52 protein-coding genes (2 of these 52 cut by a window edge) are annotated in these 57,545 nt (G+C 73.4%); 40 read left to right on the top strand and 12 right to left on the bottom strand.

Annotated elements, in window-relative coordinates; genetic code table 11:
- From murD to ACI2LW_RS19315, 10 genes are all read left to right on the top strand, one after another.
- Nucleotides 1-1,378: the 3' portion of a UDP-N-acetylmuramoyl-L-alanine--D-glutamate ligase gene (gene murD, locus ACI2LW_RS19360; protein WP_404732419.1), read on the top strand. It extends 41 nt beyond the left edge of the window; 1,378 of the gene's 1,419 nt are visible here — the last part of the coding sequence; the start codon falls outside the window, past its left edge; its stop codon occupies nt 1,376-1,378.
- Nucleotides 1,379-1,456: 78 nt separating this feature from the next.
- A complete protein-coding gene (gene ftsW / locus ACI2LW_RS19355; protein ID WP_404732418.1) occupies nt 1,457-2,887 on the top strand; it encodes a putative lipid II flippase FtsW in 1,431 nt (476 codons plus the stop codon).
- Between the two features lie 6 nt (nt 2,888-2,893).
- Nucleotides 2,894-3,982 (top strand): undecaprenyldiphospho-muramoylpentapeptide beta-N-acetylglucosaminyltransferase, encoded by a 1,089-nt coding sequence (gene murG, locus ACI2LW_RS19350; RefSeq protein WP_404732417.1) that lies wholly within the window; start codon nt 2,894-2,896, stop codon nt 3,980-3,982.
- A 28-nt stretch (nt 3,983-4,010) separates the two neighbouring features.
- Complete coding sequence (locus tag ACI2LW_RS19345; protein WP_404732416.1) at nt 4,011-4,814, top strand: cell division protein FtsQ/DivIB; 804 nt, start codon at nt 4,011-4,013, stop codon at nt 4,812-4,814.
- A 278-nt stretch (nt 4,815-5,092) separates the two neighbouring features.
- Complete coding sequence (ftsZ, locus tag ACI2LW_RS19340; protein WP_404732415.1) at nt 5,093-6,310, top strand: cell division protein FtsZ; 1,218 nt, start codon at nt 5,093-5,095, stop codon at nt 6,308-6,310.
- Nucleotides 6,307-7,035, top strand: coding sequence for a peptidoglycan editing factor PgeF (pgeF, locus tag ACI2LW_RS19335; protein ID WP_404732414.1), 729 nt, complete (start codon nt 6,307-6,309; stop codon nt 7,033-7,035). Before ftsZ ends, pgeF begins: the two co-directional genes overlap by 4 nt.
- Nucleotides 7,036-7,041: 6 nt before the next feature.
- Nucleotides 7,042-7,761 carry a YggS family pyridoxal phosphate-dependent enzyme gene (locus ACI2LW_RS19330; protein ID WP_404732413.1) on the top strand — a complete coding sequence of 240 codons (720 nt, stop codon included), beginning with the start codon at nt 7,042-7,044 and terminating at the stop codon, nt 7,759-7,761.
- Nucleotides 7,762-7,888: 127 nt separating this feature from the next.
- The gene (locus ACI2LW_RS19325) at nt 7,889-8,530 is read left to right on the top strand and encodes a cell division protein SepF (protein WP_404732412.1); all 642 of its coding nucleotides are present in this window, start codon (nt 7,889-7,891) and stop codon (nt 8,528-8,530) included.
- Between the two features lie 50 nt (nt 8,531-8,580).
- Entirely contained in the window at nt 8,581-8,871 is a 291-nt protein-coding gene (locus tag ACI2LW_RS19320; protein WP_398175751.1) for a YggT family protein, read from the top strand.
- A gap of 52 nt (nt 8,872-8,923) precedes the next feature.
- Nucleotides 8,924-10,024 carry a DivIVA domain-containing protein gene (locus tag ACI2LW_RS19315; RefSeq protein WP_404732411.1) on the top strand — a complete coding sequence of 367 codons (1,101 nt, stop codon included), beginning with the start codon at nt 8,924-8,926 and terminating at the stop codon, nt 10,022-10,024.
- Nucleotides 10,025-10,481: 457 nt separating this feature from the next.
- On the opposite strand, the gene ileS is transcribed toward ACI2LW_RS19315, so the two are convergent.
- Nucleotides 10,482-13,619: an isoleucine--tRNA ligase gene (ileS, locus tag ACI2LW_RS19310; protein WP_404732410.1), complete on the bottom strand. Its 3,138-nt coding sequence runs from the start codon at nt 13,617-13,619 to the stop codon at nt 10,482-10,484.
- A gap of 541 nt (nt 13,620-14,160) precedes the next feature.
- On the opposite strand from ileS, the gene ACI2LW_RS19305 reads away from it, so the two are divergent.
- The 6 genes from ACI2LW_RS19305 to ACI2LW_RS19280 all read left to right on the top strand — a co-directional run bounded on the left by ACI2LW_RS19305 (nt 14,161) and on the right by ACI2LW_RS19280 (nt 20,224).
- Complete coding sequence (locus tag ACI2LW_RS19305; protein ID WP_404732409.1) at nt 14,161-15,489, top strand: TraR/DksA C4-type zinc finger protein; 1,329 nt, start codon at nt 14,161-14,163, stop codon at nt 15,487-15,489.
- Between the two features lie 90 nt (nt 15,490-15,579).
- The gene (lspA, locus tag ACI2LW_RS19300) at nt 15,580-16,230 is read left to right on the top strand and encodes a signal peptidase II (protein WP_404732408.1); all 651 of its coding nucleotides are present in this window, start codon (nt 15,580-15,582) and stop codon (nt 16,228-16,230) included.
- Between the two features lie 108 nt (nt 16,231-16,338).
- Complete coding sequence (locus ACI2LW_RS19295) at nt 16,339-17,283, top strand: RluA family pseudouridine synthase (protein WP_404732407.1); 945 nt, start codon at nt 16,339-16,341, stop codon at nt 17,281-17,283.
- Entirely contained in the window at nt 17,280-17,756 is a 477-nt protein-coding gene (locus ACI2LW_RS19290) for a GNAT family N-acetyltransferase (RefSeq protein ID WP_404732406.1), read from the top strand. The genes ACI2LW_RS19295 and ACI2LW_RS19290 overlap by 4 nt, the downstream gene beginning before the upstream one ends.
- A gap of 88 nt (nt 17,757-17,844) precedes the next feature.
- Entirely contained in the window at nt 17,845-19,431 is a 1,587-nt protein-coding gene (locus ACI2LW_RS19285) for a Na+/H+ antiporter (protein ID WP_404732405.1), read from the top strand.
- A gap of 52 nt (nt 19,432-19,483) precedes the next feature.
- Nucleotides 19,484-20,224: an SDR family NAD(P)-dependent oxidoreductase gene (locus ACI2LW_RS19280; protein ID WP_404732404.1), complete on the top strand. Its 741-nt coding sequence runs from the start codon at nt 19,484-19,486 to the stop codon at nt 20,222-20,224.
- Nucleotides 20,225-21,105: 881 nt separating this feature from the next.
- On the opposite strand, the gene ACI2LW_RS19275 is transcribed toward ACI2LW_RS19280, so the two are convergent.
- The gene (locus ACI2LW_RS19275) at nt 21,106-22,236 is read right to left on the bottom strand and encodes a mechanosensitive ion channel family protein (protein ID WP_404732403.1); all 1,131 of its coding nucleotides are present in this window, start codon (nt 22,234-22,236) and stop codon (nt 21,106-21,108) included.
- A gap of 189 nt (nt 22,237-22,425) precedes the next feature.
- Here ACI2LW_RS19275 and ACI2LW_RS19270 point away from each other — a divergent pair, with 189 nt between their 5' ends.
- Nucleotides 22,426-22,998, top strand: coding sequence for a dienelactone hydrolase family protein (locus ACI2LW_RS19270; protein ID WP_404732402.1), 573 nt, complete (start codon nt 22,426-22,428; stop codon nt 22,996-22,998).
- Nucleotides 22,999-23,002: 4 nt separating this feature from the next.
- Here ACI2LW_RS19270 and ACI2LW_RS19265 read toward each other — a convergent pair whose 3' ends face one another.
- The 4 genes from ACI2LW_RS19265 to ACI2LW_RS19250 all read right to left on the bottom strand — a co-directional run bounded on the left by ACI2LW_RS19265 (nt 23,003) and on the right by ACI2LW_RS19250 (nt 27,789).
- The gene (locus ACI2LW_RS19265; RefSeq protein WP_404732401.1) at nt 23,003-24,685 is read right to left on the bottom strand and encodes an alkaline phosphatase D family protein; all 1,683 of its coding nucleotides are present in this window, start codon (nt 24,683-24,685) and stop codon (nt 23,003-23,005) included.
- 103 nt (nt 24,686-24,788) lie between these two features.
- Nucleotides 24,789-25,607 (bottom strand): thioredoxin domain-containing protein, encoded by an 819-nt coding sequence (locus tag ACI2LW_RS19260; protein ID WP_404732400.1) that lies wholly within the window; start codon nt 25,605-25,607, stop codon nt 24,789-24,791.
- A gap of 85 nt (nt 25,608-25,692) precedes the next feature.
- Nucleotides 25,693-26,394 carry a hypothetical protein gene (locus ACI2LW_RS19255; protein ID WP_404732399.1) on the bottom strand — a complete coding sequence of 234 codons (702 nt, stop codon included), beginning with the start codon at nt 26,392-26,394 and terminating at the stop codon, nt 25,693-25,695.
- 69 nt (nt 26,395-26,463) lie between these two features.
- On the bottom strand, nt 26,464-27,789 hold the full coding sequence (locus tag ACI2LW_RS19250; protein ID WP_404732398.1) for a DUF2252 domain-containing protein: 1,326 nt from the start codon (nt 27,787-27,789) through the stop codon (nt 26,464-26,466).
- Nucleotides 27,790-28,025: 236 nt separating this feature from the next.
- On the opposite strand from ACI2LW_RS19250, the gene dnaE reads away from it, so the two are divergent.
- Entirely contained in the window at nt 28,026-31,565 is a 3,540-nt protein-coding gene (gene dnaE, locus ACI2LW_RS19245; RefSeq protein ID WP_404732397.1) for a DNA polymerase III subunit alpha, read from the top strand.
- Nucleotides 31,566-31,664: 99 nt separating this feature from the next.
- Here the strand turns inward: dnaE and ACI2LW_RS19240 are convergent, their stop codons facing one another.
- Nucleotides 31,665-31,838, bottom strand: a complete 174-nt coding sequence (locus tag ACI2LW_RS19240) for a hypothetical protein (protein WP_404732396.1) — start codon at nt 31,836-31,838, stop codon at nt 31,665-31,667.
- Nucleotides 31,839-32,061: 223 nt separating this feature from the next.
- Here ACI2LW_RS19240 and ACI2LW_RS19235 point away from each other — a divergent pair, with 223 nt between their 5' ends.
- From ACI2LW_RS19235 to ACI2LW_RS19220, 4 genes are all read left to right on the top strand, one after another.
- On the top strand, nt 32,062-33,279 hold the full coding sequence (locus tag ACI2LW_RS19235; RefSeq protein ID WP_404732395.1) for an NYN domain-containing protein: 1,218 nt from the start codon (nt 32,062-32,064) through the stop codon (nt 33,277-33,279).
- 1,116 nt (nt 33,280-34,395) lie between these two features.
- Nucleotides 34,396-35,370 carry an ABC transporter ATP-binding protein gene (locus ACI2LW_RS19230; RefSeq protein WP_404732461.1) on the top strand — a complete coding sequence of 325 codons (975 nt, stop codon included), beginning with the start codon at nt 34,396-34,398 and terminating at the stop codon, nt 35,368-35,370.
- Between the two features lie 124 nt (nt 35,371-35,494).
- Nucleotides 35,495-36,316, top strand: coding sequence for an ABC transporter permease (locus ACI2LW_RS19225; protein ID WP_404732394.1), 822 nt, complete (start codon nt 35,495-35,497; stop codon nt 36,314-36,316).
- Between the two features lie 34 nt (nt 36,317-36,350).
- A complete protein-coding gene (locus tag ACI2LW_RS19220) occupies nt 36,351-37,076 on the top strand; it encodes an AAA family ATPase (RefSeq protein ID WP_404732393.1) in 726 nt (241 codons plus the stop codon).
- Nucleotides 37,077-37,258: 182 nt separating this feature from the next.
- On the opposite strand, the gene ybaK is transcribed toward ACI2LW_RS19220, so the two are convergent.
- The 4 genes from ybaK to ACI2LW_RS19200 form a co-directional block, all read right to left on the bottom strand.
- Nucleotides 37,259-37,759 (bottom strand): Cys-tRNA(Pro) deacylase, encoded by a 501-nt coding sequence (ybaK, locus tag ACI2LW_RS19215; RefSeq protein ID WP_404732392.1) that lies wholly within the window; start codon nt 37,757-37,759, stop codon nt 37,259-37,261.
- Nucleotides 37,760-37,779: 20 nt separating this feature from the next.
- Entirely contained in the window at nt 37,780-38,520 is a 741-nt protein-coding gene (locus ACI2LW_RS19210; protein WP_404732391.1) for an LON peptidase substrate-binding domain-containing protein, read from the bottom strand.
- A gap of 11 nt (nt 38,521-38,531) precedes the next feature.
- The gene (locus ACI2LW_RS19205; protein ID WP_404732390.1) at nt 38,532-39,584 is read right to left on the bottom strand and encodes a hypothetical protein; all 1,053 of its coding nucleotides are present in this window, start codon (nt 39,582-39,584) and stop codon (nt 38,532-38,534) included.
- 215 nt (nt 39,585-39,799) lie between these two features.
- Nucleotides 39,800-41,377, bottom strand: a complete 1,578-nt coding sequence (locus ACI2LW_RS19200; protein WP_404732389.1) for an oxidoreductase — start codon at nt 41,375-41,377, stop codon at nt 39,800-39,802.
- 191 nt (nt 41,378-41,568) lie between these two features.
- Between ACI2LW_RS19200 and hisD the strand changes: the two genes are divergently transcribed.
- From hisD to hisF, 8 genes are read left to right on the top strand one after another with little or no spacing between them, the layout of a single operon-like run.
- Entirely contained in the window at nt 41,569-42,894 is a 1,326-nt protein-coding gene (gene hisD, locus ACI2LW_RS19195) for a histidinol dehydrogenase (protein WP_404732388.1), read from the top strand.
- Nucleotides 42,891-44,006, top strand: coding sequence for a histidinol-phosphate transaminase (locus ACI2LW_RS19190; RefSeq protein WP_404732387.1), 1,116 nt, complete (start codon nt 42,891-42,893; stop codon nt 44,004-44,006). Before hisD ends, ACI2LW_RS19190 begins: the two co-directional genes overlap by 4 nt.
- Entirely contained in the window at nt 44,003-44,596 is a 594-nt protein-coding gene (hisB, locus tag ACI2LW_RS19185; RefSeq protein ID WP_030783530.1) for an imidazoleglycerol-phosphate dehydratase HisB, read from the top strand. Before ACI2LW_RS19190 ends, hisB begins: the two co-directional genes overlap by 4 nt.
- Nucleotides 44,593-44,757 (top strand): hypothetical protein, encoded by a 165-nt coding sequence (locus ACI2LW_RS19180; RefSeq protein WP_404732386.1) that lies wholly within the window; start codon nt 44,593-44,595, stop codon nt 44,755-44,757. Before hisB ends, ACI2LW_RS19180 begins: the two co-directional genes overlap by 4 nt.
- Entirely contained in the window at nt 44,754-45,401 is a 648-nt protein-coding gene (hisH, locus tag ACI2LW_RS19175; protein WP_404732385.1) for an imidazole glycerol phosphate synthase subunit HisH, read from the top strand. Before ACI2LW_RS19180 ends, hisH begins: the two co-directional genes overlap by 4 nt.
- A 4-nt stretch (nt 45,402-45,405) precedes the next feature.
- Complete coding sequence (priA, locus tag ACI2LW_RS19170; protein WP_404732384.1) at nt 45,406-46,131, top strand: bifunctional 1-(5-phosphoribosyl)-5-((5-phosphoribosylamino)methylideneamino)imidazole-4-carboxamide isomerase/phosphoribosylanthranilate isomerase PriA; 726 nt, start codon at nt 45,406-45,408, stop codon at nt 46,129-46,131.
- Nucleotides 46,128-46,520 (top strand): RidA family protein, encoded by a 393-nt coding sequence (locus tag ACI2LW_RS19165; RefSeq protein WP_404732383.1) that lies wholly within the window; start codon nt 46,128-46,130, stop codon nt 46,518-46,520. Before priA ends, ACI2LW_RS19165 begins: the two co-directional genes overlap by 4 nt.
- Nucleotides 46,521-46,560: 40 nt before the next feature.
- The gene (gene hisF / locus ACI2LW_RS19160) at nt 46,561-47,316 is read left to right on the top strand and encodes an imidazole glycerol phosphate synthase subunit HisF (RefSeq protein WP_404732382.1); all 756 of its coding nucleotides are present in this window, start codon (nt 46,561-46,563) and stop codon (nt 47,314-47,316) included.
- A 392-nt stretch (nt 47,317-47,708) separates the two neighbouring features.
- Here hisF and ACI2LW_RS19155 read toward each other — a convergent pair whose 3' ends face one another.
- Complete coding sequence (locus ACI2LW_RS19155) at nt 47,709-48,344, bottom strand: TIGR03085 family metal-binding protein (RefSeq protein ID WP_404732381.1); 636 nt, start codon at nt 48,342-48,344, stop codon at nt 47,709-47,711.
- A gap of 83 nt (nt 48,345-48,427) precedes the next feature.
- Here ACI2LW_RS19155 and hisI point away from each other — a divergent pair, with 83 nt between their 5' ends.
- From hisI to ACI2LW_RS19105, 10 genes are all read left to right on the top strand, one after another.
- On the top strand, nt 48,428-48,838 hold the full coding sequence (gene hisI, locus ACI2LW_RS19150; RefSeq protein WP_404732380.1) for a phosphoribosyl-AMP cyclohydrolase: 411 nt from the start codon (nt 48,428-48,430) through the stop codon (nt 48,836-48,838).
- 11 nt (nt 48,839-48,849) lie between these two features.
- Nucleotides 48,850-50,361, top strand: a complete 1,512-nt coding sequence (locus tag ACI2LW_RS19145) for an anthranilate synthase component I (RefSeq protein ID WP_404732379.1) — start codon at nt 48,850-48,852, stop codon at nt 50,359-50,361.
- A gap of 98 nt (nt 50,362-50,459) precedes the next feature.
- A complete protein-coding gene (locus ACI2LW_RS19140) occupies nt 50,460-51,104 on the top strand; it encodes a TIGR02234 family membrane protein (RefSeq protein ID WP_404732378.1) in 645 nt (214 codons plus the stop codon).
- 1,227 nt (nt 51,105-52,331) lie between these two features.
- On the top strand, nt 52,332-52,574 hold the full coding sequence (locus ACI2LW_RS19135) for an HGxxPAAW family protein (protein ID WP_404732377.1): 243 nt from the start codon (nt 52,332-52,334) through the stop codon (nt 52,572-52,574).
- A gap of 92 nt (nt 52,575-52,666) precedes the next feature.
- Nucleotides 52,667-53,167 carry a DUF2752 domain-containing protein gene (locus ACI2LW_RS19130; RefSeq protein WP_404732376.1) on the top strand — a complete coding sequence of 167 codons (501 nt, stop codon included), beginning with the start codon at nt 52,667-52,669 and terminating at the stop codon, nt 53,165-53,167.
- Nucleotides 53,168-53,302: 135 nt separating this feature from the next.
- Nucleotides 53,303-54,112: an indole-3-glycerol phosphate synthase TrpC gene (gene trpC / locus ACI2LW_RS19125; protein ID WP_404732375.1), complete on the top strand. Its 810-nt coding sequence runs from the start codon at nt 53,303-53,305 to the stop codon at nt 54,110-54,112.
- Between the two features lie 47 nt (nt 54,113-54,159).
- Complete coding sequence (gene trpM, locus ACI2LW_RS19120; protein ID WP_404732374.1) at nt 54,160-54,411, top strand: tryptophan biosynthesis modulator TrpM; 252 nt, start codon at nt 54,160-54,162, stop codon at nt 54,409-54,411.
- Nucleotides 54,412-54,476: 65 nt separating this feature from the next.
- Nucleotides 54,477-55,760, top strand: a complete 1,284-nt coding sequence (gene trpB, locus ACI2LW_RS19115; RefSeq protein ID WP_404732373.1) for a tryptophan synthase subunit beta — start codon at nt 54,477-54,479, stop codon at nt 55,758-55,760.
- Nucleotides 55,757-56,593 (top strand): tryptophan synthase subunit alpha, encoded by an 837-nt coding sequence (gene trpA / locus ACI2LW_RS19110; protein WP_404732372.1) that lies wholly within the window; start codon nt 55,757-55,759, stop codon nt 56,591-56,593. The genes trpB and trpA overlap by 4 nt, the downstream gene beginning before the upstream one ends.
- A gap of 247 nt (nt 56,594-56,840) precedes the next feature.
- Nucleotides 56,841-57,545 carry the 5' portion of a thioredoxin domain-containing protein gene (locus tag ACI2LW_RS19105; protein ID WP_404732371.1) on the top strand. The gene runs 69 nt beyond the window's last position, so only the first 705 of its 774 coding nucleotides appear in the window; the start codon lies at nt 56,841-56,843; its stop codon lies beyond the right edge, outside the window.

Below are 57,545 nucleotides of genomic sequence, written 5' to 3'. Positions count from 1 at the left end.
CACCGTCGCCGGGCTCGGCGTCTCCGGGGTCCCGGCGGCCAAGGTCCTCGCCGGCCTCGGCGCGAAGGTCACCGTCGTCAACGACGGCGACGACGAGCGGGCCCGGACCCAGGCCGCCGAGCTTCGGACCCTCGGCGTCACCGTGCGCCTGGGCGACGGCGACACCCTGCCCGAGGGCACCGAACTGATCGTCACCGCCCCCGGCTGGCGGCCGGACAAGCCGCTCTTCGAAGCCGCCCGGCAAGCCGGCGTGCCCGTCTGGGGCGACGTGGAGCTCGCCTGGCGGCTGCGCGGCCCGGGCGCCGCCCCCTGGCTCGCCGTCACGGGCACCAACGGCAAGACCACCACCGTGCAGATGCTCGCCGCCATCCTGAAGGCGGCGGGCCTGCGCACGGCCGCCGTCGGCAACATCGGCGTCTCCCTGCTCGACGCCGTCCTCGGCGACGAGCCGTACGACGTGCTGGCCGTCGAGCTCTCCAGCTACCAGCTGCACTGGGCGCCCTCGCTGCGCGCCCACTCCGCCGCCGTCCTCAACCTCGCCCCCGACCACCTCGACTGGCACGGCTCCATGGAGGCCTACGCCGCCGACAAGGGCCGTATCTACGAGGGCAACCGGGTCGCCTGCGTCTACAACGCCGCCGACAAGGCGACCGAGGACCTGGTGCGCGCGGCCGACGTCGAGGAGGGCTGCCGCGCCGTCGGCTTCACCCTCGGCACCCCGGCCCCCTCCCAACTCGGCGTCGTCGAGGGCATCCTGGTCGACCGCGCCTTCGTCGAGGACCGCCACGGCAGCGCCCAGGAGCTCGCCGAGGTCTCCGACGTCACACCCGCCGCGCCGCACAACATCGCCAACGCCCTTGCCGCCGCGGCCCTCGCGCGCGCCTACGGCGTCCCCGCCCGGGCGGTGCGGGACGGCCTGCGGGCCTTCACCCCCGACGCGCACCGCATCGCGCTCGTGGCCGAACTCGACGGCGTGGCCTACGTCGACGACTCCAAGGCCACCAACACCCACGCCGCACAAGCCTCGTTGGCCGCCTACGAGTCGATCGTGTGGATCGCGGGCGGCCTCGCGAAGGGCGCCACCTTCGGCGAACTGGTCGCGCGGTCGGCGAAGCGGCTGCGCGGGGCGGTGCTCATCGGCGCCGACCGCGCCCTGATCCGCGACGCCCTCGCGCGACACGCCCCCGAAGTACCCGTCGTCGACCTCGACCGGACCGACACTGGGGCGATGCTCCAGGCGGTCCAGGAGGCCCGGCGGCTCGCCCGGCCCGGCGACACGGTACTGCTGGCCCCGGCCTGCGCCTCCATGGACATGTTCGCCAACTACAACCAGCGCGGCGACGCGTTCGCTCGGGCCGTTCGCGAACTCGGCGCCTGACCCGGCCGCCTGCCGCGGCCGGGCGACCCAGGGAGGGACGCGTGCGACCTTCACGGCCGACGTACAGCGGAGGCGGAGATGCCCGGTAGCCCCGGCAGCCGCACCGGCCGCCCGCCCGCGCAGCGGTCCGTCACGCGGCCCGCTCCGGCCGGCCCGGTGCGCGGCAGCGCCGTGCGCGGGCTGGTCCTGCGGGCGCGCAAGGCCTGGGACCGGCCGCTGACGGCGTACTACCTGATCCTCGGCGGCAGCGCGCTGATCACCGTGCTGGGCCTGGTGATGGTCTACTCGGCCTCCCAGATCACCGCGCTGCAGATGTCGCTGCCCGGTTCGTACTTCTTCCGCAAGCAGCTGCTCGCGGCCGTGATCGGCGCCGTACTGCTGCTGGCCGCCTCCCGGATGCCGGTGAAGCTGCACCGGGCGCTGGCCTACCCCATCCTGGCGGGCGCGGTGTTCCTGATGGCGCTGGTGCAGGTGCCGGGGATAGGGATGTCGGTCAACGGCAACCAGAACTGGATCGCCCTCGGCGGCTCCTTCCAGATCCAGCCCAGCGAGATCGGCAAGCTGGCGCTGGTGCTGTGGGGCGCCGACCTGATCGCGCGCAAGCAGGAGCGGCGGCTGCTCACGCAGTGGAAGCACATGCTGGTGCCGCTCGTCCCGGTCGCCTTCCTGCTGCTCGGCCTGATCATGCTCGGCGGCGACATGGGCACCGCGATCATCCTCACCGCGATCCTGTTCGGCCTGCTGTGGCTGGCCGGCGCGCCCACCCGCCTGTTCGTGGGCGTGCTGTCGATGGCCGCCGTGATCGGGCTGATCCTCATCAAGACCAGCCCCAACCGGCTGGACCGGTTCGCCTGCGTCGGCTCCACCGACGCCAGCCGCTGCTGGCAGGCGGTGCACGGCATCTACGCCCTCGCCTCCGGCGGAATCTTCGGCTCCGGACTGGGTGCGAGTGTGGAGAAATGGGGCCAACTGCCCGAAGCCCACACCGACTTCATCTTCGCCGTCACCGGTGAGGAACTGGGCCTGGCGGGGACGCTGTCGGTGCTCGCCCTGTTCGCGGCTCTAGGCTATGCGGGCATCCGCGTGGCCGGACGCACGGAGGAACCCTTCGTGAGGTACGCCGCGGGAGGCGTGACCACCTGGATCACCGCGCAGGCGGTGATCAACATCGGTGCGGTGCTCGGTCTGCTGCCGATCGCCGGCGTCCCGCTCCCGCTGTTCTCCTACGGAGGATCCGCCCTGCTGCCGACCATGTTCGCCATCGGGCTGCTGATCGCGTTCGCGCGAGACGAGCCCGCTGCGCGGGCGGCGCTTGCCATGCGGCAACCCCGCTTTGGTAGAAAGCGGGCGGGAGGCTCCGCGGCCGGCCGGAAATCCGGTCGGAAGCCCGATCGGCACTCCGGCCGGAAGACTGGCCGGGACGCCGGCCGGGAACCCGACCGGGGGTCTCGGAGATGGAACACGATGCGACGGCGCGCCTCGGCGGCGCGTTCGTCCGGAGAGCGGTGAATTTCGGTGCATGTCGTACTCGCCGGCGGAGGTACCGCGGGCCACATCGAGCCCGCGCTCGCCCTCGCGGACGCCCTGCGCAGGCAGGACCCGACCGTGGGGATCACGGCCCTGGGCACGGAGCGCGGTCTGGAGACCCGGCTCGTCCCCGAGCGCGGCTACGAGCTCGCGCTGATCCCGGCGGTGCCGCTGCCACGCAAGCCCACCCCCGAGCTGATCACCGTGCCGGGCCGGCTGCGCGGCACCATCAAGGCGACCGAGCAGATCCTGGAGCGCACCAAGGCCGACGCCGTGGTCGGCTTCGGCGGCTATGTCGCGCTGCCCGGCTACCTGGCCGCCAAGCGGCTCGGCGTGCCGATCGTCATCCACGAGGCCAACGCGCGCCCCGGCCTGGCCAACAAGATCGGCTCGCGCTACGCCGCCCAGGTCGCCGTCTCCACCCCGGACAGCAAGCTGCGCGGCGCCCGCTACATCGGCATCCCGCTGCGCCGTTCCATCGCCACCCTGGACCGGGCCGCCGTGCGCCCCGAGGCGCGCGCGATGTTCGGGCTCGACCCCAATCTGCCCACCCTGCTGGTCTCCGGCGGCTCACAGGGCGCCCGCCGCCTCAACGAGGTGGTCCAGCAGGTCGCGCCCTGGCTCCAGCAGGCCGGCATCCAGATCCTGCACGCGGTCGGCCCGAAGAACGAACTGCCGCAGGTGCAGCAGATGCCGGGCATGCCCCCCTATATCCCGGTAAGTTACCTGGACCGGATGGACCTCGCGTACGCCGCGGCCGACATGATGCTCTGCCGCGCCGGCGCGATGACCGTCGCCGAGCTGTCCGCCGTCGGGCTTCCGGCCGCCTACGTACCGCTGCCCATCGGCAACGGCGAACAGCGGCTGAACGCCCAGCCGGTGGTCAAGGCCGGCGGCGGCCTGCTGGTCGACGACGCGGACCTGACCCCGCAGTGGGTGCAGCAGAACGTGCTGCCCGTGCTCGGCGACCCGCACCGGCTGTACGAGATGTCCCGCGCGGCCGGCGAATTCGGCCGCCGGGACGCCGACGAGCTGCTCGTCGGCATGGTGTACGAGGCGATCGCCTCCCGCCGTTAGGACCATATGACCGAAGGGGCTCGAGAGCGTGGCCGGACCGACGACCGCCGAACGCGGTGAACGCCAGCAGGAGTCGTCCGGCCCGCCCCTGGCCCGCGGGCTGCGGAGACTGCGCCGGCTGCGGCTCCGCACGATCGTCGTCCTGGCGCTCGTCCTGGTGCTGCTCGGCGCCGGCTCCGTCTGGCTGCTCTACGGCTCGCGGTGGACGCGCGTGGAGCGCGTGTCGGTCTCCGGGACCCGGGTGCTGACCGCCGCGCAGGTGCGCGAGGCCGCCGGGGTCCCGGTCGGCGCCCCCCTGATTTCCGTCGACACCGGTGCGATCGGGGCGCGGCTGCGCCGGCAATTGCCCCGAATTGACACCGTGGACGTGGTCCGCTCCTGGCCCCGGGAAATCGGGCTGAAAGTGGTCGAGCGGACCCCGGTCATGGTGGAGGAAAAGGGCGGAAAGTTCGTCGAAGTGGACGCCAAGGGGGTCCGCTTCGCCACGGTTTCCCGGGCGCCCCGGGGCGTTCCCGTCCTGGAATTGTCCCTTTCCCGCTCCGCCGCCGCGGCGGCGAGCCTGCGGCGCTTCGGCGAGGGCCGGCTCGTGCGCGAGGCGGTCGCCGTCGCCGCGCGGCTGCCGGCCGCGGTCGCCCGGGACACCCGGCTCGTCAAGGTCCGTACCTATGACGACATCTCGCTGGAGTTGAACGGCGGGCGCACCGTGGTCTGGGGCAGCGCCGAGAGGGGGGCGGAGAAGGCCCGTGCGCTGACCGCGCTGATGAAAGCGGCCCCCGGCGCGCGGCACTTCGACGTCAGTGTTCCCACCGCCCCGGCGTCATCGGGGAGTTGACGGGTATCCGTGCAGGCCAGCACCCTGGTTGGGCACCGCTATGGCTGATCACATAGGGTGAAAAGAAAAACGGGAGGTTCGGCGTGTTCGTTGAACGTGCGCCACTTGTCGACTTAGTGTCCTGTTCGGAAGAGTCCAGGGAACACACACACTGGTAACCCTAAACTTCAGGGTTAGGGTTCGGGTCGGCGTTCGGACCGTCCCATTCGGCATCCGTCGTCGGAGCGCGGGCATCCGCGCGAGGACGGCAACGTAATTCGAGGCGAGAGGCCTTCGACGTGGCAGCACCGCAGAACTACCTCGCAGTCATCAAGGTCATCGGTGTCGGCGGCGGTGGTGTCAATGCCATCAACCGGATGATCGAGGTCGGTCTCAAGGGCGTCGAGTTCATCGCCATCAACACCGACGCACAGGCGCTGTTGATGAGCGACGCCGACGTCAAGCTCGACGTCGGCCGTGAACTCACCCGCGGACTCGGCGCCGGAGCCAACCCGGCCGTCGGCCGCAAGGCGGCCGAGGACCACCGCGAGGAGATCGAGGAGGTCCTCAAGGGGGCCGACATGGTCTTCGTGACGGCCGGTGAGGGCGGCGGCACCGGCACCGGCGGCGCGCCCGTCGTGGCCAACATCGCGCGTTCGCTCGGCGCCCTGACCATCGGCGTGGTCACGCGCCCGTTCACCTTCGAGGGACGGCGCCGCGCGAACCAGGCCGAGGACGGCATCGCCGAACTCCGCGAAGAGGTCGACACCCTCATCGTCATCCCCAACGACAGGCTGCTGTCCATCTCGGACCGCCAGGTCAGCGTGCTGGACGCGTTCAAGTCCGCCGACCAGGTGCTGCTGTCCGGTGTGCAGGGCATCACCGACCTGATCACCACCCCGGGTCTGATCAACCTCGACTTCGCCGACGTGAAGTCGGTCATGTCCGAGGCCGGTTCGGCCCTCATGGGCATCGGCTCGGCCCGCGGCGACGACCGCGCGGTGGCCGCGGCCGAGATGGCGATCTCCTCGCCGCTGCTGGAGGCGTCCATCGACGGCGCCCGCGGCGTGCTGCTGTCCATCTCCGGCGGCTCCGACCTCGGCCTGTTCGAGATCAACGAGGCCGCCCAGCTGGTCAGCGAGGCGGCCCACCCCGAGGCGAACATCATCTTCGGCGCGGTCATCGACGACGCCCTCGGCGACGAGGTGCGGGTCACCGTGATCGCGGCCGGGTTCGACGGCGGCCAGCCCCCGGCCCGCCGGGACAACGTCCTCGGCTCGGCCTCGGCCTCGCCGTCGCCGGCGCCCCGCCGCGAGGAGCCCACGCCGGTGCGCCAGCCCGAGAGCCGCCCGAGCTTCGGCTCGCTCGGCAGCGTGACGCCGAAGGAGGAGCCGGAGCCGGCCGCCCCGGAACCGGCGGGCGACCTCCCCGCCGCGGCCCCGCCGGTGACGCCCTCGCCGCGGACCTACACCGACAGCGCGGCCGAGGAACTGGACGTGCCGGACTTCCTGAAGTGATAGGGCAGCGCGACACCGTGAGCGGCGCCCACTTCGCCTTCACCGACCGGTGGGGCGGGGTGAGCGCCGTTCCGTACGAGGAGCTCAACCTCGGCGGCGCGGTCGGCGACGATCCCGCCGCCGTGCACGCCAACCGGGAACTGGCCGCCAAGTCGCTCGGGCTCGACCCGGCACGGGTGGTCTGGATGAACCAGGTGCACGGCAACGACGTCGCCGAGGTCGACGGGCCGTGGACCGCACGGGACGTCCCGGCGGTCGACGGCCTGGTGACCGCGGTGCGCGGGCTCGCCCTGGCCGTGCTCACCGCCGACTGCGTGCCGGTGCTGCTGGCCGATCCGGTCGCCGGGGTGGCCGCCGCGGCACACGCCGGACGGCCCGGCATGGTCAAGGGCGTGGTGCCGGCGGCGGTCGAGGCCATGCGCTCGCTCGGCGCCGACCCGGCCAGGATCGTCGCCCGCACCGGGCCCTCGGTGTGCGGCCGGTGCTACGAGGTGCCCGAGGCCCTGCGCGCCGAGGTGGCCGCCGTCGAGCCGGCGGCGCACGCCGAGACCGGTTGGGGCACTCCGGCGGTGGACGTGAGCGCCGGAGTGCACGCACAGCTCGAGCGCCTCGGGGTGCACGACCGGCAGCAGTCGCCGGTGTGCACGCTGGAGTCGGCCGACCATTTCTCGTACCGCCGCGACCGCACCACCGGTCGGCTCGCGGGCTACGTCTGGCTGGACTGATGGGACATGAGGGACCGTAAGGACGAACTCGCCGGGAACCTGGCGAAGGTGGAGGAGCGCATCGCCGCCGCGTGCGCCGCGGCCGGCCGCCGGCGCGAGGAGGTGACCCTGATCGTGGTCACCAAGACCTACGCGGCCTCCGATGTGCGGATCCTGTCGGAACTCGGTGTGCGTCATGTCGCCGAGAACCGCGACCAGGAGGCGGCGCCCAAGGCCGCCGAGTGCGCGGATCTGCCCCTCACCTGGCATTTTGTCGGTCAACTTCAGACCAATAAAGTCCGTTCCGTGGTCGGTTATGCCGATGTGGTGCAGTCTGTGGACCGTTCCCGGCTCGTGACGGCGCTCTCCAGGGAGGCCGCGCGCCGGGAGCGCGAACTCGGCTGCCTGATCCAGGTGGCCCTGGACGCGGGCGAGAGCGGACGGGGGGAGCGCGGGGGTGTCGCGCCGGGCGGAATCGAAGAGTTGGCCGACCTGGTCGCCCGTTCCGAGGGACTTCGGCTGGACGGTCTGATGACCGTCGCCCCGCTCACCGGCGAGTACGCCGGCCGTCAACGCGCCGCATTCGAACGGCTCATGGATTTGTCGACTGACCTGCGGAGAACCCATCCGGCTGCCACCATGGTCTCGGCAGGGATGAGTGCGGACCTCGAGGAGGCCGTGGCCGCCGGGGCGACACATGTGCGCGTCGGCACCGCGGTACTCGGAGTCCGCCCCGGGCTCGGGTAACGTCGCCAGGAAGTCGGACCACAGCAGAAAATATGGTCAATACCGCCGAAGAAGGCGCAACGACCTAGTGGATCGCGGGGACTTGGCGGTCGTCAGCGGATCCACCACAGAGCGGAGGACTCAGAGCATGGCCGGCGCGATGCGCAAGATGGCGGTCTACCTCGGCCTCGTGGAGGACGATGGGTACGACGGCCGGGGATTCGACCCCGATGACGACTTCGAGCCCGAGCTTGATCCGGAGCCCGAGCGGGACCGCCGACGGCACGAGCCGTCGCACCAGTCGCACCTCACACGTCAGCCCCAAAGGGACGAACCGGTGCGAGTGGTGCAGCCTCCGGCGCCGCGCGAGCCGGTGTCGCATGCCGCTTCGCTGCCGGCGGAATCCGGGCGCCCGGCGCGCATCGCGCCCGTGGCGTCCATCACACAAGAACGCGCGAGCCTGGAGAAGAACGCACCGGTGATCATGCCCAAGGTCGTGTCGGAACGTGAGCCGTACCGGATCACCACGCTTCACCCCCGGACCTACAACGAGGCCCGTACCATCGGGGAACACTTCCGTGAGGGCACCCCGGTGATCATGAACCTCACTGAGATGGATGACACAGACGCGAAGCGACTTGTCGACTTTGCGGCCGGTTTGGTGTTTGGTCTTCACGGCAGCATCGAGCGGGTGACGCAGAAGGTGTTTCTGTTGTCGCCTGCTAACGTCGATGTCACGGCGGAGGACAAGGCCCGCATCGCAGAGGGCGGGTTCTTCAACCAGAGCTGAGACGCACCACCGGAAACAGGCACGGAACAGGGGAGAGGGAAGCACCGATCATGGGCGTGGCCATGGAGGTTCTCTACATCGCGCTGATGGTGTTCCTCATCGTGCTCATCTTCCGGCTGGTCATGGACTACGTGTTCCAGTTCGCCCGCTCGTGGCAACCCGGCAAGGCGATGGTGGTCGTTCTGGAGGCCACCTACACTGTCACCGATCCACCGCTGAAGCTTCTGCGGCGGTTCATCCCGCCGCTGCGTCTCGGGGGCGTGGCGCTCGACCTGTCCTTCTTCGTACTGATGATCATCGTCTACATCCTGATCTCCGTCGTGGGAAACCTGGCGAGGTGACTGTGGACGATACGGTCTTGCCGACTGCCGATGACTACGTTGAGGTGAAGAGATGCCGTTGACCCCCGAGGACGTGCGGAACAAGCAGTTCACGACCGTCCGCCTCCGAGAAGGCTATGACGAGGACGAGGTCGATGCCTTCCTCGACGAGGTCGAAGCCGAGCTGACCCGCCTGCTGCGCGAGAACGAGGACCTGCGCGCCAAGCTGGCCGCGGCGACGCGTGCTGCTGCCCAGAACCAGCAGAACATGCGCAAGCCCCCGGAGGAGCAGCAGCCGCACCCTCAGCAGCAGGGCATGCGAGGTCCCGGCGCTCCGGTGCCCGCCGGCATATCGGGCCCGCCGCAGCAGCAGATGGGCGGCCCCATGGGTGGCCCGCCCCAGCTGCCGAGCGGTGCCCCGCAGCTGCCCGCCGGTCCCGGCGGTCAGGGTCCGCAGGGTCCCGGCCCGATGGGTCCGGGTCCGATGGGCCAGGGCCCGATGCAGGGCCAGATGGGTCCCGGCCCGATGGGTCCGGGTCCCATGGGCGGTCCCGGCCCGATGGGCCAGGGTCCCGGTGGCGACAGCGCCGCGCGCGTGCTGTCGCTGGCGCAGCAGACCGCCGACCAGGCGATCGCCGAGGCGCGTTCCGAGGCCAACAAGATCGTCGGCGAGGCGCGGTCGCGTGCCGAGGGTCTGGAGCGTGACGCCCGTGCCAAGGCCGACGCCCTGGAGCGGGACGCGCAGGAGAAGCACCGCGTCGCGATGGGCTCCCTGGAGTCCGCCCGCGCCACGCTGGAGCGCAAGGTCGAGGACCTGCGCGGCTTCGAGCGCGAGTACCGCACGCGGCTGAAGTCGTACCTGGAGTCGCAGCTGCGCCAGCTGGAGACCCAGGCCGACGACTCGCTGGCCCCGCCGCGCACCCCCGCGGCCGCGTCGCTGCCGCCGTCCCCGGCGCCCTCCATGGCCCCGGCCGGCGCGAGCGCCCCGTCCTACGGCGGCAACCAGACGATGGGCGGCCCGCCCAGCCCGTCCGGTCCGTCCTACGGCGGCCAGCAGCAGATGTCCCCGGCGATGACCCAGCCGATGGCACCGGTACGCCCGCAGGGCCCGTCCCCGATGGGCCAGGCCCCGTCACCGATGCGCGGTTTCCTGATCGACGAGGACGACAACTGAGGACCCCCGTCAGGGTCCACAGGACGAGCTAGGCGTCGGCAGCCTATGAGAACGGCCCCGGAGGCATCCGCCTCCGGGGCCGTTCCCGTCCCCCAACAGCACCCAAGAACCCACCCCGCCCGGCCCCCAGAACCACGAAGCCCCCCGCCCCCCAGGGGCGCGGGGAACTGCGCGCTCAACCCCCGCGCACCGGCACCGGAGGACGCACGGGTCCGCCCCCCAGGGGCGCGGGGAACTGCGCGCCCAGCCCCCGCGCACCGGCACCGGAGGACGCACCGGTCCGCCCCCCCCCAGGGGCGCGGGGAACTGCGCGCTCAACCCCCGCGCACCGGCACCGGACGACGCACCCGCCCGAGGCCGGGCCCCGGAGGCCGGAAGGGACGAAGCCCCGCCAGGAGGGGGCCCGGGGGACGCCCCCCGCCAAGAGAGAGACCGGGGCCCCGCCCCGGCCCCACCCTCAGGCCTTACGCAGACGGAACGTCAACGACAGCCCCTCGTCCGTGAACGCCGCACCGAACGTCTCGTCCCCCTCGCCCTGGGCGAAGTCCGTCGCCAGCACCTCCTCGGCGATCAGCCCGGCGTGCTCGCCGAGCGCCGCGACCGTCGCCGGGTCCGTCGCCGTCCAGCGCAGCGCGATGCGGTCGGCGACGTCGAGGCCGCTGTTCTTGCGGGCCTCCTGGATCAGCCGGATCGCGTCCCGGGCCAGACCCGCCTGCCGCAGCTCCTCGGTGATCTCCAGGTCCAGCGCCACCGTCGCGCCGGAGTCGGACGCCACGGACCACCCCTCCCGCGGGGTCTCCGTGATGATCACCTCGTCGGGCGCCAGCGTCACCGTCTCACCGTCGACCTCGACCGACGCCGTGCCCTCGCGCAGCGCCAGCGACAGCGCCGCCGCGTCCGCGTTCGCGATGGCCTTGGCGACGTCCTGGACCCGCTTGCCGAAGCGCTTGCCCAGCGCGCGGAAGTTCGCCTTGGCGGTGGTGTCCACCAGGGACCCGCCGACCTCGCTGAGCGAGGCCAGGGAGGACACGTTGAGCTCCTCGGTGATCTGCGCGTGCAGCTCGGCGTCCAGGGACTCGAAGCCCGCCGCCGCGACCAGCGCACGGGACAGCGGCTGGCGGGTCTTGACGCCGGACTCCGCGCGCGTGGCGCGGCCCAGCTCCACCAGCCGGCGCACCAGCGCCATCTGCCGCGACAGCTCCGGGTCGATCGCGGCCAGGTCCGCCTCCGGCCAGGAGGCCAGGTGCACGGACTCCGGCGCACCGGGCGTGACCGGCACCACCAGGTCCTGCCAGACCCGCTCGGTGATGAACGGGGTGATGGGCGCCATCAGCCGCGTCACCGTCTCCAGCACCTCGTGCAGCGTGCGCAGCGCGGCCTTGTCGCCCTGCCAGAACCGGCGCCGGGAGCGGCGGACGTACCAGTTGGACAGGTCGTCGACGAACGCCGACAGCAGCCTGCCGGCGCGCTGCGTGTCGTAGCCCTCCAGGGCCTGCGTGACCTGGTCGGTCAGCGCGTGCAGCTCGCTGAGCAGCCAGCGGTCCAGCAGCGGCCGGCCGGCCGGGGCCGGGTCGGCCTCGCTCGGCGCCCAGTCGGACGTCCGGGCGTACAGCGCCTGGAAGGCGACCGTGTTCCAGTACGTCAGGAGCGTCTTGCGGACGACCTCCTGGATGGTGCCGTGGCCCACGCGGCGGGCCGCCCAGGGGGAGCCGCCGGCCGCCATGAACCAGCGCACGGCGTCCGCGCCGTGCTGGTCCATCAGGGGGATCGGCTGGAGGATGTTGCCCAGGTGCTTGGACATCTTCCGGCCGTCCTCGGCGAGGATGTGGCCCAGGCACACGACGTTCTCGTACGAGGACTTGTCGAAGACCAGCGTGCCGACGGCCATCAGCGTGTAGAACCAGCCGCGGGTCTGGTCGATGGCCTCGCAGATGAACTGCGCCGGGTAGCGCGCCTCGAACAGCTCCTTGTTCTTGTAGGGGTAGCCCCACTGCGCGAACGGCATCGAACCCGAGTCGTACCAGGCGTCGATGACCTCGGGCACCCGAGTGGCCGTGGCGCCGCAGCCGTCGTGCGGGCAGGCGAAGGTGACCTCGTCGATGTAGGGGCGGTGCGGGTCGAGGCCCGACTGGTCGGTGCCGGTCAGCTCGGTCAGCTCGGCGCGGGAGCCGACGCAGGTGAGGTGGTCCTCCGTACAGCGCCAGATGGGCAGCGGGGTGCCCCAGTAGCGGTTGCGGGACAGCGCCCAGTCGATGTTGTTGTTCAGCCAGTCGCCGTAACGGCCGTGCTTGACGGTGTCCGGGAACCAGTTGGTCCGCTCGTTCTCCTCGAGCAGCCGGTCCTTGATCGCGGTGGTGCGGATGTACCAGGACGGCTGGGCGTAGTACAGCAGCGCCGTGTGGCAGCGCCAGCAGTGCGGATAGCTGTGCTCGTAGGGGACGTGCCGGAACAGCAGCCCGCGCGCGTCGAGGTCCGCGGTGAGCTTCTCGTCGGCCTTCTTGAAGAAGACGCCGCCGACCAGCGGCACGTCCTCCTCGAAGGTGCCGTCGGCGCGGACCGGGTTGACGACCGGCAGACCGTAGGCGCGGCAGACCTTCAGGTCGTCCTCACCGAAGGCGGGGGACTGGTGGACCAGGCCCGTGCCGTCCTCGGTGGTGACGTACTCGGCGTTCACCACGTAGTGCGCCGGCTCGGGGAACTCCACCAGCTCGAAGGGGCGGCGGTAGGTCCAGCGCTCCATCTCGGCGCCGGTGAAGGTCTCGCCGGTGGTCTCCCAGCCCTCGCCGAGCGCCTTGGCGAGCAGCGGCTCGGCGACGACCAGCTTCTCCTCGCCGTTCGTCGCGACGACGTACCTGACCTCCGGGTGCGCGGCGACCGCGGTGTTGGAGACCAGCGTCCAGGGGGTCGTCGTCCACACCAGGAGCGCGGCCTGCCCGGCGAGCGGACCGGAGGTGAGCGGGAAGCGGACGTACACGGACGGGTCGACGACCGTCTCGTAGCCCTGGGCCAGCTCGTGGTCGGACAGGCCGGTGCCGCAGCGCGGGCACCAGGGCGCGACGCGGTGGTCCTGGACCAGCAGGCCCTTGCCGAAGATCTCCTTCAGCGACCACCACACGGAGTCCACGTACTCGGGGTCCATGGTCCGGTAGGCGTCGTCGAGGTCGACCCAGTAGCCCATGCGGGTGGTCAGCTCCGCGAAGGCGTCGGTGTGCCGGGTCACGGACTCGCGGCACTTGGCGTTGAACTCGGCGATGCCGTACGCCTCGATGTCCTGCTTGCCGGAGAAGCCCAGCTCCTTTTCCACCGCCAGCTCGACGGGGAGGCCGTGGCAGTCCCAGCCGGCCTTGCGGGCCACGTGGTAGCCGCGCATGGTGCGGAAGCGGGGGAAGACGTCCTTGAAGACGCGCGCCTCGATGTGGTGCGCGCCCGGCATGCCGTTGGCGGTCGGCGGACCCTCGTAGAACACCCATTCGGGGCGGCCCTCGGACTGGTCCAGGCTCTTGGCAAAGATCTTCTGCTCGCGCCAGAAGTCGAGCACGGCGTGCTCGAGGGCGGGCAGGTCGACCTGGGCGGGCACCTGGCGGTACTGCGTCATCGATCTTCCTCCGGCGGACGTACTGCCTTCCGTCGGAGGGACGAGAGCCTTCGTGCTCTTCACGCCGTGTGCGGCGCGCTCCCGCGGTACCACCCTCCTTGGCCCTCCGGCGCGTCCTGCGCCCCGGCGAGCCCCCTCATTGGGATCGCGATGCCGGTTCTACTGGCCCGGTGTGTCCACCCGGGCGTTCTTCCGGCGGCTCCGGGGTGATCTTCACGTCGCGCTCGCCCCCGGGCTCACACCGTCCCCGGGTCGCTCTGGGCTGCGTACGCCGCTACTCGTCCCCATCCACGCTTTTCGCTTCGCCCAGTGTACGGCGCTCCGGGGGCGGCGGCCGACCGGTTTTCCGGGACGTCCGTCCCGGCGTACGGCTGGTCGGATTACGCGGCGAAGAGCTGGGCACAACGCATGCATGCCGGCCGAGCGGCAGGTGCGAGGCGGGCGAATCGGGCGGCGTGCCCCGTTGCCGCGGGACTCGAGTCGATTTATCGTCCCAGCACGATTCGCGCGCAAGATCACAATATGTGAAGGGGCCGCGGCCATGGTGGCGAAGAAGACCGCCGAGCAGTCGGCGCCGGACGGGCCCCGGCGTGCCGGCGCCTCCGGCGGTACGGCGACGCCGGGCGGGAGGAGCGGCACCCGGGGCGGTGCCGCGGCCCGTACGAGGACGGCCGCCGCCGGGCACGCGGCCGCGAAGGAGCCGGCCGTGAAGAATGCGGTCACGAGCGCATCGGCCACGTCCGGCGCGGTCGCGCGGGAGAAGGCCGGCCCCGAGCGGGGGTCCGGCGGCGCCGCGGGGAGGACGGCGTCCGGCGGCGGCAGGGCGCGGGCGGAGCGGTCGGGGCACCGGGCGGGCCGGGCCGAGGACGCCGCGCCCCGGTCCGGGGGGACCCCGCCGGGGAAGGCCGGATCCGCGAAGGCCGCGTCCGGGAGCGCCGGGACCCACGGGACCCACGGGGCCAAGCGCGCCGAGGCGAAGAACCCCACGGAGAGCACGGAGAGCACGGAGAGCACGAAGAGCACGGAGAGGACGGACAGCACGGAGCGGAGGACGGCGGCGAAGGGAAGCGCGGACGGGAACGGAGCCGCCCCGCGGAAGTCCGCCGCCGGTACGTCCACGGCGAGGTCCACCGGGAGGTCCACCGGCAAGTCCGCCGCGAAAAAGGCCGCCGGGAAGCCCCCCGCCGCCGCGAAACCGGCAGCGAAACCGGCCGCGAAACGCGCCGCGCACCCCGCCGGGGCGCGGCCCGCGGCCGGCGCCGCGGCGCACGACGCCGCGCAGGGCGGCGGTTCCGAGGCGGAACGGGCCGCGGGAACGGGCAGGAAGAGCAGGAAGAGCACGGCCAAGAAGGTGGGCGCGGCGCAGGCCGCGGAGCAGACGGGAGCCACGACAGTGGTTGCGAAGAAGACTCCTGGCACGGCCACGGCGGCGAAGACCGCCGTCCCCAAGGCGCGCCTCGCCGCGGTGAAGCCCGGCGACCTCGCGGTCCGCCCGGGCGAGGACCCCTGGACCCCGGAGGAGGTCGAGGAGGCCCGCGCGGAGCTGCAGTCCGAGATGGAGCGGCTGCGCACCGAGATCAGTTCCTCCGAGGCGTCCCTGGTGGGCCTGATGCGGGACTCGGGCGACGGCGCGGGCGACGACCAGGCCGACACCGGCACCAAGAACATCACGCGGGAGCACGAGATGGCGCTGGCCGCCAACGCGCGCGAGATGCTCACCCAGACGGAGCGCGCCCTGGACCGGCTGGACGCGGGCACCTACGGCCTGTGCGAGAACTGCGGCAACCCCATCGGCAAGGCCCGGATGCAGGCGTTCCCGCGGGCCACCCTGTGCGTGGAGTGCAAGCAGAAGCAGGAGCGCCGGCAGTGAGCCGGTCCCGGGAGGCCTCCTGAACGGCCCGGGCGGGCGAGGCGTGACGTACTCTCGTCCTCAGTCAGGTACCTAGGTTGAGGGACTCACGTGGCAGAGGCGGAGCGCATCATCGGTACGCCGGACACCCCGGACGCGGCCCGGGCCGGCCAGGAGCGGCCCGGCGGCGGCGCGGAGCGGGGCGGCGCGGCGGACTCGCCGCACCCGTCGCCCCGCACCGAGGGGACGCAGGACCCCGCCGCCGAGCGGCCGCGCGGCAGGCGCCGTATCGCGGTGCTGTTCGCCGTGGCGGCGTTCGCGTACGCCCTGGACCTGGTCAGCAAGCTGATCGTGGTCGCCAAGCTGGAGCACCACGCGCCGATAAGGATCATCGGGGACTGGCTCCAGCTCGAGGCCATCCGCAACGCGGGCGCCGCCTTCGGCGTCGGCGAGGCGTTCACCGTGATCTTCACGGTGATCGCGGCGGCCGTGATCGTGGTGATCACCCGGCTGGCGCGCAAGCTGTACAGCCTGCCCTGGGCGGTCGCGCTCGGCCTGCTGCTCGGCGGCGCCCTGGGCAACCTCACCGACCGGCTCTTCCGCGCGCCCGGCGTCTTCGAGGGCGCGGTGGTCGACTTCATCGCGCCCAAGCACTTCGCCGTCTTCAACCTCGCCGACTCGGCGATCGTCTGCGGCGGCATCCTGATCGTGCTGCTCTCCTTCCGGGGCCTGGACCCGGACGGCACCGTCCACAAGGACTGAGCGCACCGTCCACAACGACTGAGCGCACCGGGTGCGCGAGGCCTGAGCGCACCGGGTGCGCGCCGGGACCCGTACGGGGCTGTCCCACCCGTCCGGCATACTCGACGGGTGAGCACCCTTCCCGAGATCCGTACCCTGCCCGTGCCCGACGGCCTGGAGGGCGAGCGCGTCGACGCCGCCATCTCCCGCATGTTCGGCTTCTCCCGCACCAAGGCGGCCGAGCTGGCGGCGGCGGGCAAGGTGCTGGTCGACGGCGCGGCGGTCGGCAAGTCCGAGCGGGTGCGCGGCGGGGCCTGGCTCGAGGTCGAGATGCCGCAGGCGCCCGCGCCGGTGCAGGTCGTCGCCGAGCCGGTCGAGGGCATGGAGATCGTGCACGACGACGAGGACGTGGTCGTGATCGTCAAGCCGGTCGGCGTGGCCGCCCACCCCAGCCCCGGCTGGAGCGGGCCCACCGTCATCGGCGGGCTCGCCGCCGCCGGCTACCGCATCTCGACCTCCGGCGCCGCCGAGCGGCAGGGCATCGTGCACCGCCTCGACGTCGGCACCTCGGGGCTGATGGTGGTCGCCAAGTCCGAGTACGCGTACACCTCGCTCAAGCGCCAGTTCAAGGAGCGCACGGTCGACAAGCGCTACCACACCCTCGTCCAGGGCCACCCCGACCCGACCAGCGGCACCATCGACGCGCCCATCGGCCGGCACCCCCAGCACGACTACAAGTGGGCGGTCACCGCCGACGGCAAGCCCTCCGTCACCCACTACGACCTCATCGAGGCCTTCCGCGCCGCGTCCCTGCTGGACGTGAAGCTGGAGACCGGCCGCACCCACCAGATCCGCGTCCACATGGCCGCCCACCGCCACCCCTGCGTCGGCGACCTGACCTACGGCGCCGACCCGACCCTCGCCAAGCGGCTGCGCCTCACCCGCCAGTGGCTGCACGCGGTACGGCTCGGCTTCGAGCACCCCGGCGACGGGCAGTGGGTGGAGTTCGCCAGCGACTACCCCGAGGACCTGCAGAAGGCCCTGGACAAGGTCCGTGAGGAGACCTACGCATGAGCCGGGAGCCCGAGCCGTACACCGTGCGCCTGGCACAGGACCCCGCCGACCGCGAGGCGTGCTTCGCCGTGCGCAAGCAGGTCTTCGTGGCCGAGCAGGGCGTCCCCGAGGACATCGAGTACGACGCGCTGGACGCCGTGGCCGTGCACGTCCTCGCCGTCCGGGAGGACGGCCTGCCGCTCGGCACCGGCCGGCTGCTGCACGGCGAGGCCGCCGCGGACAGGACCGGCGGCGACCTGAGCGTCGGCTCCCTGGGACGGCTCGCCGTCGCCCAGGAGGCCCGCGGTCTCGGCGTCGGCGCGGCCCTGGTCCGCGCCATCGAGGACGCGGCACGCGCGCTCGGCCTGACGGCGGTGGACCTGCACGCGCAGACCCACGCCCTCGGCTTCTACGAGCGGCTCGGCTACGAGGCGTACGGGCCCGAGTTCCCCGACGCCGGCATTGCGCACCGGGCGATGCGGCGCGCCCTGTGACCAGCGCCCGGCCACGGGCCGGACGGCGGCGCGGCATGGCAGGCTGGAGATCGGCCATGTGAACGTCCGACCGTCCGGAGCGCTGACAGTGGATCAGTTGGCCCTGTTGTTCGTCATCTTGCTCGGGGCCCTGATCAGCGTCCCGGTCGGGGACCGGCTCGGGCTGCCCGCGCCGGTGCTGATGACGGTCTTCGGGATCGCGCTGGCCCTGCCCGGCTTCGTGCCGAACGTGAGCATCCCGCCCGACCTGATCCTGCCCGCGCTGCTGCCGCCGCTGCTCTACGCCGCCGTACGGCGCACCTCCTGGCGGCAGTTCGCGGCGAACAAGCGGCCGATCTTCCTGCTGGCCGTGGCCCTGGTGTTCGTCACCACCGTGTGCGTGGCCGCCGTCGCGCACAGCATCGTGCCGGGGCTGCCCGTGGCCGCCGCCGTGGCGCTCGGCGCGCTCGTGGCCCCGCCCGACCCGGTCGCCGCCACCGCGGTGGCCGGGCAGCTCGGGCTGCCGCGCCGGCTGGTGTCGATCCTGGAGGGCGAGGGCCTGTTCAACGATGTGACGGCCATCGTGCTCTACCACGTCGCCATCGCCGCCGTCGTCACCGGCGAGTTCTCCGTCTGGGACGCCGGGCTCGACCTGGTGCTGTCCGCGGTGGTCGCGGTGGCCGTGGGATTCGCGCTCGGCTGGGGCGCGAACAAGCTGCTGGGGCTGCTCGGGGACGCCACCCTGCAGATCGGGCTGACGCTGCTGGTGCCGTTCGCCTCGTACGTGCTGGCCGAGGAGCTGCGCGGCTCCGGCGTCCTGTCCGTGCTGGTGACCGCCATGTTCCTGGCGGAGTACGCCACCGACGCCGACGACGTGCTGACCCGGCTGACCGGGCACACCGTCTGGGACGTCGTGGACACCCTCGTCACCGGGGTCGCCTTCGGGCTGGTCGGACTGGAGCTGCACAACGCGATCCGCACGGCCTCGGGCCGGTGGGGCGAGCTGCTCGGCTGGGCGGCGGTGGTGGTCGGCGTGGTGGTGCTGGTACGGCTGCTGTGGCTGCTGCCGGCGACCTGGCTGACCAAGCGGCTGCACGCGCTGCGCGACTACGACGAGGACATCCCGCTCAGCTGGCGCGAGACCGTCGTGATGTGGTGGGCCGGGATGCGGGGCGTGGCCTCGGTGGCGCTGGCGCTGGCCATCCCGCTCAAGACGGACAGCGGCGCCCCCTTCCCCGACCGCGACGAGATCATCTTCATCGCCTTCGGTGTGATCATGGCCACACTGCTGCTCCAGGGCCTCACCCTGCCGTGGCTGGTGAGACGGCTGGGGGTGCGCGCGGACATCGAGCGGGAGAAGGAGTTCGAGAAGCAGCTCGCGGTGCGGGCGGCCAAGGCGGCCAAGCGGCGGCTGCGGGAGATCGAGTCGGTGGAGGACCTGCCGGACGAGCTGTCCGAGCAGATGCAGCGCCGCGCCTACGAGATCGGGCTGCGGATCAGCCCGCACATCGGGGACGAGGAGCGCCGGGAGGCGCACGAGCACCGCGTACGGCGCCTGAAGCGCGCGCGGCGCATCCAGAGCGAGATGCTGAGCGCGGCCCGGCACGAGGTGCTGGCGGCGCGCAGCGAGCCCGGCGCCGATCCGGAGATCGTCGACCGGGTGCTGCGCCATCTGGACGTACGCAGTCTGCCGTGACCCGGGCCGCGTGCACCCGTACCGTCCCGCCTTGTCCCGATACGCTCGGGCCATGACTCGCAATGTCGTGATCAGTGGTGGCGGCACGGGGATCGGGCTCGCCACGGCGCGGGCCTTCGCGGCCGACGGGCACCGGGTCCTGCTGCTCGGACGGCGGGAGGACGTGCTGCGCAAGGCGGACGTGCCGGGCGCGCTCGTGCACGCGGCCGACGTCGGTGACGTGGCCGGCGTGCGGGGCGCGGCCCGTTTCGTCGCCGAGGAGTTCGGCGCGGTGGACGTGCTGGTGCACAGTGCCGGCGGCTCCGGTCAGCTGGAGCCGAAGGTGGCGCGGGAGGACCCGCTCGACCTGGTCGCCGACAACTGGACCGTCAACTTCCGGCTCAACACCCTGACCGCCGTGCTGCTCACCGAGGCCCTGAAGGACCGGCTAGCCGAGCCGGGCGGGCGGGTGCTGTTCCTCAGCTCCATCGCCGCCTACCGGGGCTCGGGCAGCGGTGCCTACGCCGCCTCGAAGGCCGCGCTGCACCCGTACGCCCACGATCTGGCACGGCAGTTGGGGCCGCGCGGGATCACGGTCAACGTGGTCGCGCCGGGCTACGTCGAGGACACCGACTTCTTCGGCGACGCGATGGACGAGGCCCGGCGCGCGCGTCTGGTCGCGGAGACGTCCACCGGGCGGGCCGGTACGCCGGGCGACGTGGCCGCCACGCTGCACTGGCTCGCCTCGCCGGCCGCCGCGCACATCACCTCCCAGATCATCCAGGTGAACGGCGGGGCGGAACGGGGCCACTGAGCGCGGCGGGGCCGTCCCCCGGGGCTCCGCCCCGGGCCCCGGGTTCGGCTTCGCCCCCCTGTGCTTCGCCCGGCTTTGCTTTGCCCACCCGCCCGCCCGACTCGGTGGGGTGAGGGGTCACCGTCCCTGGGGCTCCGCCCCAGACCCCCGGCGGGGGCTGCGCCCCTGCACCCCCCTTTGCCCCATCCGGCCCGCCCGACTCGGTGGGGTGAGGAGTGGCCGCCACGGGGCTCCGCCCCGGACCCGGGGCGGGGGCTGTGCCCCCTGCACCCCCCTTTGCCCCATCCGGCCCGCCCGACTCGGTGGGATGAGCAGTGGCCGCCACGGGGCTCCGCCCCGGACCCGGGGCGGGGGCTGCGCCCCCTGCACCCCCCTTTGCCCCATCCGGCCCCCCCGACTCGGTGGGGAAGAGGTTGCCGTCACGGGGCTCCGCCCCGGACCCCATGCGGGGCTCCGCCCCTGCGCCCCGGTCCGGCTTCGCCGCGGCACCGGGCTGGCCCGGCTCTGCGGACCGGGCCGGGCCCGGATGCCGCGCGGGGGTCGGGCCCGGACCCGGCACCCGGACCCCGCCCGGCCCGGCACCCGGACCTCGCCCGGACCTCGCCCGGCCCGGTACCCGGACCTCGCCCGGACCTCGCCCGGCCCGGCACCCGGCCCGGTACCCGGACCTCGCCCGGCCCGGCACCCGGACCCCGCCCGGTCCGGCACCCGGACCTCGCCCGGCCCGGCACCCGGACCTCGCCCGGCCCGGCACCCGGACCTCGCCCGGCCCGGCACCCGGACCCCGCCCGGCCCGGGACCCCGCCCGGTCCGGGACCTCGCCCGGGGCCCGGGTGTCGCCCGGCCCCGGGCCGGGCGGGGTCCACATCCCTGGGCGGTCGTCAGGGGCCGGGTGTGGCCGTCTTGTCCGGGGAGGGGGGTCGGACGGTGCCGGTGCGGGACGGTGTGGTGCGGTCGGTGAGGTGGTGGCCCGGGCGTGGTGCCGCCTCGGCCGTGTTGACGCGGGGCAGGGCGTACGGGTGTTCCTCGCACAGCCAGCGGAGCATCTCCTCGCGCACCGTCACCCGTACCGTCCAGACGTCGTCCGAGTCCTTCGCCGTCACCAGCGCCCGCACCTCGATGGTGTTCGGGGTGGTGTCCGTGATGGACAGGGCGCAGGCGCGGCCGTCCCACGCCGGGCACGCGCGCAGGATGTCCCGCAGCTTCTCGCGCATCGCCTCCAGCGGCGCCGAGTGGTCCAGGTGCCAGAAGACGGTGCCGGTCATCTGCGGGGTGCCGCGCGACCAGTTCTCGAACGGGTTGGACGTGAAGTACGACACCGGCATGGTGATCCGCCGCTCGTCCCAGGTCCGCACCGTCAGGAAGGTCAGCGTGATCTCCTCGACCGTGCCCCACTCGCCGTCCACGACCACGGTGTCGCCGATGCGGACCATGTCGCCGAAGGCGATCTGCAGCCCGGCGAACATGTTGCTCAGCGTGGACTGCGCGGCGACACCGGCGACGATGCCGAGGATGCCGGCCGAGGCCAGCAGCGAGGCCCCGGCCGCGCGCATCGCCGGGAAGGTCAGCAGCATCGAGGCGGCGGCCACCACGATCACGATCGCCGAGACCACCCGCATGATCAGCTCGACCTGGGTGCGCACCCGCCGCACCCGGGCGGGGTCCCGGTGGGCGCGGGCGCTGGCGTAGCGGGAGTAGGACGTCTCCACGATCGCCGCCGCGATCCGGATGGCCAGCCAGGCGGCCGACCCGATCAGCACCAGGGTCAGCGTCCGGCCGATGCCGACCCGGTGCCCTCCCAGCAGGCCCGCCTGGTCGTAGGAGCCTCTGAGCAGGGCGGTGCACAGCACGAGCTGGTAGGGGATGCGGGCCCGGCGCAGCAGGCCCCACAGCGGCGTCTCGTGGTGCCGTTCGTCGGCCTTGCGCAGCAGGAGGTCGGTGGCCCAGCCGATCACCAGGGTGAGTGCGACCGCGCCGCCGACCACGGTCAGGGGTCGGAGTACGTTCTCCATGACTGCGCGCCTAACCGGCACCGCACCGGCATGAACATGTGACTTGCGTCCCTTCCCGGGCACCCCGTGCGCGAGGTGCCCGCCGGGCGGGGGCGTGTGCGCGAGGTGCCCGCCGGGCGGGGGCGTGTGCGCGCGGTGCCGGCCGGGCGGGGGCGTGGCCGGCACGTTCCCGGCTGGCACCATGGCCTCATGGACATCATGCTTTTCCACTCGGCCTACGGCCTCAGGCCCGCCGTGCGCGAGGCCGCGGACCGGCTGCGCGGCGCCGGGCACCAGGTGTGGACGCCCGATCTCCTCGGGGGACGCACCTTCGACACGGTCGAGGAGGGCATGGCCGCCCAGGACGAGACCGGCAAGGACGAGCTGCTCAAGCGGGCGGTGCTGGCCGCCGCGCCGTACTCCGACCGCGGACTGGTGTACGCGGGCTTCTCGCTCGGCGCCTCGATCGCGCAGACGCTCGCCCTCGGCGACGACAAGGCCCGCGGCCTGCTGCTCCTGCACGGCACCTCGGACATCGCGCCGAACGCCACGGCGGACGGGCTGCCGGTGCAGCTGCACGTCGCCGAGCCCGACCCGTTCGAGACGGACGACTGGCTGAGCGCCTGGTACCTGCGGATGGGGCGGACCGGCGCGGACGTGGAGGTGTACCGGTACGCCGGGGCCGGCCACCTCTACACCGACCCCGGCCTGCCGGACTACGACGCGGAGGCCGCCGAGGCCACCTGGCGGGTGGCACTCGGCTTCCTCGACGGCCTGGAGTGACCCGCTACACCGGGTCGTACGTCCGCTCCACCTTCTGGGTGCCGCTGCGGGTGCGGTAGGAGCGCGCCCAGGCGCTGGTGGCGTTCGCGGAGGTGCGGTCGGACAGCACGTAGTAGTCCATCTGGGCGCGGTCGGCGGTGATGTCCAGCACGCCGTAGCCGTGCCGGTCGGTGTCGACCCAGTGGACGTGCCGGTTGGCGGCCCTGATGACCGGTGAGACGACCGCGGAGACGGTGCCCTCGGGCACCTTGAGGATGTCGTCGAGGTTGTCGGAGGTCATCGAGGTGACGACGAACTCGGTGGCGGTGGACGCCGACAGCGGGTACGTGCCGGCGTCCACCGGCACGTCGTTGGCCCACGCCATGTGGATGTCGCCGGTCAGGAAGACGGTGTTGCGGATGGCGTTCGCGCGCAGATGGGCCAGCAGTTCGCGGCGGTCGTCGGTGTAGCCGTCCCACTGGTCGGTGTTGACGGCGAGGCCCTCCTGCGGCAGGCCGAGCAGCTTGGCGAGCGGCTTGAGCAGGTCCGCGGAGAGTGAGCCGACCACGAACGGCGAGATCATCACCGAGTTGCCGACCAGCCGCCAGGTGGTGTCGGAGGCCTTCAAGCCCGCCTTCAGCCAGTCCAGTTGGGCACGTCCGGTGAGGGTGCGGTCGGGGTCGTCGACGGAGCCGCTCGCGGTGGACGCCTGCTGGGAGCGGAAGGAGCGCAGGTCCAGCAGCGAGAGGTCGGCCAGCTTCCCGAAGCGCAGCCGCCGGTAGGTGGTGCCCTCGATCGCCGGGCGCACCGGCATCCACTCGAAGTAGGCCTGCTTGGCGGCGGCCTGGCGGGCGGCCCAGGTGCCCTCGGCGCCCTCGGTGTGGTTGACCGCGCCGCCCGACCAGGCGTTGTCGGCGAACTCGTGGTCGTCCCAGATGGCGATGACGGGCGCCTTGTGGTGGAGCGCCTGGAGGTCGGGGTCGGTCTTGTACCGGGCGTGCCGGGTGCGGTAGTCGGCGAGGGTGAGGATCTCGTGGGCCGGGGCGTGCGGCCGGACGACCGTGCCGCGGGCGGTGTACTCGCCCGACTTGTACTCGTAGATGTAGTCGCCGAGGTGCAGCCAGGCGTCGAGGTCGCCGCGGGCCGCGAGATGGCGGTAGGCGGCGAAGTAGCCGGCCTCCCAGTTGGCGCAGGAGACCACGCCGAAGCGCAGGTTGCCCACGGCGGCGTCGCGGGCGGGGGCGGTGCGGGTGCGGGCCACGGGGGAGTCGGTGCCGCCGGCCGAGAAGCGGAACCAGTACTCGGTGGCGGGCGCGAGGCCCCGGATGTCGGCCTTGACGGTGTGGTCGGAGGCGGCGGTCGCGGTGGTGGAGCCCCGGGCGACGACGTCGGTGAGGGCCCTGTCCCGGGCCACCACCCAGCTCACCTCGGTGTCCGGGCCGACCCCCGAGCCGGGCAGGGCCGCGGCGGTGGGGGTCACCCGGGTCCACAGCAGGATGCCGTCGGGCAGCGGGTCGCCGGAGGCGACGCCGTGCAGGAACGCGGGCGCCTCGGTGGCCGCCCGCGCGGGCAGCGCGCCGGCCAGGGGTCCGGCCAGCACAGCAGTGGCCGCCGCGGCCTTGACGACCGTACGGCGGCGCGGGGAAAGCGAGTTGACGCGCTCGGATCTCGAGCCGGCGTCCTCGGAAGCTCTGTATCGACTGGTCACGACCGATCAGATTACTGACCGGTACACGCCAGAGCGGGCGAACTCCCAAAAGTTCGCCCGCTCTTCGCGGTCTGTCTCCTCGGGGACGGTTCCCGACGGGGCGTCAGCCCTTGAGGGCGGCCCCGACCACGGAGTTGTACTGCTCCACCGTCATCGGCGGGTTCTTGGTGCCCGGGACGGTGAGGACCTTGCCGTTCATGACGAGGCTGGGGGTGCCGGTCACGCCGTCCTTGTTGTTGTCGAACGTGCCCGACATCGCCATGGCCCAGGCGTCGTAGGTGCCGTTCTTCACGGCCGTCTGGAACTTGGTGTTGTTCTTCAGCGCGGGGACGGTGTCCGCGATCTTGATGAGATACGCGTCGTCCTTGAACTTGTCCTCGGTCTCCTCCGGGTGCCACTTCGCCGAGTACAGGGCGGCCTTGTACTCGACGAACGCCTCGGGGCTCACGTTGAGCGCGGCGCCCAGCGCGCTCATCGCGTTCTTCGAGCCCTCCCCGTTGTCGTGGCCGTCGATGAACGTGCCGCCGACGAACTGGAGCTTGTACTTGCCGCTGTCGATGTCCTTCTTGACCGTGGCGCCGACGGCCTGCTCGAACTGGGCGCAGATCGGGCAGCGCGGGTCCTCGTAGATCTTGAGGGTCTTCGCTGCCGTGCTCTTGCCGAGGACGACCGTGGTGCCGTCCGTGCCCGTGGTGTTCGCCGGGGCGACGACCTTCTGGTCCTTCGCGGCCTCCCAGTGGCCCGGCTTGTTGGCCTGGACGACCGCGTAGCCGATGCCGCCGGCGGCGGCCAGGACGGCGACGACCGAGGCGGCGACGATCAGCTGCCGCCTGGTCTTGGCACGCCGGGCCTCGCGCTCCCGCTCGGCCCGCAGCCGCTCCCGGGCCGCCGTCTTCGCCGTCTGGCTGTTCCGCTTGCTCATGGTGGTGTTCTCCTGTGGGACCCGCACATGCCGTGCGCGGGGTAGGTGTGGGGGACTGCCGTGCTCGGGGACGCCCGTGTGCGGCTCAGACGAGCGCGAGGGCGGCCCGGAGCGGCGGTCCGCGCCGTCCCAGGGAGTGCGTGAGGAGGCGGGCGCGCAGGGGGGTGCGGTGCGGTGCGCGCGGCACCGGGCGGCGGGCCGTGCCCCGGGTGCGGTGGACGGTGACCGCGGCGACCGCGACCAGCAGCGGCCGGAACGTCGTGACCGCCGCCGCGCGCAGCAGCTGGGCCAGCGCCCGCTCGCCGCGGCGCAGCCAGCCGGCCGCGAGCAGGCCCACGCAGACGTGCGCCGCGAGCAGCAGCCAGGCGGTCGCCGGGGTGGAGTGGGCGAGCAGGGCCGCCAGCCGGTCGGTGTCCGTGCCCGTCATCCGGGCCAGCGGCGTGCCCACGTCGGTGCGGTTGCCGCACAGCACGTCCCAGCCGACCGAGCGCAGGGGCCCGGCGACCGGGCCGCCCGCGGGTCCGTAGCACAGGTGCTGGCCGGTGGTGAAGACGGTGTCGGCGGCCAGCTCCAGCGGAACCAGCAGCGCCGCGATCCGCGCGAAGCCGCGCTCGCGTCCGGCCAGCGCGAAGGCGAGGGCGAACACGGCGGCCGCGACGGCGGCCACCGTGTTCAGCGGCAGCGGGGCCCGGGACAGCAGCACGTGCGACGCGGTGCTGAGCGTCACGACCACGGCCGTGAACAGCGCCGCGCGCACGGCTCTGAGCTGGATCCCGGATATGTCCATAGCGAGAGAAGAGTGTGTCACGTGGGCCGGTAAGGGACCCTTAAAGAATCCCTGTGCGCGGCCTTTCCGTCACAGACCCGGAATCCGCCCGTTGCGGAACAGGTCCAGGAAGATCTGGTGGTCGGCGCGGGCGCGGGCGCCGTACTGGTGGGCGAAGTCGACCAGCAGCGGTGCGAAGCCCTCCTCGTCGGCGGCGATCGCCGCGTCGATGGCCCGCTCGGTGGAGAACGGCACCAGGGACTCGCCGGAGGTGTCGTCCGCCGCGGCGTGCATGGTGGCCGTGGCCCGGCCGAGGTCGGCGACGACCTGGGCGATCTCCTCCGGGTCGTCGATGTCGCCCCAGTCCAGGTCGACCGCGTACGGGGAGACCTCGGCGACCAGCTGGCCCGCCCCGTCCAGCTCGGTCCAGCCCAGCCACGGGTCGGCGTGCGCCTGCAGGGCGCGCTGGGAGATCACCGTGCGGTGGCCCTCGTGCTGGAAGTAGTCGCGGATCGCCCGGTCCGTGACGTGCCGGGAGACGGCCGGGGTCTGGGCCTGCTTGATGTAGATCACGACATCGTTCTCCAGGGCGTCGCTGTGCCCCTCCAGCAGGATGTTGTACGACGGCAGCCCGGCCGAGCCGATCCCGATGCCCCGGCGGCCGACGACGTCCTTGACCCGGTAGGAGTCGGGCCGGGCCAGGGAGGTCTCCGGCAGGGTCTCCAGATAGCCGTCGAAGGCCGCCAGCACCTTGTAGCGGGTGGCGGCGTCCAGCTCGATGGAGCCGCCGCCGGGCGCGAAGCGGCGCTCGAAGTCGCGGATCTCGGTCATCGAGTCCAGCAGGGCGAACCGGGTCAGCGAGCGCGCGTCGCGCAGCGCGTCCAGCAGCGGCCCCTGGGCCGTGTCCAGGGTGAAGGGCGGCACCTCGTCGCTCTTGGCCCCGGTGGCCAGGGCGTGGACGCGCTCCCGGTAGGCGGCGGCGTACACCGTCACCAGCCCGGTGATCTGCTCGTCGCTGAGCGCCTTGGCGTACCCCACCAGGGCGATGGAGGCGGCGAAGCGCTTCAGGTCCCAGGTGAAGGGGCCGACGTACGCCTCGTCGAAGTCGTTGACGTTGAAGACCAGGCGGCCGTTGGAGTCCATGTACGTGCCGAAGTTCTCCGCGTGCAGGTCGCCGTGGATCCACACGCGCGAGGTGCGCTCGTCCAGGTACGGCCCGCCGCGCCCACCGGCGTCCAGGTCGTGGTAGAAGAGGCAGGCCGTGCCCCGGTAGAAGGCGAAGGCCGAGGCCGCCATCTTCCGGAACTTCACGCGGAACGCGGCCGGATCGGCGGCCAGGAGCTCGCCGAAGGCGGTGTCGAAGACGGCGAGGATCTCCTCGCCGCGCTGCTCGTCGCTGAGCTGGGGTACCGACATCGCTGGGTGCCTCCTGGTACGGGTGGTACGAGACGTCTGGGACGGATACCGCGCGGTTCCTCCCCGACGCCAACGTCCGGCGGCGCGGCGAAGTGCCCGCGTTTCTCCTCGCACGAAGGTACGCGGCGCGGGCCTCGGAGTGTCAGTGCCGGGGCATAGACTTCGACGCTGTCCCCCGGACTGTCCGCAGCCCGCCGGACCGCCCTGTCCGCCCGTTCTCCCCGGAGGCCGCAGCCGTGTCCAAGCCGCCGTTCACGCACCTGCACGTCCACACCCAGTACTCGCTGCTGGACGGTGCCGCGCGGCTGAAGGACATGTTCCAGGCGTGCAACGAGATGGGCATGACGCACATCGCCATGTCCGACCACGGCAACCTGCACGGGGCGTACGACTTCTTCCACTCGGCGAAGAAGGCCGGAGTCACCCCCATCATCGGCATCGAGGCGTACGTCGCCCCCGAGTCCCGGCGCAACAAGCGCAAGATCCTGTGGGGCCAGCCGCACCAGAAGCGCGACGACGTCTCCGGCTCCGGCGGCTACACCCACAAGACGATGTGGGCGGTGAACAGCACCGGCCTGCACAACCTCTTCCGCCTCTCCTCCGACGCCTACGCCGAGGGCTGGCTGCAGAAGTGGCCCCGGATGGACAAGGAGACCATCGCGCAGTGGTCCGAGGGGATCGTCGCCTCCACCGGCTGCCCCTCCGGCGAGGTGCAGACCCGGCTGCGCCTCGGCCACTTCGACGAGGCCCTCAAGGCCGCCGCCGACTACCAGGACATCTTCGGCAAGGACCGCTACTTCCTGGAGCTGATGGACCACGGCATCGACATCGAGCGCCGGGTCCGCGACGGACTGCTGGAGATCGGAAAGAAGCTCGGCATCCCGCCGCTGGTCACCAACGACTCGCACTACACCTACGCGCACGAGGCGCAGGCGCACGACGCCCTGCTGTGCATCCAGACCGGCAAGAACCTCTCCGACCCGGACCGCTTCAAGTTCGACGGCACCGGGTACTACCTGAAGTCCACCGAGGAGATGTACGCCATCGACTCCTCGGACGCCTGGCAGCAGGGCTGCGCCAACACCCTGCTGATCGCCGAGATGGTCGACACCACGGACATGTTCGTCAAGCGCGACCTCATGCCGAAGTTCGACATCCCCGAGGGATACACCGAGGTCACCTGGTTCCAGGAGGAGGTCCGCCGCGGCATGGAGCGCCGCTACCCGGGCGGCATCCCCGAGGACCGGCAGAAGCAGGCCGACTACGAGATGGACGTCATCATCCAGATGGGGTTCCCGGGCTACTTCCTCGTGGTCGCCGACTTCATCATGTGGGCCAAGAACAACGGCATCGCCGTCGGCCCCGGCCGCGGCTCGGCGGCCGGCTCGATCGTCGCCTACGCCCTGGGCATCACCGACCTCGACCCCATCCCGCACGGCCTGATCTTCGAGCGGTTCCTCAACCCCGAGCGCATCTCCATGCCCGACGTCGACATCGACTTCGACGAGCGCCGGCGCGTCGAGGTCATCCGGTACGTCACGGAGAAGTACGGCGCCGACAAGGTCGCCATGATCGGCACCTACGGCACCATCAAGGCCAAGAACGCGATCAAGGACTCCGCGCGCGTGCTGGGCTACCCGTACGCCATGGGCGACCGGATCACCAAGGCGATGCCCGCCGACGTCCTCGGCAAGGGCATCCCGCTGTCCGGCATCACCGACCCCGAGCACCCCCGCTACTCGGAGGCGGGCGAGGTCCGGGCGATGTACGAGAACGAGCCGGACGTGAAGAAGGTCATCGACACCGCGCGCGGCGTAGAGGGCCTGGTGCGGCAGATGGGCGTGCACGCGGCCGGCGTGATCATGTCCAGTGAGACCATCACCGAGCACGTCCCGGTCTGGGTCAGGCACACCGACGGCGTGACCATCACCCAGTGGGACTACCCGAGCTGCGAGTCGCTCGGCCTGCTGAAGATGGACTTCCTGGGCCTGCGCAACCTGACGATCATGGACGACGCCGTCAAGATGGTGAAGTCCAACAAGGGGATCGACATCGATCTCCTGAGCCTGCCGCTGGACGACCCCACGACCTTCGAACTGCTCCAGCGCGGCGACACCCTCGGCGTCTTCCAGTTCGACGGCGGACCCATGCGCTCCCTGCTGCGCCTGATGAAGCCGGACAACTTCGAGGACATCTCCGCCGTCTCGGCCCTGTACCGGCCGGGCCCGATGGGCATGAACTCCCACACGAACTACGCGCTGCGCAAGAACGGGCAGCAGGAGATCACCCCCATCCACCCGGAGCTGGAGGAGCCGCTCAGGGAGGTCCTGGACGTCACCTACGGCCTGATCGTCTACCAGGAGCAGGTGCAGAAGGCCGCCCAGATCGTCGCCGGCTACACACTCGGCGAGGCCGACGTGCTGCGCCGCGTGATGGGCAAGAAGAAGCCCGAGGAACTGGCGAAGAACTTCACGATCTTCCAGGCGGGCGCCCGCAAGAAGGGCTACAGCGACGAGGCCATCCAGGCCCTGTGGGACGTCCTGGTCCCCTTCGCCGGCTACGCCTTCAACAAGGCCCACTCCGCCGCGTACGGCCTGGTGTCGTACTGGACGGCCTATCTCAAGGCCAACCACCCCGCCGAGTACATGGCTGCCCTGCTGACCTCCGTGAAGGACGACAAGGACAAGTCGGCGGTCTACCTCAACGAGTGCCGCCGCATGGGCATCCGGGTCCTGCCGCCCAACGTCAACGAGTCGGAGTCCAACTTCGCCGCCCAGGGCGACGACGTGATCCTCTTCGGCCTCTCCGCCGTCCGCAACGTCGGCACGAACGTCGTCGAGTCGATCATCAAGTGCCGCAAGGCCAAGGGGAAGTACGTCTCCTTCCCCGACTACCTCGACAAGGTCGAGGCGGTGGTCTGCAACAAGCGCACCACCGAGTCACTGATCAAGGCCGGCGCCTTCGACTCCATGGGCCACACCCGCAAGGGCCTGATGGCGCAGTACGAGCCGATGATCGACAACGTGGTCGCGGTCAAGCGCAAGGAGGCCGAGGGCCAGTTCGACCTGTTCGGCGGGATGGGCGAGGACACCGGCAGCGAGCCGGGCTTCGGGCTGGACGTGGAGTTCTCCCCCGACGAGTGGGACAAGACCTATCTGCTCGCCCAGGAGCGGGAGATGCTCGGTCTGTACGTCTCCGACCACCCGCTCTTCGGCCTGGAGCACGTGCTCTCCGACAAGGCCGACGCCGGCATCGCCCAGCTCACCGGGGGCGAGCACGCCGACGGCGCGGTCGTCACCATCGGCGGCATCATCTCCGGTCTGCAGCGCAAGATGACCAAGCAGGGCAACGCCTGGGCGATCGCCACCGTGGAGGACCTGGCCGGCTCCATCGAGTGCATGTTCTTCCCGGCGACCTATCAGCTGGTGTCCACCCAACTCGTCGAGGACGCCGTGGTGTTCGTCAAGGGCCGCCTGGACAAGCGGGAGGACGTGCCCCGGCTGGTCGCGATGGAGCTGATGGTCCCCGACCTGTCCGCCGCGGGCGCCAACGCGCCGGTGGTGCTGACCATCCCGGCCCTGAAGGTCACCCCGCCCATGGTCAGCCGGCTCGGCGAGATCCTCAGCCACCACAAGGGCGACAGCGAGGTGCGGATCAAGCTCCAGGGGCCGCGCAAGACCACCGTGCTGCGTCTGGACCGGCACCGGGTGAAGCCCGACCCGGCCCTGTTCGGGGATCTGAAGGTGCTGCTGGGCCCGTCCTGCCTGGCCGGCTGAGCGCCGCGCCGGCCCGGACGTCGACGAGGGGCGTGCCCGTACCGCGCGGGTACGCCCCTCGTTCGTGCGCGGGCCTCGGCTACGGCCCGGCGCGCCGCGTCAGTTGTGGCCGAAACGCTTCTGCCGGCCCTTGCGGGCGGCCTCGGCCGGACTCAGCTGGGGGGAGTGGTGTTCGGGCTGGGCCTCCGTCGCGGAGTGCTCCGTCTCCTGCGGGCCGCCTGCGGCCACGGTCGCCTTCTGCCTGCTGCGGTCCTGCTTGCGGTTCTTGGCCATGGTGATCAACCTCCAAGGGGGATCTAGGGGCCAGGGCCGGGATCAGATTCACATAGCCTGATAATGAACGCATGTCGGACAATTACCCTATGTAACAGGGGTGGTCGGGGCGCGGGCCCCCGAAACGCCACGCCGAAGATCGAGTTCGGGCCGTTAACCCCGGCGCGGTCGGGCAGACTCGAAGCAAGCCCGAAGCAAACCTCCCGGAAAGAGGGTGGATCGCGTGGACCGCTGCATCGTCCTGGTGGACGCCGGGTATCTGCTGGGGGCCGCCGCGAGTCTCCTCGCCGGCGAGCCGTCGCGGTCCCGGATCACCGTGGACCACGCCGCCCTCGTCCAGGGGCTGCGCGACCAGGCCGAGTCCGACACGGAGCGGCCGCTGCTGCGCATCTACTGGTTCGACGGAGCGCCCGACCGCGTCCCGCAGCCCGAGCACCGCCGGCTGCGCGTGATGCCCCGGGTCACCGTCCGGCTGGGCGCGCTCACCCGCAGCGACGGCCGATGGGCGCAGAAGGGCGTGGACGCCGCCATGCACGCCGAACTGACCGAACTGGCCCGCAACCGCGCCTGCTCCGACGTCGTGCTGGTCACCGGCGACGGTGATCTGCTGCCCGGCATGATGGCCGCCAAGGAGCACGGCGTCGCCGTCCACCTGTGGGCCGTGCAGGCCGCCGACGGCGACTACAACCAGTCCGAGGACCTGGTCGCCGAGGCCGACGAGCGGCGGGTGCTGGACCGCACCTGGATCACCAAGGCCGTCCGGGCCAAGGAGTTCGGCGGGATCTGCGCGCCACCGCCCGCGCCCCGCCCCGAGATCGCCGCGATCCTCTCCGCGCCCCTGCCCGAGTCCTCCCTCACGGCCGCCGAGCGCACCGCCGAGGAGCGGCCCCACCCCGACGCGGCCGTTACGCGCAACGGCTCCGGCGAACGCGGACCGGCCGCCAAGGGGGTGCCCACCCCCAAGGACCTCGCCGCCCTGGTCGCCCACGGCGCCCAGCCGCCCGTCCAGCACCCGTCCACGGCCACCCTGCGCTGGTCCTCCGACCGCGGCTGGGTGGACCGGCCGGGCGTGCCCGCCGAGCCGCCCGAGATCGCCTCGATGCCGACGCTCGCCCAGCTGACGACGGCCGAGCAGCGGTGGGCGGACCGCGAGGAGGACATCACCACCGTGGGCGGCGACCCGTACGAGGTCGGGCAGGTGTTCGCCCGGCGCTGGGTGGAGCGGCTGGGCGACCAGCCGCACCTGCAGAAGCTGTCCTCGATGTACCCGCGCATCCCGCACCGCATCGACGGCGAGCTGCTGCGCTACGCCGCCCGCTTCGGCCTGCTCGCGCACAAGGACGACCAGATCGACGAACACGACCGTTACGCCATTCGGGCCGGCTTCTGGCGCGAGATCGACATCCGCACGGGCGCGGAACACGCCCCGGCGGACGACTGACCCCACGGGCGGCCCGCCCGCAGGGGGTGGCTGATCGTGCGGGCGGCCCGCCCGCGGTGGGTGGCTGATCGTGCGGGCGGCCCGCCCGCGGGGGGTGGCTGATCGCGGGGGTGGTCTGCCTGCGGTGGGTGGCTGATCGCGGGGGTGGTCTGCCTGCGGTGGGTGGCTGATCGCGGGGGTGGTCTGCCTGCGGGGGGTGGCTGATCGCGGGGGTGGTCTGCCCGCGGGGGGTGGCTGATTGCGGGGGTGGTCTGCCCGCGGGGGGTGGCTGATCGCGCGGGCGGTTTGCCGCCGGGGGCGGCTCACTCCGCGAGCGGCCTGCCGCCGGGGGATGACGCCCCGGGCGGTCGCCGCTTCGGGCGACGACCCCGCGGGGCCGCTTCGGGTGACGACCCCGCGGGGCCGCTTCGGGTGACGACCCCGCGGGGCCGCCTCGGGTGACGAGCCTGCGGGCGGTCCGCCACGGTGGCGAGTGACTTTGCGGGCGGTTCGCCGCCGAGGCGGCTGACTCTGCGGGCGGTTCGCCGCTGGGGATGATGCGTGATGCCCCTGCCGGCGGTCCGCCGCGTGGGGTGACTGGCTGCGCGGGCGGTCCGCTGCCGGGGCGAGTGGCTGCGCGGGCGGTCCGCTGCCTGGGCGAGTGACTACGCGGGCGGTCTGCCGCTGGGGGTGATGACGTCGCGGGCGGTCCGCCGCTTCGGGTGACGAGCCTGTGGGCGGCCCGCCGCGTGGGGCGACTGACTGCGCCGGCAGCCCGTTGCCGGGGCTGATGACACCGCGCGCGGACCGCCGCCGGGAGGACTGACCCCGTGGGCGGTCTGCCGCCGGGGGCGATGGCCTCGCGGGCGGTCTGCCGCCGGGGGCGATGGCCTCGCGGGCCGCCCGGGCCCGGTCGGCGCGACGGCCGCCGGACGGCCCTGGCCGGGGGCGGCGGTCGGTGGTGGTGAGGCGCCGTACCCGCCCGCCTGCCGTCCGGGCGCGCGGCGGCCGGGCGGTGAGTGGAGGCGGGAGTATCGCGACAGGGTGCCCCAAGGGGGAGTAAAGCGCCGGGACCCCTTAGGCTCGTCCCTTGTGAGTACGCGCGCGGCACAGGCACTTCGGCACGGAGACGACGTCGTGTGCGCGGTGCGCGGACTGACCAAGACCTACCCCGCGGTGCGCGGCAGGCGCGGCGCTCCCGGGACACCCGAGGTGCGGGCCACCGACGGCGTCGAGCTCGACGTCCGGCGCGGTGAGATCTTCGGCCTGCTCGGGCCGAACGCCGCCGGCAAGTCCACCCTCGTACGCCAGCTCACCGGGCTGATGCGCCCCGACCGCGGCACCGTCGAGATCCTCGGCCACGACATCGTCGCGCACCCCGAGCGCGCCGCGCGCCTCCTCGCCTACCTCGGCCAGGAGTCCGGCGCCCTGGACGAGCTGACCGTCTCGCTCGCCGCCGAGACCACCGGCCGGCTGCGCGGCCTCGACGTCCGGCGGGCCCGCGCCGAGCGGGACGCCGTCCTCGACGAACTGGGCCTGGCGTCCGTCGCCGGACGCCCGCTGAAGAAGCTCTCCGGCGGCCAGCGGCGCCTCGCCTGCTTCGCCGCCGCGCTGGTCGGCGAGCGGCCCCTGCTGGTGCTGGACGAGCCGACCACCGGCATGGACCCGGTCGCGCGGCGGGCGGTGTGGGCCGCCGTCGACCGCAGGCGCGCCGAGCACGGCACCACGGTCCTGCTGGTCACCCACAACGTCATCGAGGCCGAGACCGTCCTGGACCGGGTCGCCGTCCTCGACCGCGGCCGGGTCATCGCCTGCGACACCCCGGCCGGGCTGAAGGAGCGGGTCTCCGGCGAGGTGCGGGTCGAACTGGTGTGGCGGGACCGGGCGCCGGTGGAGGTGCCCGAGGTGGCCGAGCTGCACGCGCGGGCCGTACGGGCGGGACGCCGCTGGACGCTGCGGCTCGCGCCCGAGGAGGCCCGGGCCGCCGTCGCCACGGTCACCGGCGGCAGCGCCTTCGCCGCCCTGGACGACTTCACCCTCGCCACGCCCAGCCTGGAGGACGTCTACCTGGCGCTGGGCGGGGCGGCACGGCAGGGCCTGGTGAAGACGTGAGCACGGCGGCCCGGGGAACCGTAAGGGACTACACGTGCGCCGGCGGGAACCCGTCCGGCGCGGGGGACACGGCCGCGCTTGTCACGGTGGCCGCGTTCACCGCAGGGAAGAGGAGCAGTTCGACGTGAGTGTCGTACCCGCCGGCGTGCTGCCGGGTGCGCCGGCCGTGCAGGACGGCGAGGCCGGCCGGGCGGCCGAGCTCGGGCCGCGGGCCGCCCTGTGGCCGTCGCTGGCCGCCGTGTACCGGGCGCAGCTCTCCCGGGCGCGGGTGGCGCGCATTCCGCTGCTGTTCGTGGCGACCTTCCAGTCCGTCGGCATCATGGTCATGATGCGCGGGGTGGTCAGCGGGAGCGGCCAGGCCCGCTTCGTGGTGTCCGGCGCCGCGGTGGTGGTCGTCGCCTACGTCGCGCTGAACCTGCTCTCCCAGTACTTCGGGCAGCTCCGCTTCAGCGGCGGGCTCGACCACTACGCGACCCTGCCGGTGCCGCCGGCGGCCGTGGTGCTGGGCGCGGCGGCCGCGTACGCGTCCTTCACGGTGCCGGGCAGCGTGGTGACCGCCGTGTTCGGCTGCCTGCTGTTCGGGCTGCCGCTGGGCAACCTGTGGGTGCTGGTGGCGGTGATCCCGCTCGCCGGCGCGGCGCTCGCCGGGGTCGGCGCGGCCTGCGGGCTGCTCGCCCCGCGTCCGGAACTGGCCACGCTGCTGGGCCAGCTGGGCATGTCGGCGGCGCTGCTGCTGGGCGTGCTGCCGCCGGACCGGATGCCGGGGGCCGTACGGTTCGCGCGCGATCTGCTGCCGTCCACGTACGGGGTGGACGCCTACGCCCGGACCTTCTCCGAGAGGCCCGACTGGACGTTCGTGGCCGGTGACATGGCCGTATGCGCCGCGGTCGGCGTGATCTCGCTGGCCCTGGCCACCTGGGCCTACCGCCGGGCGGCCGTCCGGTGACGCGGCGGGCCGAAGCAACTGGCACGATGACAAGGTGACCGCTCCGTTGACTCCACCTCCGCCGCCGCACCAGCGGCCCTCGCAGCCCTCCCGGTCCTCCGAGCCCTCCGAGTCCTCCGGGCACTCCGAGGCCGCGGGGTCCCCGCAGGCCCGGCACGTGCCGCCCGTCGAGGCCAGGGCCGGGGCGGCCGGCACCGGCTACGCGCAGGGCGGTCCCGGGATGCGGGCCGAGATCCGGGACGCCGCCGTGGTGACGGTGGCCGTGGCGCTCGGCGGGGTGCTCCTGGGGCTGCTGTGGTGCTGGCTGGCGCCGCGGGTGCCGCTGGTCGGGGACGTGTCGGGCAACAGCTGGGTCGTCTACCTCAAGGACACCGAGGGCGAGCAGGCGATCGGCGTCGACGGAACGTTCACGCTGCTCGCCCTGGGCTTCGGGGTGCTCAGCGCGGTCGCCGTCTTCCTCGTGCGGCGCAGCGGGGGCGTGCCCCTGGTGATCGCGCTGTGCGTGGGCGCGCTGCTCGGCTCGCTGCTTGCCTGGCGGCTCGGGGTGTGGCTCGGACCGCAGCAGGACGTGATAGCGCACGCCAAGTCCGTGGGCAAGGGAGTGACGTTTCCGGCGCCGCTCAAGCTCGGGGCCAAGGGCGCGCTGCTCGCCTGGCCGCTGGCCGCCCTCGTCGTCCACCTCGGGGTGACGGCCCTGTTCGGCCCGCGCGACCCCGACCCGTACGGCGAGGAGCCGTACGGCACGCCCCCCGCCTCCTGACCCCCGCCCTCCCTGCGCTGCCCGCGCTCCCCGGGCTCCCCGCACTCCCCGGGCTCCCGGCCCTCTCCGCCTGGGCGGCGGCACCCGGCCCGTACGGCGGGCCGAGGCCGGCCGGACCGGACCCGGCCGGCCCGGACCGGTTCCGTGCGCCGGGCCGGCCGCCCCGCCCATCGTGCGCCCGGTCAGCCCCGCCCGATCGGGGCCAGCACCGCGGAGGTGAGGTCCGCGAGGTCGGTGGGGGAGAGCTCGACCTCCAGCCCGCGGCGGCCCGCCGAGACGCAGATCGTGCTGTGGGCCGTGGCCGAGTCGTCCAGCACCGTGGGCAGCCTCTTGCGCTGGCCGAGGGGGGAGATCCCGCCGCGGACGTAGCCCGTGGTGCGCTCGGCCAGCGTCGGGTCCGCCATCGCCGCGCGCTTGCCGCCGACCGCCGCCGCCAGCGCCTTCAGGTCCAGTGACCCCGCCACCGGTACCACGGCCACCGTCAGCGCGCCGTCGACGTCGGCGACCAGGGTCTTGAACACCCGGTCCGGGGAGACGCCCATCGCCTCGGCCGCCTCCTCGCCGTAGGACGGGTGGGAGGGGTCGTGGTCGTAGGAGTGGACCGTGTAGTCCACCCCCGCGGCCGTGAGGGCCACCGTCGCGGGTGTGCCGCCCGCCTGCTGCTTCTTCGCCTTCTTCGCCATGTACGGAACTCTCAGCACCTTCAGTTGAGGCTCGTCGGACCACGGGTGAGGTCCGACGACGGCAAGGACGGCAGACTGCGGATGATCGCCGTCTCCGAGCGCAGGAGTCTCAGCTCGTCGCGCAGCCGCGAGGAGGTGTCCGGCGCCTGCAGCAGCCGCTGCTTGGCCGGGATGTCCAGCACCATCGCCGCCGCCACCAGGTACGACACCACGCTCGGCTCGTCCGGCAGCTCCGCGCCCGTCGTCAGCGACCGCTCCCTGGCCCCCGCCAGCCGCTTCTGGTACTGGCGGAAGGACCGCAGCACGCCCTCGGCCAGGGCGCCGGCCTCGTCGCCCGGCTCCTCGCCCAGCTCCTGCACCTCCGCCACCAGGAACGGCCCGGAGGCGTCCACCGAGAGCAGCCGCACCCGGGTGGTGCCCGTGGCCAGCACCTCGAAGGTGCCGTCGGCCCGTTCCCGCACGGTCGCCGCGTCCGCCACGCAGCCCACGCCGTGGAACGCCCTGGCCGGGTCGGGGCCGAAGCCCGCCGCCGCGCCGCGCTCGGGCAGCGCCGTCGGATCCGGCATGCCCGGAGCGCTCGGCGCCACCTCGTGGCCGTCGCGGATCGCCACGACGGCGAACCGGCGCGGCTCGTCCTCGGGCGTCTTCAGCAACTCGCGCATCATGGCGCGGTAGCGCTCCTCGAAGACGTTCAGAGGCAGCACCAGCCCCGGGAACAGCACGGAGTTCAGCGGGAAGAGAGGCAGCCGGAGGGTGGTCACGGCGCAAAAGCCTAGTGGTCGCCGGGGCGGACGCGTTCCCGGCGCCCGCCCCGGGCCTTCCCGGACGGCCCCCGCGGCGCCCGCCGCGGCGGCTGCCCCGGGGCAGCCGCCAGCAGGTGTGCGCGCACCCGCAGGAACTGCCCGAGCGGGTCGTCCGACAGCCGGTCCCAGGGGAACGAGGTGGCATACGGGCCGATCAGGCGCACCTGGGCGAGCGCGTCCTCCCGGCGGCCGAGCCGCACCAGCACACACGTGAGCAGGTTGCGGATCTCCGCCGGCCAGGGCACCGCCGCGGGGAAGCGGGCCGAGAACGCGACGGCCCGGTCCGCCGCCGCGTCCAGCCGGGCCCGCGGCACCTCGGGTCCGCAGCCGTCGGTCAGGTAGCCGAAGGCGGCCCGCACGGGCAGCGCCTGGACCGGCGAGCCGGCCGGGGCGTCCTGCGCGGCCAGGTCGGCGAAGTGGAAGCACTCCCGGTGGGAGCCGTGCCAGGAGGACGCCAGGTAGCGCAGGGCCGCCACATGGCAGCCGTAGTGGAGCGGGGCGCGGCGGACGGCCGCCTCCCACAGCTCCTCGAAGTAGCGGTGCCCGGCGCGGGAGCCGCGCGCGTGGTCCAGCGCGATGCGCCAGGGCACCGGGTCCCGGTCGTCGGCGCGCGCGGCGGCCGTGATCAGCGGGCTGACCTCGCGCAGCAGCTCGGCGCGGGCCGGGGAGGGCCAGGCCCGGTCCACCGCGAGCTGGGCGGCCACCAGCAGCGCGTCCGGGTCGTGCGGGGCGGCGGCGCGCCAGTCGGTGAGCCACTCGGAGCGGGAGCGGGCGAACGCGGCCAGCCGGGTCGCGTACCGGTCGCGGTCCTCCCACGCGCGCTGCTCCCGGGTGTCGGCGAGCAGGCCGGCGGCCGGGCCGTAGGCGCCCTGCGCGGCGGCGACGAGCGCCGGGCCGAGCCGTTCGTCGGGCACGTCGAGGAGCACCTCGTCGTCGGCGGGCAGGCCGGCGACCGGGTGGGGGGCGGTTCCGGCCATCCGGGTGGGGCGGATGAAGGGCAGTGCAGCCATGGTGCCGACCATTGAAAGACCGCAGGTCGGGGGTGCGCCAGAGGCTGACCGCAAGCCTTTGAAAGTTGTACGGCGTTCGGTCAAGGTCGAGTAAAAGGTGACCGAGTCAACCACTTCCGGACGACGGGACGGCGACCGGCGGGTGTCCTGCGGACGACACGGGCGCCCGGGCGGGTACGAGGCGGGCGCCCCGTGGGTACGAGGCGGGCGCCCAGCCGCCCCGGTCGCTAGCCGCGACGCAGCAGCCGGGTCGCCCCCGCCGCCACCGTGGTCGCCAGGGTCCAGCCCAGCAGGACCAGCGCCGCCGCGAGCCACTGCCAGCCGCCGCTGAGCCGCCACTGGTTCACCTGGCCGAGGTCGACGACCGGCAGCAGCAGGTCCAGCGCCAGCAGCGCCGGGTTCCACTGGGGATGCGTGTCCGGACTGACCGTGGAATGGCCGGCGTGCGCGAAGGCCAGCGAGCCGGCCGCCCACAGCACCGCCATCCACACCGCGGCCCGCCCCGGCCGGTACCCGTAGGCCACCGCCCAGTCCTGGACGTACCCCCAGAGCCGGGCGGCCGGCGGCAGGGTCTCGCGGCGCCGGCGCTGCTTGGCGAGCAGCACCTCGCGGGCGTCCTCGTCCTCGCCGGCCTCCCGCAGCACCGCCGCCAGCCGCTCGTACGGCTCGGGGTTGTACTCCGCCGTCGCCGCCCTCACCCAGTCCACGCGCTCGGCCAGCGAGAACGGCCCGCGGGGCACCAGGTTCTCGTAGACGAAGCCGCCCATGTGCAGACCGCCCGGACCGGGCCAGCTGCTCGCCCGGTCCACGAGGGTGACGGTCCGCGCACCGGACAGCAGCACCTGGCCGCCGCCGGGCCGCTCCCCGAGGAAGCGCAGCTCCGGCGTCTGCACCCGGCGCAGCGACAGGGCCTGCCCCTCGGCCAGGAGGAACCGGGCGCCCTCCAGGTCCACCGCGTCCCCGAACCGCCCGTCGTCCAGGCGCGCCCCGCCCTGGCACTCGAAGGGCTGCAGCCGCGTCCCGCGCGCCGGGGTCACCCCGCTCACCTGCGATCCGCCCAGGCCCGCCGGGGTGAGGTACAGGGTGCGCTCCACGGTCAGCTGCGGCGCGTTCAGCGCCAGGCGCGCGCCGGGGTTGGCGAGCCTGGCGCCCCGCAGGCTCAGCGAGACACCGATCTTCGCGCTGCGCAGGCTGAACTCGCCGTACGACTCCAGCAGCTCCGCCTGGAGGTCCTGGCCGACCGACATCCCGTCCGCGGCGATCGACCGGCCGGCCCGGTCCCGGTGCACCACGGCCTGGTTGAGCAGCAGGTCCGTGCCGATCCGCGCGTCGGTCAGCCGTATCCCGCCCGGGAAGCGGCAGCGCGGCAGGTGCAGATCGCCCTCGGTGTGCACCCGGGCCGCCTCCAGCCGCGGCACCGCGCAGTCCACCAGCCGCACGGTCGTGAAGCGGGCCTCCGGCAGCAGCACCTCCCGCTCGAACCGGCAGCCCTTCAGCTCCACGTACGGCACCACCGTGCCCCCGGCGAGGTCCAGCGTCCCCGTGATCAGCAGTCCGGCGAGCTTCAGCGAGGAGACACGCCCGGCGAGCGCGGGCGGCCCGTCCAGCAGCAGCCAGCACACCACGCGCGCCCGCACGCTGCGCTCGGGCCCCCACGGACGCCCCCCGTGCGGGTCGTCCACCTGCGCGTCGCCGCTGCGCAGGTCGTACACGCTGCCGTTGCGGAAGGCCTGCCACATTCCCGCCTCGGTGGCGGTGAGGTCGGCGGGCAGGTCCCCGGCGCGCAGGCCGGCCCCCTGGGTCACTTCTCCTCCTTTCCTCCCCAACCGCTCCCCGGTTCACTACGCTTCGTACAACCGTTCATGCCCGCTGCGTGACACCCTGAACACGAAAAGTGAAGAGGATCTTCCGTCCCTGTACGCGCGGTGACCACTTTCCGTATCAGTCACTGATACGGGCCCACGGCGCCGCGCGCCGGTCTGAGAGAATTGGAACCGTGATCTCCCGAATCGATCTGCGCGGCGACGCCCTTCCCGAGGGCCCCGCCCTGCGCGACCTGCTGCCCCGAGCCGACTTCGACGTCGCGGCCGCCCTGGAGAAGGTGCGCCCGATCTGCGAGGCGGTGCATCATCGGGGGGATGCGGCACTGATCGACTTCGCCGAGAGGTTCGACGGCGTGCGCCTGGAGTCGGTGCGGGTGCCGGCCGAGGCGCTCAAGGAGGCGCTGGAGCGGCTCGACCCGGCCGTGCGGGCCGCCCTGGAGGAGTCCGCCCGGCGCGCCCGCCTCGTCCACCGCGAGCAGCGCCGCACCACGCACACCACCCAGGTCGTGCCCGGCGGCACGGTCACCGAGAAGTGGGTGCCGGTCGACCGCGTCGGGCTGTACGCGCCCGGCGGCCGGTCGGTCTACCCGTCCTCCGTGGTCATGAACGTGGTGCCCGCCCAGGAGGCCGGTGTCCCGTCCATCGCGCTGGCCTCCCCGGCCCAGGCCGAGTTCGGCGGGCTGCCGCACCCGACCATCCTCGCCGCCTGCGCCCTGCTCGGCGTCGACGAGGTGTACGCGGCCGGCGGCGCCACCGCCGTGGCGATGTTCGCGCACGGCACCGAGTCCTGCCCGCCCGCCACCATGGTCACCGGCCCCGGCAACATCTGGGTCGCCGCCGCCAAGCGCTACTTCACCGGCAGGATCGGCATCGACGCCGAGGCCGGCCCGACCGAGATCGCCATCCTCGCCGACGCCACCGCCGACCCGGTGCACATCGCCTCCGACCTGATCAGCCAGGCCGAGCACGACCCGCTGGCCGCCGCCGTCCTCGTCACCGACTCCGCCGCACTCGCGGACGCGGTGGAGAAGGAACTGGAGCCCCAGGTCGCCGCCACCAAGCACGTCGAGGACCGGATCCGCCCCGCACTGTCCGGCCGGCAGTCCGCCATCGTGCTGGTCGACGGCCTGGAGGAGGGCCTCAGGGTCGTCGACGCCTACGGCGCCGAGCACCTGGAGATCCAGACCGCCGACGCCGCCGCGGTCGCCGACCGGGTGCGCAACGCCGGCGCGATCTTCGTCGGCCCCTGGGCGCCGGTCTCCCTCGGCGACTACGCGGCCGGCTCCAACCACGTACTGCCGACCGGCGGCTGCGCCTGCCACTCCTCGGGACTGTCCGTCCAGTCCTTCCTGCGCGGCATCCACATCGTGGACTACACCCAGGACGCGCTCGCCGAGGTCGCCCACCACGTGGTGACACTGGCGGAGGCGGAGGACCTGCCCGCGCACGGCGCGGCGGTCAAGGCCAGGTTCGGGTGGAAGGTACCGACGGGCAAGTGAGCTTCGGAATCGACGACCTCCCCGTACGGGACGAGCTGCGCGGCAAGTCCCCCTACGGCGCGCCCCAGCTGGACGTCCCCGTACGGCTGAACACCAACGAGAACCCCTACCCGCTGCCCGAGCCGCTGGTCGAGCGGATCACCGAGCGGGTCCGCGAGGCCGCCCGCTCGCTCAACCGCTACCCCGACCGGGACGCGGTCGAGCTGCGCACCGCACTCGCGCGCTACCTGACCAGGACCGGCGGCCACCGGGTCGGCGTGGAGAACGTCTGGGCGGCCAACGGCTCCAACGAGGTCATCCAGCAGCTGCTGCAGACCTTCGGCGGGCCCGGCCGCACCGCGCTCGGCTTCGAGCCGTCGTACTCCATGCACGCCCTGATCGCGCGCGGCACCGGCACGGGCTGGATCTCCGGCCCGCGCCGCGAGGACTTCACCATCGACCTCGCCGCCGCGCGGGAGGCGATCGCCGGGCACCGCCCCGACGTCGTCTTCGTCACCACCCCCAACAACCCCACCGGCAACGCCGTCACGGCCGAGACGCTCCTCGCGCTGTACGAGGCCGCGCAGGCGGCGAAGCCGTCCATGGTGATCGTCGACGAGGCCTACGTCGAGTTCAGCCACGGCCGCTCGCTGCTGCCCCTGCTCGAGGGCCGGCCGCACCTGGTGGTCTCGCGCACCATGTCCAAGGCGTTCGGCGCCGCCGGACTGCGCCTCGGCTACCTCGCCGCGCACCCGGCCGTCGTCGACGCCGTCCAGCTGGTGCGGCTGCCGTACCACCTGTCGGCCGTCACCCAGGCGACCGCCCTGGCCGCCCTGGAACACACCGACACCCTGCTGAAGTACGTCGAGCAGCTCAAGGCCGAACGGGACCGGCTGGTGGCCGAACTGTGCGCCATCGGCTACGACGTCACCGAGTCGGACGCCAACTTCGTCCAGTTCGGCCGGTTCGCCGACGCCCACGACGCCTGGCGGCGGATCCTGGAGCGGGGCGTCCTGGTCCGGGACACCGGCGTACCGGGATGGCTGCGGGTGACCGCCGGAACACCGGCCGAGAACGACGCGTTCCTCGATGCGGTACGCGATCTCAAGAAGGAACAGGAGCAGAGCGGATGAGCCGCGTCGGGCGCGTGGAGCGCACCACCAAGGAGACCTCGGTCCTGGTCGAGATCGACCTGGACGGAACCGGCAGGACCGACATCGCCACCGGCGTCGGCTTCTACGACCACATGCTCGACCAGCTCGGCCGGCACGGCCTGTTCGACCTGACCGTGAAGACCGACGGCGACCTGCACATCGACTCCCACCACACCATCGAGGACACCGCCCTCGCGCTCGGCGCCGCCTTCAAGCAGGCGCTCGGCGACAAGGTGGGCATCTACCGCTTCGGCAACTGCACGGTCCCGCTGGACGAGTCCCTCGCCCAGGTCACCGTCGACCTCTCCGGCCGCCCCTACCTGGTGCACACCGAGCCGGAGAACATGGCGCCGATGATCGGCGAGTACGACACCACCATGACCCGGCACATCCTGGAGTCCTTCGTCGCCCAGGCCCAGATCGCGCTGCACGTGCACGTGCCCTACGGGCGCAACGCGCACCACATCGTGGAGTGCCAGTTCAAGGCGCTCGCCCGGGCCCTGCGCTACGCAAGCGAGCGCGACCCGCGCGCCGCCGGCATCCTCCCCTCCACGAAGGGCGCCCTGTGAACGGCCTGTCGACCCTGCTGATCGTCGTGGGCCTGTTCCTCGTCGGCGGCATCATCTCCTTCGTCAAGCAGCAGATGCCGCGGAGCCTGATCGTGCTGCTGTCCCTCGGCGCGGCGATGTGCCTGGTCGCGGGCGTGATGCGACTGGAGGTGTGGTCGTGAGCGCGGCAACGGACAAGAAGGTCGTCGTCTTCGACTACGGCTTCGGCAACGTACGGTCCGCCGAGCGGGCGCTCGCCCGCACCGGCGCCCAGGTCGAGATCACCCGCGACTTCGACCGGGCCATGAACGCCGACGGGCTGCTGGTGCCCGGCGTCGGCGCGTTCGCCGCCTGCATGCGGGGCCTGAAGGAGGCCCGCGGCGACTGGGTCATCGACCGCCGGCTGTCCGGCGGGCGCCCGGTGATGGGGATCTGCGTCGGCATGCAGATCCTCTTCGCCCGCGGCATCGAGCACGGCGTCGAGGCCGAGGGCCTGGACGAGTGGCCCGGCACGGTCGAGCCCCTGGAGGCCGACGTGGTCCCCCACATGGGCTGGAACACCGTCCAGGCGCCCGCCGGCTCCGAGCTGTTCGCCGGCCTGGACGCCGACGCCCGCTTCTACTTCGTGCACTCCTACGCCGTCCACGACTGGCAGCTGGAGACGCACAACGCGAGGCTGCACGCGCCCAAGGTGACCTGGTCCACGCACGGCAGGCCGTTCGTGGCCGCCGTGGAGAACGGCGCCCTGTGGGCCACCCAGTTCCACCCCGAGAAGTCCGGCGACGCCGGCGCGCAGCTGCTCACCAACTGGATCGGAACCCTGTAGAGACATGGCCAAGCTCGAACTCCTCCCCGCCGTCGACGTCCGCGACGGCCAGGCCGTCCGCCTCGTGCACGGCGAGTCCGGCACGGAGACCTCCTACGGCTCGCCGCTCGAGGCCGCCCTCGCCTGGCAGCGCTCGGGCGCCGAGTGGCTGCACCTGGTCGACCTCGACGCCGCCTTCGGCACGGGCGACAACCGCGAGCTGATCGCCGAGGTCGCGAAGGCCATGGACATCAAGGTCGAGCTGTCCGGCGGCATCCGCGACGACGACACCCTCGCCGCCGCCCTGGCCACCGGTTGCACCCGCGTCAACCTGGGCACCGCCGCGCTGGAGAGCCCCGAGTGGGTCGCCGACGTCATCGCCCGGCACGGCGACAGGATCGCCGTCGGCCTGGACGTACGCGGCACCACCCTGCGCGGCCGCGGCTGGACCCGCGACGGCGGCGACCTCTACGAGACGCTGGAGCGCCTCGACAAGGAGGGCTGCGCCCGCTACGTCGTCACCGACATCGCCAAGGACGGCACGCTGCAGGGCCCCAACCTGGAGCTGCTGAAGAACGTGTGCGCGGCCACGGACCGCCCGGTGGTGGCCTCGGGCGGGGTCTCCTCCCTCGAGGACCTGCGGGCGCTGGCCGGGCTGGTGCCGCTCGGTGTGGAGGGCGCCATCGTCGGGAAGGCCCTGTACGCGAAGGCGTTCACCCTGGAAGAGGCCCTGGAGGCTGTGTCGTCATGACGTCCGATGCCGTACGGCGCGTGCAGAGCGGTGTTCCCTGGGAAGAGACGTTCGGTTTTGCGCGCGCCGTGGCGGCGGGTGACCGGGTGGTGGTGGCGGGCACGACGTCCTTCCGGGGCAATGTGCTCTACGGGGAGGGCGACCCGTACGAACAGGCCAAGGTCGCCTTCACCACCGCCATCGAGGCGATCGGCGAGTTCGGGCTCGGCGTCGAGTCGGTGATCCGCACCCGGGTGTATCTGGCGCACTCCCGGGACGTCGACGAGGTGGGCCGCGCCCACAAGGAACTGTTCGACTCGGTGCGCCCCGCCGCGACCCTGCTCGTGGTGGAGGGCTTCGTCGACCCGCGCGTGCTGGTGTCGGTGGAGCTGGAAGCCTACAGAGGCTAGAAGATCTTCAGATTGCGTGTGGTTGAGGAGCCGTGGAGTCATGACCCTGGCGGTCCGAGTCATCCCCTGCCTGGACGTGGACAACGGCCGGGTCGTCAAGGGCGTCAATTTCCAGAACCTGCGTGACGCGGGCGACCCCGTCGAGATGGCCAAGGTGTACGACGCCGAGGGCGCCGACGAGCTGACGTTCCTGGACATCACCGCCTCCTCGGGCGACCGGGAGACCACCTACGACGTGGTGCGCCGCACCGCAGAGCAGGTGTTCATCCCGCTCACCGTGGGCGGCGGCGTGCGCACGGCCGAGGACGTGGACAAGCTGCTGCGGGCCGGCGCCGACAAGGTGGGCGTCAACACGGCCGCGATCGCGCGCCCGGACCTGATCCGGGAGATCGCCGAGCGCTTCGGCCGACAGGTCCTGGTGCTGTCCGTCGACGCCCGCCGCACCGAGTCCGGCGGCTTCGAGGTGACCACGCACGGCGGCCGGCGCGGCACCGGCATCGACGCGGTGGAGTGGGCGCACCGGGCGGCCGAGCTGGGCGCGGGCGAGATCCTGCTGAACTCCATGGACGCGGACGGCACCAAGGACGGCTACGACCTGGAGATGATCGCCGCCGTCCGCAAGCACGTGAGCGTGCCGGTGATCGCCTCCGGCGGCGCCGGCTCGCTCGCCCACTTCCCGCCGGCCATCGCCGCCGGCGCGGACGCGGTCCTCGCCGCCTCCGTGTTCCACTTCGGCGACCTGCGCATCGGCCAGGTGAAGCAGACCCTGCGCGACGCCGGCCACCCGGTCCGCTAGCCACGCCGGCCGCCGCGCCGCCCCGCGCCATCGGCCGACGCCGGCGCACGGGACGTGACCCCGTACCCCGCGGCGCGGTCCTCGCACCCTGCGGCGCGCGGGGCGCGGTCCTCGCACCCCTGCGGCGCGCGGGACGTGACCCCGTACCCCGCGGCGCGGGCCTCGCACCCTGCGGCGCGCGGGGCGCGGGCCTCGCACCCTGCGGCGCGCGGGACATGACCCCGTACCCCGCGGCGCGGGCCTCGCACCCTGCGGCGCGCGGGGCGCGGGCCTCGCACCCTGCGGCGCGCGGGGCGCGGTCCTCGCACCCCCGCGACGCACGGGACGCGGCCCCGCACCCCGGAAGCCGCGAGCGCGCGGGTTCCGCGGGTGCGGGCCGGGGGTCCCGTGGTTCAGAGGCCCAGTTGCTTCGTCTCCGCGAGTTTCGCGATCGCGTCCTTCTCGCCGGCCAGGTCTACCCGCGCCGCGCTCTGGCGGCCGAAGGCGAACAGGAGGAGTTCCGAGGGGTCGCCCGTCGCCGTCACCACCGGCGCGCCCCGGTGGGCGACCACCGTCTGACCGTCCAGGCGGCGCAGGACCAGGCCGGTCGGCACGCCCCGGCCCAGCAGCCGGGCCATCCGCTCCAGGCGGGACCACAAAGTGTCCTGGAAGACCGGGTCGAGCTCCCGGGGCGTCCAGTCCGGCTGGGCGCGCCGCACGTCCTCGGTGTGGACGTAGAACTCGACGGTGTTGGCCACCTCGTCGATCTGCTTGAGCTGGAAGGGCGAGAAGCGCGGCGGGCCGGTGCGGATCAGCTGGATCAGCTCCTCGTACGGCTTCGCGGCGTACTCCTCCAGCACCTTCTCCAGACGCGACGCGAGCGGCTTGATCAGCGCGCCCCCGGCCGCGTCGGGGCGCCGCTCGCGCACCACCACGTGCGCGGCCAGGTCACGGGTGCGCCAGCCCTCGCAGAGGGTGGGGGCGTCCGGCCCGGTGGTCTCCAAGAGGTCGGCGAGAAGAAGCCGTTCACGCTTGGCAAAGGTCGACATGGAGTCAGCCTACGACCACGCTGCGAGTCCGCACACTGGACGGCCGCCCCCCGGCACCGCGGCCGCGCGGCACAATGGCACCCATGACCAGCACGCCCGGCACACCCCGGCCCAGCAGCCTCGACCCCGAGATCGCCGCGCGCCTCAAGCGCAGCGCCGACGGCCTCCTGCCCGCGATCGCCCAGCAGTACGACACCGGCGAGGTGCTGATGCTCGGCTGGATGGACGACGAGGCGCTGCACCGCACGCTGACCACCGGCCGCTGCACCTACTGGTCGCGCAGCCGCCAGGAGTACTGGGTCAAGGGCGACACCTCCGGCCACGTCCAGCACGTCAGGTCCGTCGCCCTCGACTGCGACGCCGACACCCTGCTGGTCCAGGTCGACCAGGTGGGCGCCGCCTGCCACACCGGCGCGCGCACCTGCTTCGAGGCGGACGTCCTGCTCAAGGACGCCGGCCCCGCCGCCTCCGGCGTGCCCGCCGCGGATCAGTAGGGTCGGCCGCCATGGACCTCGAGACGTTCCGCAAGCTGGCCGTCGACCGCCGCGTCATCCCGGTCACCCGCAAGCTCCTCGCCGACGGCGACACCCCCGTCGCGCTCTACCGCAAGCTCGCCGCCGAGCGCCCCGGCACCTTCCTGCTCGAGTCCGCGGAGAACGGCCGCTCCTGGTCCCGTTACTCCTTCGTCGGCGTGCGCAGCTCCGCCACCCTCACCGAGCGCGACGGGCAGGCGCACTGGCTGGGCGCCCCGCCGGTCGGCGTGCCCGCCGAGGGCGACCCGCTCGCCGCCCTGCGGGCCACCGTCGAGACCCTGCACACGCCCCGCGACCTCGCCCACGACCTGGGACTGCCGCCCTTCACCGGCGGCATGGTCGGCTATCTGGGCTACGACATCGTGCGCCGCCTGGAGCGGATCGGCCCCGGGGAGCGGGACGACCTGCGGCTGCCCGAGCTGACCATGCTCCTCACCTCCGACCTCGCCGTCCTCGACCACTGGGACGGCACGGTCCTGCTCATCGCCAACGCGATCAACCACAACGACCTGGACACCGGCGTCGACGAGGCGTACGCGGACGCCGTGGCCCGGCTGGACGCCATGGAGGCCGACCTGTCCCGCGCGGTCGCCCAGCCGCCCGCCGAGCTGCCGCCCTCCGAACTGCCCGAGTACACCGCGCTGTGGGGCGGCGAGGACTTCCGGGCGGCCGTCGAGGACATCAAGGAGCGCATCCGCGCCGGCGAGGCCTTCCAGGTGGTGCCCTCCCAGCGCTTCGAGACGCCGTGCACGGCGAGCGCCCTGGACGTCTACCGGGTGCTGCGGGCCACCAACCCCTCGCCGTACATGTACCTGTTCCGCTTCGACGGGTTCGACGTCGTGGGCTCCTCGCCCGAGGCGCTGGTGAAGGTGGAGGACGGGCGGGCCATGGTCCACCCCATCGCCGGCACCCGGCCCCGCGGCGCCACCCCGCAGGAGGACCAGGCGCTCGCCGACGAACTGCTCGCCGACCCCAAGGAGCGCGCCGAGCACCTGATGCTCGTCGACCTCGGGCGCAACGACCTCGGCCGGGTCTGCGAGCCGGGGTCCGTGGAGGTCGTGGACTTCATGTCCATCGAGCGGTACTCGCACGTCATGCACATCGTGTCCACCGTGACCGGCCGCGTCGCGCCGGGGCGCACCGCCTTCGACGTGCTGACCGCCTGCTTCCCGGCCGGCACCCTCTCGGGCGCGCCGAAGCCGCGCGCGATGCAGATCATCGACGAGCTCGAGCCCTCCCGGCGCGGACTGTACGGCGGCTGCGTGGGCTATCTCGACTTCGCCGGCGACTCCGACACCGCCATCGCCATCCGCACCGCCCTGCTGCGGGACGGCACGGCGTACGTCCAGGCGGGCGCCGGCATCGTCGCCGACTCCGACCCGGTCGCCGAGGACACCGAGTGCCGCAACAAGGCGGCCGCCGTGCTGCGGGCGGTGCACAGCGCCGGCCGGCTGGGACGGCAGGCCGGCCGGCCGGGACGGTAGGACGCGGGGCGCGACGGCCGCGATCCGCGCGGGTGGGGCATTTCTCACGTGTCTCGTGTGCACCCCCGGGTGACGGTTCGCCCGGGGTTCAGGCGATAGTGGACCACGTGACTGCCGTACCTCACCCCCGTACCGAAGCCGGGCCCGCCCGGCCCGGCCGCCGGAGCCTCGCCGTCGCCCTGCTGTGCGGCGCGCTCGGCGCCGCCGTGGCGCTGCTGGCCACCCGGCAGCGCTGGGCGGAGGGCACCGCGACGGTGGCCGGCGGCGCCTTCCCGCTCACCGCCAGGGGCAGCGAGGTCACGGGCGTGCCCGCGGCGCTCGCCATAGTGGGCCTGGCCGCGCTCGTCGCCGTGTTCGCCGTGCGCCGCTCCGGCCGTCTGCTGGTCGCGGCGCTGCTGGCGCTGTCCGGCGCCGGCACCGTCGCCGCCGCCCTGGGCGGCGTCTCCGACCGCTCCGCGCTGGACGAGAAGGCCGCGCAGGCCTCCGGCGACACCGCCGCCACCGCCGCCGCGCTCAGCCACACCGGCTGGCCCTACGTCGCGGCCGCGGGCGGCGCGCTGCTGCTGCTGGCCGGGCTGCTCGCGCTGCGCTACGGCCGGCTGTGGCCGGCCATGTCCGGCCGCTACGACCGCTCCGGGGCGCCGCGTGCCCGTGCGGCCCGGCCCGTCGACCCCGACCGCCCCGAGGACCTGTGGAAGGCCCTCGACCGCGGCGAGGACCCGACCGGCACCGAACCAGCCTGACGCCCCGCGCCAGCCGCGACTCCGCGCCGACCGCGACCCCGTGCCGGCCGCGACTCCGCGCCGACCGCGACCCCGTGCCGGCCGCGGCCACGGGCCAGCCGCGACTCCGCGCCGACCGCGGCCACGGGCCGCCCGGCGGACGCCGGGCGGCCCAGTGGACCCCGGTGGCGCTCACGCGGCAGCGGGGACTTGGTGGCCATCCGCGCCGCGCGCCGTGGAGGCCAGGCGGCAGTACCGCGCGCCGCAGGCCGGGGGCACCCCGCACGGCCGCGCGTGCGGGCGCACTCGCGCGCGTGCGGGAGCACTGCGTGCGGCCGAAGGCACCCCGCGCGTCCGGGTGCACCCCGGGCAGCCGAGAGCACCGGGCGTGTACGGGCGCACCCGCGCGGCCGAAGGCGCTCCGCACGGCCGGGGGCACCCCGCACGGCCGCGCGTACGGGCACACCCCCGCGCGTGCGGGAGCACTGCGTGCGGCCGAAGGCACCCCGCGCGTCCGGGTGCACCCCGGGCAGCCGAGAGCACCGGGCGTGTACGGGCGCACCCGCGCGGCCGAAGGCGCTCCGCAGGCCGGGGGCACCCCGCACGGCCGCGCCTGCGGGCACACCCCCGCGCGTGCGGGAGCACTGTGTGCGGCCGAAGGCGCGCCGCACGGCCGGGGGCACCCCGCACGCGCGCGCGTGCGGGCGCACTCGCGCGCGTGCGGGAGCACTCGCGCGCGTGCGGGAGCACTCGCGCGCGTGCGGGAGCACTGTGTGCGGCCGAAGGCACCCCGCGCGGCCGGGTGCACCCCGGGCAGCCGAGAGCACCGGGCGTGTACGGGTGCACCCGTGCGGCCGAAGGCGCGCCGCACGGCCGGGGGCACCCCGCACGGCCGCGCGTACGGGCACACCCCCGCGCGTGCGGGAGCACTGCGTGCGGCCGAAGGCACCCCGCGCGGCCGGGCGTACCCCGGGCAGCCGAGAGCACCGGGCGTGTACGGGGGCACCCGCGCGGCCGAAGGCGCTCCGCACGGCCGGGGGCACCCCGCACGGCCGCGCGTGCGGGCGCACTCGCGCGCGTGCGGGAGCACTGTGTGCGGCCGAAGGCACCCCGCGCGGCCGGGTGCACCCCGCCCGGCCCCGCCGCCGGGGCGTCGAGGAGCCACCCCCGATCACACGGCGCGCACCGGTACGCGACAATGGGCCGGAGCGTCCGGCTCGGAAACGTACACATCACGAGGAGCAAGTCATGGCGGGCAGCAGCCACGGTCACACCCCGGCCGCCTGGACCGGTGTCATCATCGCCTTCATCGGTTTCTGCGTCGCGGGCACCTTCATGGTGGCGGACCAGCCTGTCGGCTTCTGGGCCGGCATCGCCATCGTGCTGCTCGGCGCCGTCGCCGGCGGCGTCATGCGCATGATGGGCCTGGGTCAGAAGGACGAGCACCCGGTGCACGAGGTCGCCGGCAAGGGCCGCCCCGCCGGCGCCTGACACCCGAACGGCGCAGCGCCGCCCGGTGGGGTGACATGGAGGGGCGGCCCGGTGCCGCCCCTCACGCGCGCGTACGCGACGCGACGGGCACAATGCGTCAGGTGAACGCCCACCGTCACGGGGCGGGGCCCGGCCGGGCCCCCGTTCCGCACCCGAGACGCACCGCCGACGGCCCCGAGCCGCCGGCGCGCCCCGGCGCCGTGCTCGGACGGCTCGCCGTCCCCGCGGCCGTACTGGCCGCCGTCGCCGGGGCCTTCGCCTATGTGGGCGCCGTCGACCCCAACCGCCCCGGCCACTACCCGGTCTGCCCCCTGCTGCGCTTCGCAGGGATCTACTGCCCCGGCTGCGGCGGACTGCGCGGCGCCCACGCCCTCGTCCACGGGGACCTCCTCGCGGCCCTCCGGGACAACGCCCTCGCCGTCGGCGGCTACCTGCTGTTCGCGGTGCTGTGGACCGGCTGGGTGCTGCGGGCGGTGCGCGGGCGCCCGGCGCGCCTCGACGTCCGTCCGGCCCACCTGTGGACGCTGGGCGTCCTGCTCGCGCTCTTCACCGTTGTCCGGAACCTGCCGTTCGGCGGCTGGCTGCACCCTTGATCCGCCGGCATCCGTCCAGGTAGTGGGACCGCGGTCCACCTGATGCGAGGTGCGGGCCCCGCTGCGGATACCATCGCAGGTGACCACCGGTTTCACCCGCTTGATTCCATCACCGTCCGAAAGGGGGCCGCTCGCGTGAGTGTGCTCGACGAGATCATCGACGGAGTCCGTGCCGACCTCGCGGAGCGGCAGGCACGCGTCAGCCTCGACGAGCTCAAGGAGCGCGCGGCGAAGGCTCCCGCGGCCAAGGACGGCGTGGCCGCGCTCAAGGGCGACGGCGTCAAGGTGATCTGCGAGGTCAAGCGCTCCAGCCCGTCCAAGGGCGCGCTGGCCGCCATCGCCGACCCGGCCGCGCTCGCCGCCGACTACGAGGCTGGCGGCGCCGCCGTCATCTCCGTGCTGACCGAGCAGCGGCGCTTCGGCGGCTCGCTGGCCGACCTGGAGGCCGTGCGCGCCCGCGTGGACATCCCGGTGCTGCGCAAGGACTTCATCGTCACCTCGTACCAGCTGTGGGAGGCGCGGGCCTACGGCGCCGACCTCGCCCTGCTCATCGTCGCGGCCCTCGACCAGCCGGCCCTGGAGTCGCTGATCGAGCGCGCGGTGTCCATCGGGCTCACCCCGCTCGTCGAGGTGCACGACGAGGACGAGGTGGAGCGCGCGGTGGCCGCGGGCGCCCGGGTGATCGGCGTCAACGCGCGCAATCTGAGGACCCTGGAGGTCGACCGGGACACCTTCGAGCGGGTCGCGCCGGAGATCCCGGACCACCTCGTCCGGGTCGCCGAGTCCGGCGTGCGCGGGCCGCACGACCTGATCGCCTACGCCAACGCGGGCGCCGACGCCGTCCTGGTGGGCGAGTCCCTGGTCACCGGCCGGGACCCGAAGACCGCGGTCGCCGACCTGGTGGCGGCGGGCGCCCACCCCGCGCTGCGGCACGGCCGCGGCTGAGGCGGGCCGGACACAGCCACAGCCGTACGCCGGTAGAGTTCACCCTGATGACGACTGCGACCCTCACCGAGCCCTCCAGGGACCCGTACGCCCGCCTCGCGCGCGGCTGCCGGCCCCGGGGCTGCCGTGCGCCCGCGCGCCGCGTGCACGGACGCCGGGTGCGCTACGTCATCGGCGACGAGCCGGGCCAGGTGAACGGCATGCGATGGCAGCGTCCCGCCAGGGGTGCGGGGCAGCGCCCGGCCACCCGGCCGGGCCGTACGGCCGCGACGGCGCCCGGCCGGCCCGCGGCCGGCTGACGCCCGCCCCGCCCCCACGGAGATCGGTTCGACGCAACTCACCGCACTCACCGTGAGGTTTCCGCATGCCCAGCGAGTTCTTCATCCCGGACCCCGAGGGCCGGGTCCCCGACACCGGAGGCTACTTCGGCGCGTTCGGCGGCAAGTTCATCCCGGAGGCGCTGGTCGCCGCCGTGGACGAGGTCGCCGTCGAGTACGACAAGGCCAAGGCCGACCCCGAGTTCGCGCGCGAACTCGACGACCTGCTCGTGCACTACACCGGGCGCCCCAGCGCCCTGACCGAGGTGCCCCGCTTCGCCGAGCACGCGGGCGGCGCCCGCGTCTTCCTCAAGCGCGAGGACCTCAACCACACCGGCTCCCACAAGATCAACAACGTGCTCGGCCAGGCGCTGCTCACCAAGCGCATGGGCAAGACCCGCGTGATCGCCGAGACCGGCGCCGGGCAGCACGGCGTGGCCACCGCCACCGCCTGCGCGCTGTTCGGCCTGGACTGCACGATCTACATGGGTGAGATCGACACCCGGCGGCAGGCCCTCAACGTGGCCCGCATGCGCATGCTCGGCGCCGAGGTCGTCGCCGTGAAGTCCGGCAGCCGCACCCTGAAGGACGCCATCAACGAGGCGTTCCGCGACTGGGTCGCCAACGTCGACCGCACCCACTACCTGTTCGGCACCGTCGCCGGCCCGCACCCCTTCCCGGCCATGGTCCGCGACTTCCACCGGGTCATCGGCGTCGAGGCCCGCCGCCAGCTGCTGGAGCGCGCCGGACGCCTGCCCGACGCGGCCGTCGCCTGTGTGGGCGGCGGCTCCAACGCCATCGGCCTCTTCCACGCCTTCATCCCGGACCGGGACGTGCGCCTGATCGGCTGCGAGCCCGCCGGACACGGCATCGCGACCGGCGAGCACGCGGCGACCCTGACCGCGGGCGAGCCCGGCATCCTGCACGGCTCGCGGTCCTACGTGCTCCAGGACGACGAGGGCCAGATCACCGAGCCGTACTCCATCTCCGCCGGCCTGGACTACCCGGGCATCGGCCCCGAGCACTCCTACCTGAAGGACTCCGGCCGCGCCGAGTACCGCGCCGTCACCGACGACGCGGCGATGCAGGCGCTGCGCCTGCTGTCGCGGACCGAGGGCATCATCCCCGCGATCGAGAGCGCGCACGCGCTGGCCGGCGCCCTGGAGGTCGGCCGGGAACTCGGCCCGGACGGGCTGATCGTGGTCAACCTCTCCGGCCGCGGCGACAAGGACATGGACACCGCCGCCCGCTACTTCGGCCTGTACGACACCGACGCCGAGGTGGCCGCCGACCAGGCCGACACCGCCGAGATCGAGGGGGACGCCAAGTGAGCGGGGCTGTGACCAACGGCGGCAACGGCCGGCTGCTGACCGAGACCCTGGCCGGTGCGAAGGCCGAGGGGCGCTCCGCCCTCATCGCCTACCTCCCGGCCGGCTTCCCCACCGTGGACGGCGGCATCGAGGCCATCAAGGCCGTCTTCGACGGCGGTGCGGACGTGGTCGAGGTGGGCCTGCCGCACAGCGACCCGGTCCTCGACGGGCCGGTCATCCAGACCGCCGACGACATCGCTCTGCGCGGCGGCGTGCGGATCGCCGACGTCATGCGCACGGTCCGCGAGGCCCACACGGCCACCGGGAAGCCGGTGCTCGTCATGACGTACTGGAACCCGATCGACCGGTACGGCGTCGAGCGCTTCACCGCCGAGCTCGCCGAGGCGGGCGGCGCCGGGTGCATCCTGCCCGACCTGCCGGTGCAGGAGTCCGCGCTGTGGCGGCAGCACGCCGACAAGCACGGCCTGGTGACCGTGTTCGTCGTGGCGCCCAGCAGCAAGGACGAGCGGCTGGCCGAGATCACCGCGGCGGGCTCCGGCTTCGTCTACGCCGCCTCGCTGATGGGCGTGACCGGCACCCGCGAGTCGGTCGGCGAGCAGGCCCAGGACCTGGTGCGGCGGACCCGGGCCACCGGCACCGGCCTGCCCGTCTGCGTCGGCCTCGGCGTCTCCAACAAGGCGCAGGCCGCCGAGGTGGCCGGCTTCGCCGACGGGGTGATCGTCGGCTCGGCCTTCGTCAAGCGGCTGCTGGACGCCCCGGACCACGCGGCCGGCCTGGAGGCGGTCCGGGAACTGGCGGGCGAACTGGCGGCCGGGGTGCGCGGGCAGGCGTAGACCGGCACAGGCCGGGACCGGAACAGGCCCCCACCGGACGGGCTGAGACCGGACACGCCTGGACCGGACAGGCCCGGACCACGAGCCGCGGGAGCCACCTGGGGCCGGGCGGGCGCGTGGGGCCGGGCCGGTGGGTGGGGCCGGGCGGGTCCGGCGGCCACCGCGCGCACCGGCCACTTCGCTCACCCGAACGGGTGGACCTGGGACCGGGGAGGCGCATTGCGCCTCCCCGGTTCGTTCTCGGGGTGTGAGCGAGAAGAACCATGAGGCAAAGCGCACCGCACGGGACCGGCTGGCGGTCGAGCGTGAGAGGCACAAGGCCGCGGAGCGGCGACGGCGCACGCTGATCGTGGGCGCGAGCGTGGTCGGCGTCCTCGGCCTGGCGACCGTGATCGGCGTCGTCGCGGCCACCTCCGACAGCGGGAAGCCGAGCACCTCCGGACCCGCCGTGGCGCCCTCCGGCGCGCAGGGCAAGGACGGCCTCGCGATCCCGGTCGGCAAGGACGACGCGCGGGTGACGCTCACCGTGTGGGAGGACTTCCGCTGCCCGGCCTGCCAGGCCTTCGAGGCGGCCTACCGGCCGACGATCAACGAGCTGACCGGCTCCGGCAAGCTCCGGGTCGAGTACCACCTGGTCCGGCTGATCGACGGCAACTTCGGCGGCACCGGCTCGCTGCGCGCGGCCAACGCCGCGGCCTGCGCCCAGGACGCCGGCAAGTTCCCCGCCTACCACGACGTCCTCTTCGAGAACCAGCCCAAGGAGACCGACGACGCCTTCGCCGACAACGGCAGGCTCATCCAGCTCGCCGGCAAGGTGAACGGGCTGGACACCCCGGCCTTCCAGAAGTGCGTCAAGGACGGCACGCACGACAGCTGGGTGGACAAGTCGAACAAGGCCTTCCAGACCGGCGGCTTCTCCGGCACCCCGACCGTCCTGCTGAACGGGAAGAAC

The organism is Streptomyces sp. NPDC004065 (assembly GCF_044903565.1).
GTDB lineage: Bacteria > Actinomycetota > Actinomycetes > Streptomycetales > Streptomycetaceae > Streptomyces.
Note: the sequence above shows the minus strand (reverse complement) of the source record. Positions and strands in the feature narration are given on the sequence as shown.

Coding starts and splice junctions, on each gene's coding strand:
- ftsW (WP_404732418.1), top strand. CDS start 1,457: ATGCCCGGTAGCCCCGGCAGCCGCACCGGCCGCCCGCCCGCGCAGCGG.
- ACI2LW_RS19330 (WP_404732413.1), top strand. CDS start 7,042: ATGAGGGACCGTAAGGACGAACTCGCCGGGAACCTGGCGAAGGTGGAG.
- ACI2LW_RS19325 (WP_404732412.1), top strand. CDS start 7,889: ATGGCCGGCGCGATGCGCAAGATGGCGGTCTACCTCGGCCTCGTGGAG.
- ACI2LW_RS19320 (WP_398175751.1), top strand. CDS start 8,581: ATGGGCGTGGCCATGGAGGTTCTCTACATCGCGCTGATGGTGTTCCTC.
- ACI2LW_RS19315 (WP_404732411.1), top strand. CDS start 8,924: ATGCCGTTGACCCCCGAGGACGTGCGGAACAAGCAGTTCACGACCGTC.
- ileS (WP_404732410.1), bottom strand. CDS start 13,619: ATGACGCAGTACCGCCAGGTGCCCGCCCAGGTCGACCTGCCCGCCCTC.
- ACI2LW_RS19305 (WP_404732409.1), top strand. CDS start 14,161: ATGGTGGCGAAGAAGACCGCCGAGCAGTCGGCGCCGGACGGGCCCCGG.
- ACI2LW_RS19290 (WP_404732406.1), top strand. CDS start 17,280: ATGAGCCGGGAGCCCGAGCCGTACACCGTGCGCCTGGCACAGGACCCC.
- ACI2LW_RS19280 (WP_404732404.1), top strand. CDS start 19,484: ATGACTCGCAATGTCGTGATCAGTGGTGGCGGCACGGGGATCGGGCTC.
- ACI2LW_RS19275 (WP_404732403.1), bottom strand. CDS start 22,236: ATGGAGAACGTACTCCGACCCCTGACCGTGGTCGGCGGCGCGGTCGCA.
- ACI2LW_RS19270 (WP_404732402.1), top strand. CDS start 22,426: ATGGACATCATGCTTTTCCACTCGGCCTACGGCCTCAGGCCCGCCGTG.
- ACI2LW_RS19260 (WP_404732400.1), bottom strand. CDS start 25,607: ATGAGCAAGCGGAACAGCCAGACGGCGAAGACGGCGGCCCGGGAGCGG.
- ACI2LW_RS19255 (WP_404732399.1), bottom strand. CDS start 26,394: ATGGACATATCCGGGATCCAGCTCAGAGCCGTGCGCGCGGCGCTGTTC.
- ACI2LW_RS19250 (WP_404732398.1), bottom strand. CDS start 27,789: ATGTCGGTACCCCAGCTCAGCGACGAGCAGCGCGGCGAGGAGATCCTC.
- ACI2LW_RS19240 (WP_404732396.1), bottom strand. CDS start 31,838: ATGGCCAAGAACCGCAAGCAGGACCGCAGCAGGCAGAAGGCGACCGTG.
- ybaK (WP_404732392.1), bottom strand. CDS start 37,759: ATGGCGAAGAAGGCGAAGAAGCAGCAGGCGGGCGGCACACCCGCGACG.
- ACI2LW_RS19205 (WP_404732390.1), bottom strand. CDS start 39,584: ATGGTCGGCACCATGGCTGCACTGCCCTTCATCCGCCCCACCCGGATG.
- hisB (WP_030783530.1), top strand. CDS start 44,003: ATGAGCCGCGTCGGGCGCGTGGAGCGCACCACCAAGGAGACCTCGGTC.
- priA (WP_404732384.1), top strand. CDS start 45,406: ATGGCCAAGCTCGAACTCCTCCCCGCCGTCGACGTCCGCGACGGCCAG.
- ACI2LW_RS19165 (WP_404732383.1), top strand. CDS start 46,128: ATGACGTCCGATGCCGTACGGCGCGTGCAGAGCGGTGTTCCCTGGGAA.
- hisF (WP_404732382.1), top strand. CDS start 46,561: ATGACCCTGGCGGTCCGAGTCATCCCCTGCCTGGACGTGGACAACGGC.
- ACI2LW_RS19155 (WP_404732381.1), bottom strand. CDS start 48,344: ATGTCGACCTTTGCCAAGCGTGAACGGCTTCTTCTCGCCGACCTCTTG.
- hisI (WP_404732380.1), top strand. CDS start 48,428: ATGACCAGCACGCCCGGCACACCCCGGCCCAGCAGCCTCGACCCCGAG.
- ACI2LW_RS19145 (WP_404732379.1), top strand. CDS start 48,850: ATGGACCTCGAGACGTTCCGCAAGCTGGCCGTCGACCGCCGCGTCATC.
- ACI2LW_RS19135 (WP_404732377.1), top strand. CDS start 52,332: ATGGCGGGCAGCAGCCACGGTCACACCCCGGCCGCCTGGACCGGTGTC.
- ACI2LW_RS19130 (WP_404732376.1), top strand. CDS start 52,667: ATGCGTCAGGTGAACGCCCACCGTCACGGGGCGGGGCCCGGCCGGGCC.
- trpM (WP_404732374.1), top strand. CDS start 54,160: ATGACGACTGCGACCCTCACCGAGCCCTCCAGGGACCCGTACGCCCGC.
- trpB (WP_404732373.1), top strand. CDS start 54,477: ATGCCCAGCGAGTTCTTCATCCCGGACCCCGAGGGCCGGGTCCCCGAC.